Origin of the sequence: Neotabrizicola sp. VNH66, assembly GCF_049445895.1 — a bacterium.
GTDB lineage: Bacteria > Pseudomonadota > Alphaproteobacteria > Rhodobacterales > Rhodobacteraceae > Pseudogemmobacter.
Window position 1 is genome coordinate 1 of sequence record NZ_JBMSDW010000008.1, and the last position, 54,504, is coordinate 54,504.

Genomic DNA, 54,504 nt, shown 5'->3' on the forward strand with positions numbered 1-54,504 from the left:
GATCCAGATCCGCATCGCCATCATGAACAGATACAACGCCCTCGGCACCGCCGAGATCACAGCCGTTCGCTGAACGCAGAGCGGGAAAGGGTCACCTTGGCCTCCATCCGATTAACGCAACAACGCCGCGCAGATGGCCGATGGAATCGGCCAGAAACTGGCGCAGATGAAAGCCAAATCAGGAACGAAGCTGTAAAATGACCTGTAAAACGGGTGGGGCCGCATCGGCCAAGTGCTGGTCGGGGCGAGAAGATTCGAACTTCCGACCTACGGTACCCAAAACCGTCGCGCTACCAGACTGCGCTACGCCCCGACCCCTGCCCCATAGCGCGGATCGGGGGCGAGGGGAAGGGGTTCAGACCGTCCCTTCAGACCGCGGCACGCAGCGCCTGAACCAGCGTCTCCATATCGGGAGGCAGCGGCGCGGTGAATTCCAGCCGCGCGCCCGTCACCGGATGGTCGAACCCGAGCGAGGCCGCATGCAGCGCCTGCCGGGCGAAGGCATTGCCCAGATCGGCCGCAGGTCCCAGCACCTTTTCCGACAGCCGCCGCCGCCCGCCGCCATAGACCGGATCGCCCAGCAGACTGTGCCCTGCATGGGTCAGGTGCACGCGGATCTGATGGGTGCGGCCCGTCTCCAGCCAGCAGTCCAGAAGGGCGGCCTGCCCGGCGAAATCCTCGACCACCCTTGCCCGGGTGACAGCATGGCGCCCCTCGGGCGGCCAGGTCACCGCCTGCCGCTGCCGGTCCGTGCGGTGGCGGGCCAGATTGGTGGCGATACGGATGACGCCGCCCGCCTCCATCGTGACACCGCGGGTGCCGCGCAGCCGCGGGTCGCTGCCCATCGGCACGCCATGGCACAGGGCCATGTAGTGCCGGCTCACGCTATGCGCCTCGAACTGGGCGGCCAGCCCGTGATGCGCGCGGTCGGATTTCGCGGCGACCAGAAGGCCGGTCGTCTCCTTGTCGATGCGGTGCACGATGCCGGGCCGCTTTGCCCCGCCGATGCCGGACAGGCTGTCGCCGCAATGGAACAACAGCGCATTGACCAGCGTGCCCGAGGGCGTGCCGGGCGCCGGATGCACCACCATGCCCGCGGGCTTGTCGATGACGATCAGATCGGCATCCTCAAAGACCACGGACAGCGGAATATCCTCGGGTCCGGCCTCGATGTCTGTTGCGGGACCGGGGCGGATTTCGAACGTGTCCCCGGGGGCGACCTTGGCCTTGGGGTCGGTCACCGCCACGCCATTGCGGAAGACCGCGCCTTCGCCGATCAGCTTTGCCAGCCGGGACCGCGACAACGCGGCTTCCTCTGGCACCGCAAGGGCAAGCGCCTTATCAAGACGCGGGGGCACATCCCCCTCCAGCGTCACGGTGACCGTGGCGCCGTCTTCCGTGTCGTCAAGGCTGTCGTCGAAAGGCTCTTCCATGGCCCAAACCCCCGAAGAAGGCCCGCTTCCGCCTTCGCTGCGTCTGTTGAAAGCGCTGGTCATCGTGCTGATGCTGACCATGATCGGCGGTGTCATAGCGATGGTCTGGCTGCTTGTCACCCGCCTGCCTGCGGCCGACCGCGCGCCCGAGGTGCCCGCTACGCTGGCCCTCCCCGCGGGAGAAACCGCCGCGGCGGTGACCTTCGGCAAGGGCTGGACCGCGGTTGTCACCGAAAGCGGGCGGATCTTGGTCTTCGGCACCGATGGCAGCCTGCGGCAGGAGGTGGCGGTTACGCCTTAGACCGGGCCGCCCGCGCCGCATCGCGCCAGCGCCGCCAGTTGACCGCCGCGCGCTGCACCGCCTGCCGGGTGGCGGCGCCGATCGCCTCTCCCACGGCGGTGTGCAGACCGGCATAGCGCAGATCCCCCGGCGGGCAGGCCAAAGCCACGCAATCGGTGCCGGTGCCGGTGGCCCGTCCGGTGGCAAGCGGCAGGTCCAGATCCATCACCGCCGCCGTCCGGGCCTGCACGGCGATGGCCAGGGCCTCCAGCTGGGCGGATTCGGTCAGGGGGGCATCGGTGGCTACCAGAAGGTTGATCGTGCCGTAATCCGCCGGATGCCACGGCAGGCGGTGGCCGACCGCCTCGGCATTCGACAGGCCAAGCGTCACCACGCAATCGGCGGTGATCCCCTCCACCGTCGCCCGCTCCTGATCCCAGGTCCCCACATCGCGCGAGGTCAGCATGCCCACGCCCGCCGCCACTGGCGCGCAGGACATTTCCCCGGCAAACCAGTGTTCGGCATCGAAATCCGGCGTCAGATCGGCGTTGCGCACCTCCCGCCAAAGGACCGTGTCCGTCTGCCTATACCCCGCGCCAAAGGGCGCATGGGACAGCACCCGCATCGGCCCCGGCAGCCGCGCCACCAGCCACGGGCGGTGCAGGCTAACCGAAATCACCGCACCACCCCGGTGGGCTGGAACACCGGCCCATCGGGCGTGTTGGCGTGAAAGCCGCGAATGCCGAAAACCTGCGCCAGCCTGTCGTCCGTCAGCACATCGGCGGGCGGGCCATCGGCGACCAGCTGGCCCCGGTGCAGCATCAGGAGCCGGGTGCAATGCCGCGCGGCCAGCCCCAGATCGTGGATCGAGACGACGACCGACCGCCCCTCCCCCGCCAGATCGCGGAAGACCTGCATGGTGCGGATCTGCGCCTCCGGGTCCAGCCCGGCGCCGGGTTCATCGGCCAGAAGAAGCGGTGTCTCCTGAGCCAGGGCGCGGGCGATCAGGACGCGGGCCTGTTCGCCCCCCGACAGCTGCGTGGCGGGACGGGCACGAAACCCCTCCAGTCCCATGCGTGCGATGGCCCGCGCCACCGCCGGATGCGCCGGGTCGGCCGCGCCATGCGGGCTGCGGCCAAGGGCCACCAATGTCTCGACCCGGACCGGCCATGCGATGTCGCGCCCCTGCGGCAGGAAGGCCGCGGCCTTCGCCCGCTCCCGCGCGGACAGGGCAGAGAGGGAGGAGTGCCCCTCGACCGGCAAAAGCCCCAGAAGCCCGCGCAGAAGCGTGGTCTTGCCCGCGCCATTGGGGCCGATCAGGCCCACCACCTCTCCCGCGACCACGGAGAAGGTGACGCCGTCCACCACCGGGCAGGTGCCCCGGCGCAGGGTCAGGTTCTGGACGGACAGCAGCGTCATGCCTCCACCCTCCGCAGGCGCCAGATCAGATGCAGGAAGAACGGTGCGCCGACAATGGCGGTCAGGACGCCCAGCTTCAGGTCACGGTCGGGCGCGATCAGCCGGGTGGCGATATCGGCGGCCAGCAGCATCGCCGCCCCGCCAAGCGCCGCCGCGGGCAAAAGCCGCGACGGCCGCGCCCCGACCCAGGGGCGCAGGATATGCGGCACCACCAGCCCGACAAAGCCCACGGCGCCCGCCACCGCCACCGCCGCGCCCACGGCCGCCGCGGTGCCAAAGATCACCACCAGCCGCAGCCGGTTGAGGTTGACGCCCATCGACTGCGCCGCATCCTCGCCCAGGGTCAGCGCGTCCAGCCCCCGGCCCACCGACAAAAGCGCCGCCATCCCCGCCACGATGAACGGCCCGGCCAGCCAGACATGCGCCATCGAACGGTCGGCCAGCGATCCCATCATCCAATAGACGATTTCCATCGCGGCAAAGGGGTTGGGCGACAGGTTCAGCACCAGCGAGGTCAGCGCCCCCGACAGCGCCGACAGCGCCACCCCCGCAAGGATCAGCGCCAGCGCCCCGCCCCGCGGCCCGGCCAGCGCAAGGATCAGCAGAACCGAAAGCCCCGCCCCCGCCAGCGCCGACAATGGCAGCGCCAGCGCGAAGACCCCGGCCAGCCCGGTCTGCAGTGCCAGAACCGCGCCCAAGGCGGCCGAGCCGGAAACGCCGATCAGCCCGGGTTCGGCCAGCGGGTTGCGCAGATAGCCCTGCATCGCCGCACCCGACAGGCCAAGCGCCGCCCCGGCCAGCAGGCCCAGCACGGCGCGCGGCAGGCGGATTTCCTGCATCACCAGCACCACCGGCCCGCCCTCCCCCCGGAACAGCGCGGCAAGACTCTCGCCAAGGCCCAGACCCGCCGGACCGATCAGCAGCGAGGCCGCGAACAGCGCCAGAACCAGCAGGACAAGGAACAGGAACAGTTTCATTCCAGCGCCTCCCGCGCGGCTTTCATCGCGGCGACCGCGCGTAGGATATGCGGCGTGCCGCAGACCCAGTCGGCATCGGTGGTGGAGGCCAGCCCCGCCCCCTGCCGCAGCACCGCAAGCGCCGGGTGGACCAGAATATCCTCGGCGCGCGAGGCACCGGGATAAGGGGTGGAGGTGACAATCACCTGCGGCGCGGCCATCACCAGCCGCTCCAGCGGCAGGGTGCCGCCGCCGGTCAACCCGGCCTCGGCGCCGATGTTACGAAATCCGGTGGCCGCCAGCACGTCATCGGCCAGCGTGCCCGCCCCGCTGGTATAGCCGTTCGGATAATACAGTGCCGCGGTGGCGGGCGGCAGATCGCTGCGCAGGGCGGCCAGACCGGATGTGAATTCGGCAGCCAGCGCCTCTCCCTCAGGCCCCCGACCCATGGCTGCGGCCACAAGACGGATCTGGTCCGGCACCTGTTCCAGCGATGAGACGACCGGCACCCGGACCACCGGCACACCCAGACGGCGCAGCAGGTCCACCGTCGCGGCCGAGGTATATTCGCCCGCCAGCACCAGATCGGGATGCAGCAGGAACACCTGTTCCGCCCCGCCGCGGTTCGCGGGCCAGGCCGCGGCCTCCTCCGCCATGGAGGAGGACAAAGGATCGGTCGCCAGATGGCTGACCGAGACCAGCTGCCCGGGCGCCGCCAGCATCATGGCGATCTGGTCGGTGCAAAGGTTGATGGAAACGACACGGGCCGGGGCAGCGGGCAAGGGAACGCCCGCCGCCCCGGACCCGATGGCGCCCTGCCCGGCCGCCCCAGACGGCAGCAGGGCACCAAGGGCCGCCAGCGCGGCACAGACCGCCCCGGCGCACCCTGCAAGGCGCAGATCAGAACGAGGTGCGGACGCCCACATAGACCGACCGGCCGGGCTGGGCATAGTTGCGCACCGTCTCATACGTCTCATCGAACAGGTTCTCGACACGCAGATAGGCCGCGGTCGTGTCGTTGACCTCATAGCTGAGCGAGATATTGGCAACGGTGTAGTCCGGCATCTTGGAGGTCGGCGCGGGCCAGATGCCGTTATCGTAGAAATCGGCCACATGCTGGACGGTGAACAGGCCCGACAGCCGGTCCGTCACCTGCGCCTCGACCCCAAGGGTCAGGTCGTGCCGCGGCACCCGAACCGCCACGCTCTCCACCGCGCCCGAAACCGTATAGGCATCGGTATAGGTATAGTTGCCGAACAGGTTCCAGCCTTCTGCAATCTGCGTCTGGCCCGACAGTTCTACCCCTTTGGTGCGGGTCGTGCCGGGCACCTGATTGTAGCTGCCGCCCGCCCACTGGATCTTGTCGTCGATCTCGGTATCGAACAGCGTCGCCTGCAGCGTGGCGCCGTTGCCGAAGGTATATTCGGCCCCCAGCTCGAAACTGCGGCTGGTTTCGGGCTTCAGCGCAGGATTGCCGTAATAGGTGCTGTAAAGCTCATAAAGCGAGGGTGCGCGGAACCCGGTGGAGGCCACGGCGCGGATGATCAGATCATCCGTCGCATGCCAGGCCAGCGCCAGACGACCGGTGTCATAGCCGCCGAAGGTGCTGTGATCGTCATGGCGCAGGGCCAGCGACAGGTCGATCGTGTCATTCGGGGAATAAAGGAGTTCGGCAAAGACCGATTTCGTGGTGGCCTCTCCCGTGTCGATATCGGTAACAATGCCCGACGTGCTGCTGCCGTCAAAGGTTTCCTTGGTGCGGTCCGCGCCCCAGGTCAGGCTGATCTGGTCGTTGGCGGTCCAGCTGCCGTTATAGGCCAGCTGGTCCCGGCTGCCGTCGAAGGTGGTCGTCGAATACCAGCCCGCCGGATAGGCATAGTCCCGTTCCGTCACGGTGCGCGCGAACGAGAGTGCATGGCGGACCGCCCCGGTGTCGAATTCGGCAAAGACCCGGCCGCCCTTCAGCAGCCCGTCTTCGGTGTTCAGCTGGTCGGCGGTCTGATCATCGAATTCGGTAAAGGACTTGCGCCAGATGCCGTTCGCGCCGATCCGGATGTCATCGGTCAGATCGTAGGCGGCATAGAAGGTGACATTGGTCGAGCGGAAGCCGTCATCCTCGGTCCCGCCGGAATAGGCCGAGAAACCGTCGGTTACCGTGCGGCTCACCGAGAACGAGAGTTCCGCCCGCTCCGTCTTGACGCCGACCGAGGCGGTGCCGCTGTAGGTGCCATGCGATCCGGCCTCCAGCGCGATCTCGCCCGCGGTGCCCTCTTCGGTGGCGCGGAAGCTGGTGATCTCGACCACGCCGCCGATCGCCTCGGAGCCGAACAGCGCCGATTGCGAGCCGCGCAGAACCTCGATCCGGCTGATGCCGCCCATCGTGGTGGAACCGAAGTCATAGGCGCATTGGGTGCCCGAAGGGTCTGCCACATCCAGCCCGTCGATGCGGACACCGATATAGGGGCCGGAGAGCCCGCGCAGCCGCAGCGCGGTGGAGGTGCCAAGCCCGCCGTTGCGCGACATCGACACACCGGGAATGCGGGCAAGCTGGCTGGCCACCGAAAGCTCACCCGATTTCTTCAGATCCTCGGCGGTCACCACGTTCACCGTGGCCCCCGTCTCGCTGAGCGAGACAGGCAGGGTCGAGGCGGAGAGCGTGATCGTGCCCAGAAGAACGCTGTCGTCGTCGGTCTGGGCGGTGGCCATGCCACCATGGGTGGCGGCCAGTGCCGCCAGAAGTGCGATGCGCGAGATGCCCTGCATCTGTGGTGTCTCCGGTTCAGCGGGGGACCCGCCGGAAATGCGATCTGCTCCGGGACCATGGGCCGCCAGAACGGTGATACGTCACCTCTGGCGGAAACCCGCCCTCCTCCGCGCACCCCGCGCGGCGGAAAGGGTGATCACCTCGGCAGGTCTCCTGGCTTGCGGGTCTGGGTTTGGACGGGCCTTCCCGGGGAAATCGGCCCCAGTGGCATGTTCCGTCCGCACTCGCCGCTTACAGTTGCGGGGGCAGCCGCGGAGTTGCACCGCGTTCCCTTTTCATCCGGGCAGGCCCGGAACCGAAGGTGCCCCTTCCTGCGGCGGGATCACGGAACTGTCAAGCGCAGCGCAGGCGCAGTGTCGCTGCGCGGGCCGCAGGCGGCGCAATCAGGCCACGGCAGGCCGCATCCCGGCTGGACCGGCCCGGCGGCTGCGGTCAGCATGTCCCCAACAAACAGGAGAATCGGCGATGATCGGAGATCTTGGCGCAACGGATGCCACCGAGCTGGCGGGGCTGGTGGCCCGCCGCGAGGTCAGCCCGGATGAGCTGCTGGATGCCGCGCTGGCCGCGGTTGAAGCGCGCAATCCCGCCATCAATGCGGTCGTGCTGATGCAGGAACAGGTGGCCCGGCGCTCCATCGCGGCGGGCCTGCCGCAGGGTCCCTTCCGGGGCGTGCCGTTCCTGATCAAGGATCTGGGCTGCGAGGCGGTGGATTTTCCCACCCACAACGGCAGCCGGCTGTTCGCCAACACCCGCCACAAGGGCGACAGCAACATCTTCCGCCGCATCCGCGCCACCGGCGTCGTCACCTTCGGCCGCACCACCAGCCCCGAAGGCGGCGTGGGGGCGGCGACAGAATCGGCGGTCTATGGCGGGCCGACACGGAACCCGTGGAACCTTGACCATACCTCGGGCGGGTCTTCGGGCGGCGCGGGAGCCGCGGTGGCGGCGGGGATCGTGGCCTTTGCCCATGGCTCGGACGGCGGCGGATCGGTGCGCATCCCGGCCTCCAGCTGCGGGCTTTTCGGGTTCAAACCCACCCGTGCGCGCCTGCCCGACGGACCTTTCTCAGGCGAGGGCTGGGCGGGCATGGCCATCGACGGCTTCCTGACCCGATCCGTGCGCGACACGGCCACGATGCTGGACGCCTGCGAAGGCGCGGACCTCGGCGCGCCCTATTGGGCGCCGCCCCTTGCCCGCGGCCATGCGCAGGCGATCAGCCGCCCGCCGCGGCGGCTGCGGGTGGCGATCTGCGACACCACCCTGACCGGCCAGCCGATCCACCCCGAAGTGGCCGAGGCGGTCCACGCCGCCGGCCGCCTGCTGGAGGCGCTTGGCCATCACGTCGAACCCGGTCGCCCGGTGGCGGATGTGCCCGGCATGATGCGGGCCTGGACCGATATCGTGGGCGTGGGCAGCGCCCTGTCGATCCGCACCGCGCTGAAAGGCCGGGTGCTGACCGAGGATCTGGTCGAAGCCGTGGGCCGGGGCGCCGTCGCCCATGCCGAGACGCTGCACCCGACCCGCTATCTGGAAGCCGTAGAGGAAATCCATGATTTCGGGCGTGAAATGGCCGCGTTCTTCCGCCCCGAAGACGGGACCGGCCCGGACATTCTGCTGACCGCCACTCTGGCCGAACCGCCCGCCCGCGTGGGCCGCTTCGCCCATAAGACCGAAGATTACGTGGGCTTCCGCATCGGGCCGGGCGGCATTTTCGACTATTCGCCCTTCTGCGCCATCTTCAACGCCAGCGGCCAGCCCGCGGCCAGCCTGCCGCTTGGCTGGTCCTCGGACGGGCTGCCCATCGGCGTGCATCTGGCCGCCCCCTTCGGCGCGGATGAGGAACTGATCGCGCTTTGCGCCGAAATCGAGCGGGCGGCGCCTTGGGCGGCAAAAAGGGCACCGATGGCGGGCTGAGCCCTGCACGATTCGCTTGCCAAGCGGGTCATGCGCCGCCCAATATGATCAAAAGACCGGCAACGGAGAGGCCCCGCCTTGAGCGATGACGTCACCATCTCGGCCCGCCATGTGATCAAGGCCTTCGGACAGGGGGCCGCCGCGGTCCGGGCGCTGGATGATGTCTCGGTCGATATCCGGCGCGGAGAGTTCTTTACCCTCCTCGGCCCCTCCGGCTGTGGCAAGACTACGCTTCTGCGGCTGATCGCCGGGTTTGAAATGCCCACCGGCGGGGAAATCCTGCTGGACGGCACCGATATTTCCACCCTGCCGCCGAACCGCCGCCCGGTGAATACGGTGTTCCAGAGTTATGCCTTGTTCCCGCATCTGACCGTGGCGCAGAACATCGGCTTCGGGCTTGAAATGCTGGGCCGCCCGCGGGCCGAGGTGCGCGCCACGACGGAGCGGATGCTGGCGCTGGTGAAGCTGGAGGCGATGGCCGGGCGCAAGACCAGCCAGCTGTCGGGCGGGCAACAGCAGCGGGTGGCACTGGCCCGCGCCTTGGCCCCGCAGCCGAAAGTCCTGTTGCTGGACGAACCCCTGTCCGCGCTGGACCTGAAGCTGCGCAAGGAAATGCAGACCGAGCTGAAGCGGCTGCAGACCGAGACCGGGATCACCTTCATCTTCGTGACCCATGATCAGGAAGAGGCGCTGACGATGTCCGACCGGATCGGCGTCATGTCGGCGGGCAAGCTGCAACAGGTGGGCGCCCCGCGCGACATCTACACAAGGCCGGTGAACCGCTTCGTGGCCAGCTTCATCGGCGAGACGAACTTTCTGCCCGGGGTGACGGTGCCCGGCGGCGTCAGGCTGGGATCCGGCCCGGTCATCGCCGCCAGCGCCCCGCGGGCAGGCACGGTGACACTGGCCGTCCGGCCAGAACATGTGCGGATCGGCCCCGCGGGGGAAGAGGGCGCCCTGCCCGCCACCGTCTCGGGTGCGGTCTATTTCGGCACTGACACGCATTATCACCTGACCCTGCCCGACGGGGCCGAGGTGGTCGCGCGGGTGCAGTCCGAGGCGACCGGCGGCAATGCGCTGGAGCAGGGCCAGACCGTCGGCCTGCGCTTTGCCCCCGGCGCGGTTCAGGTGCTGGAGGACTGACCGGATGAGCGCCGCCGAAGACCGCGTCATCCGCCAATCCGCCCGCAACGGCTGGCTTCTGTCATTGCCCGCGCTGGTGGTGCTGGCCCTCGCTGCCTCGGGTCCGCTGCTGATCGTGCTGGTCTATTCCTTCCTGACCGCGAACGACACCGGCGGCGTGATCCGCGAACCTTCGGTCGAGGGCTGGATCGCGGTCCTGTTCACCTATGACATCTTCGATGAGGCCTATGTTCTGGCCGATGCGCATCTGACGATCTTCTGGCGCTCAGCCTGGTTGTCGCTGGCCACCACGGCCGTGACCTTCGCCGTGGGATTCCCGACTGCATGGTTCATCGCCACCCAACCGCCCCGCGCGCGGGCCTTCTGGCTGTTCCTGATCACCATTCCGTTCTGGACCAATCTCCTGATCCGCACCTTTGCAATCAACGAAGTGATCCGGAACGAAGGGGTGCTGAACTCCTCGCTCATGGCCATCGGCCTGATCGACCGGCCCATCCCGATCATCTACACCGATACGGCGGTGCTGATCGGGATGGCCTATGTCTATCTGCCGCTGATGGTGCTGCCCCTCTTCGCCGCCATCGACCGCTTCGACATGCGGCTTCTGGAGGCGAGCTATGACCTTTACGCCAGCCGCTGGCGCACGCTGCGGCGGGTGATCCTGCCCATCGTGCGGCCCGGAATCGTGGCGGGCTGCATTCTGGTCTTCGTCCCCTCGCTGGGCGCCTATGTCACCCCGCGCGTGCTGGGCGGCGGCAAGAACATGATGATCGGCAATTTCATCGAGCTGCAGTTCCTGCAGGGCCGCAACTGGCCCCTGGGCGCGGCGCTGTCGATGACCCTGCTGATCGTCGTCATGGCGGCGCTGGTGGTCTATGTCCGCGTCTCGACCAAGGGGGACCGCAGCCATGGCTGAGCGTCATTTCGAGGTCGCGCGCCTGCCGGGCTTTGCCACCGTGGCCATCGCGGCCTTTGTCCTGCTGTATCTGCCGATCGTCACGCTGGTGGCCTATTCTTTCAACGCCTCCAACTCCATCGCTGTCTGGGGCGGGTTCTCGCTGCAATGGTATGGCAAGGCCTGGTCGAACGACATCGTGAAGGCGGCGACCGTGCGGTCGCTGATCATCGCCGTCTCGGCCTCGGCCCTGTCCACCGCGCTGGCCACAATGGCAGCGCTTGGCACCACGCGGCGGCGGGCCTTCAAGGGACAGACCTTCATCTATGTCATGGTCAACCAGCCCCTCATGGTGCCCGAGATCGTGACCGCGGTCGCGCTGATGATCTTCTTCGGGCTGATCAAGGTGGCGACCGGCTGGCAGGGTCTGGGCTATCTGATTGCCGCGCATACCGCCTTCTGCATCCCCTTCGCCTATCTGCCGATCCGCGCCCGGCTGGAGGGGATGGACCTGACGCTGGAAACCGCCGCCGCCGATCTGTACGCCACGCCATGGCAGACCTTCCGCCGGGTGACGCTGCCCATTCTGGCGCCCGGCATCATGGCGGGCGCGATGCTGGCCTTTGTCATCAGCCTGGATGATGTGGTCATCACCGAATTCGTGAAATCCGGGGGACAGGACACGCTGCCCACCTATATGCTGGGGCAGATGCGCCGCGCCATCACGCCCGAGGTCAACGCCATCTCGACCCTGCTTCTGGGCCTGACGGTGGTGCTGCTGACCGCCTTCTTCCTTCTGACGCGCAAGAAGAACTGACAAAACCACAGGGAGACAAAGATGCGCAAACTTCTGACCGCCACCGCGCTGAGCTGCGGCCTTGCCGGCATGGCCGGGGCCGAGGAACTTCAGCTTTACAACTGGGGCAACTACACCAGCCCCGAGCTTCTGGCGAAATTCGAGAAGGAGACCGGGATCAAGGTCGTCGTCACCGATTACGACAGCAACGATGTGGCGCTGGCCAAGGTCGAGGCGGGTGGCGCGGGGTTCGACCTTGTGGTCCCTTCGGCCAATTATGTCCGCTTCTGGGTGGACAAGGGTCTGGTGGTAGAGCTGGACCATGCGAAACTGGCCAATATCGGCAATATCGCCCCGGAATGGATGGATGTGGCCTGGGATCCGGGCCGCAAATTCTCGATCCCGTGGCAATGGGGATCGACGGGGATCGCGGTCAATACCACGGTCTATTCCGGCGACATCAACACTTCGGCGGTGTTCCTTGAGGTTCCGGACGAGCTGAAGGGCAAGATCAACGTCGTGCCCGAAATGTCGGACATCCTGTCGCTGGCGACGATGTATGCCGGGGGCGAGCCCTGCTCGGAAGATGCCGAGGTGATGAAGAAGGTGCGCGACCTTCTGATCGCGGCCAAGCCGGACTGGATTTCCATGGATTACGGCGCGACCGAGCGGCTGTCGAACGGGGACTGGGCGGCCAGCGTAAACTGGAACGGATCGACCATGCGCGCCCGCCTCGCCACCGAGGGCAAGGTGCAATACGGCTATCCGAAGGAGGGCTTTCCGCTGTTCATGGACAGCGTGATGCTGCTGGCCGATGCGAAGAATGTCGATGCGGCCTACAAGTTCCTGGATTTCATCATGGTGCCGGAGAATGCCGCGATGATCTCGGAATTCGCGCGCTATGCGAACGGGATCGCCGGTTCGGACGCCTTCATGTCGGAAGAGATGAAGAGCGCCCCCGAAGTGGTGGTGCCGCCCGAGCATCTGGCCCATGGCGTCTTCCTGCCGGGCTGCACCGGCAAGGCTCTGGAATACCAGACCGCGATCTGGACCGAACTGCAGAAATGACGGTGTGCGCCGGGGCCTGATGCCGGGTCCCGGACCCACCCGCGCGCGGGGGCGCTTCGCCCCCCGCACCCCCAGAGGATATTTATGAACAGATGAATGGCAGCGATCTTCTGGAGCTTTCGGCCAGCGACCTGTCGCGGATGATCCATGCCCGGCAACTGGCACCGAGCGAGGTGATGGCGACGCATCTGGCGCAGGTGGCCGCGGCGAACGGCGCGGTCAATGCCGTGGTCTCGGCCCGCGACCCCGAGGTTCTGATGGCCGAGGCGCGGGCGGCGGATGATGTGGCACCTGCGGGCTGGCTGCATGGCATCCCCTTGGCGGTGAAGGATCTTTGCGCCACGGCGGGGCTGCGGACGACCTGGGGCTCCCCCTTGTTTGCCGATTTCGTGCCGGAAAAGGATGATCTTCTGGCCGCGCGGATGCGGGGGGCCGGGGCGATCCTGACGGGCAAGACCAATACGCCGGAATGGGGCCATGGCAGCCATTCCTTCAACCCGGTCTTCGGGGTGACCCGCAACCCCTATGACCTGACGCGCACGGCGGGCGGATCGTCCGGCGGCGCGGCGGCGGCGCTGGCCGCGCGGATGCTGTGGGTGGCCGACGGGTCGGACATGATGGGCAGCCTGCGCAATCCGGCGGGGTTCTGCAACATCTATGGCTTCCGCCCCAGCTGGGGGCTGGTGCCGGGCGATGCCGAGGGTGACACGTTCCTGGCGACGCTGGCGACCGAAGGGCCGATGGCGCGCACGGTGGAGGATCTGGCGCGGCTTCTGGCGGTGCAGGCCGGGCCGAACCCCGAAGTGCCGTTCTGCCGCGACGCACAGGATTTCCCGGCCCTGCTGGACCGCGATGTGAAGGGGCTGCGCATCGGCTGGCTGGGCAACTGGGGCGGCGCCTATGCGATGGAGCCGGGGATACTGGAGCTGTGCGAGGCGGCGCTGCGCCAGTTCGAAGACATGGGTGCGGTGGTGGACCCCCTGCCCCCGCCCTTTCCGGCGGAAAAGCTGTGGCAGGCCTGGATCACGCTCCGCGCCATGCTGAACGCAGGCGCCTTCCGCCCCTTCAGCGCGGCCCGGCGGGCGCAGCTGAAGCCGGAGACGCAATGGGAGATCGCGCAGGGCGAAGGCCTGTCCGCCGCCGCGGTGCATGAGGCGAGCACGATCCGCAGCCGCTGGTATGCCCATGCCGCGCGGCTGTTCGCGCGCTACGATCTGATCGCGCTGCCCACGGCGCAGGTCTGGCCCTTCCCGGCGGACTGGCGCTGGCCGCAAGAGGTGGCGGGCCGCGCGATGGACACCTATCACCGCTGGATGGAGGTGGTGATCCCCGCCTCGCTGGCCGGGCTTCCCGCGCTGTCGGTGCCGGTGGGGTTCGGTCAGCCCGGGTCTCAGGCGGCGGGCCTGCCGATGGGGATGCAGCTGATCGGCCCCGCAGGCGGTGACGCGGGGGTTCTGGCCGCGGGTCAGGCGTGGCACCGGGCGACCGGCTGGCCGCAGAAGCGGCCCCCTCTGGTCCCGCCCGCGAATTCGCGCTAGGTCCGGGGCAAAGCGGGAGGCAGGGCATGATCCTTGGGCACATCGGGGCGCGCAAAGGCAGCAAGGGCGTGCCGGGCAAGAACTTTCGCCCGATCTGCGGCAAGCCGCTGATCGACTGGTCGCTGGATCAGCTGTTCGCGCATCCCGCCGTGGGGGCCGTGGTCGTCTCGACCGACGACCCCGATATCTACGCCCATGCCGTGGCCCGGGGCGCGCTGGACATCGGGCTGCGCCCGGCCGAGCTGGCCACCGACACCGCGCCGAAATGGGGCGTCTGGCAGCACGCGCTTGCCGCGGCCGAGGCGCTGGCCGGGCCGGCGCACGCGTTTCTCGACCTCGACTGCACCTCACCCCTGCGGATACCAGCGGATATCACCGGGGCGCTGGACCTGTTCCGCACCGAGGCACCGGATATGGTGATGAGCGTCTGTGAGGCGCGGAAGAACCCCTATTTCAACCTCGTCGAACCCGATGCCACCGGCGCGCTGCATGTGTCGAAAGAGCTGCCGGGCGGGGTCTGGGCGCGGCAGGATGCGCCGGTGGTCTACGAACATGTGGGCGTGGTCTATGTCGTGGCGCCGGATTATCTGCGCCGGGCGAAGACCATTTATGAGGGGCGCGTGATCCCCTATGTCCTGCCGTCCGACCGCTGCCATGACATCGACACGCCTTATGACTTCCGGCTGGTCGAATTCCTGTTGCAGCAGCAACTGGATGAGGGCGTGGTCAAGGTCTGAGCCTGCGCTCGATCTCGGCCAAGGTGCGGCGGGTAGCGCCGGAATGTTCCTCCAGAAAGCCCGCGATGGCCTCAGGCGCCGGACCGGGCCAGTCGGTCAGCGCCTGCACCAACCCCTCGGCCCGGGTCTGGTGGCAGACGCCCGCAGCCACCGCCTCGACCGCCGGATATTCGATGGTCTGCACGAAGGGGCCGACGATCACCGCTTTGCCAAGCGCGAGGGGTTCGATGATGTTGTGGCTTCCCTTCGGCTGGAACCCGCCGCCCACGGCGACACGGTCGGCCATGGCCAGATAGAAATACATCTCACCGAGGGAGTCGCCCAGAAGCACATCGGCCAAGGGCTGTGTCGGGCGCAGATCGGCGTCAAAGCCGGTGCTGCGGCGGGTGAAGGCGATGCCACGGTCGGTCAGCGCCTGTGCCATGGCGTCAAACCGCTCCGGCGCGCGGGGGATCAGCACGACGAAGGGCGGCGCGGGCCGCGCCAGCAGGGCGGAGAGCGTGTCGAGGACCAGTTCCTCCTCCGGCTCGGTCACCGAGGCGAAGGCGATGACGCGGCGCCCCGCGGGACGGGCCGCCTGACCTGCGGCCAGATGGGCGGCCGGGATCGGCTGGTCGAACCGAAGCTCTCCGGTCACGGTGACATCCGGCACGCCGATCCCGTCGAACCGCCGCTTCTGCAGCGCGGATTTCACGAAGGCCCCCGCGAACCGGCGCATCACTGCCGGGCGCAGCGGGAATTTCGCGTCGCGCATCATGGAATCCACCGGATATTGCGCATTGCACATGTAAAACGGCACGCCCCGGGCGCGGGCGGCCCAGACCATGCGCGGCCAGATCTCGATCTCCATCACCAGCCCCAGACGGGGTTGGAAGGCGCGGAAGAAGCCTCCAAAACACCAGTCCAGCTCCAGCGGCACCCAGACCGCGGCCAGCCGCCCGGCGGCAATATCGGCGGCGAAGACCCGCTCCGCCTCCCGCCGTCCGGCGGGGGTGAAGAGCGTGATGACCACCCTTTCGCCCCGGTCCAGAAGCCCGCGGATCAGCGGCACAGCCGACCGGACCTCTCCCAAAGAGACCGCATGAACCCAGACGGCGCCGGGCATCCGCTGCGGGTAGCGGCCGAAGCGTTCGGCCAGATGCTGACCGTAAAGCGCATCCTTGCGCGCGCGGCGGCGCAGGTAGACCAGGATCAGCGGCAGGCACAGGGTCCAGAGCCCCGACCAAAGGGCAAGAAACAGCCTCATGCCATCAGCTCCAGCAGATCATGCGCAAGGGGGACAAGGCTGCCTTGCGCCGCCTGCGACAGGGCGATCGCGCGGGCGGCCATGGCGCGGTGATCCGCGCGCAGGGCGGCGGCCAGCGTCCCGGGCGTGACAGGCAAGGCCGCCCCTGCCCCATCCAGTACCCCGAAATCGGCGGCGAAATTCGCCACCCGTGGGCCGTGCAGGATGGCTGAGCCAAGAGCCGCAGGCTCCCATGGGTTGTGGCCTTCGATCGGGCCGAAGGTCCCGCCGATCAGCGTGACCGGGCAAAGCCGATACCAGAGGCCCATTTCCCCCACCGTATCCACCACCCAGACCGCCGCGCCACCCATCGGCCCCGCCCGCCGCGCCACGGGCAGGATCGTGGCGATCTGCCCGCCGCGGGCCGGGTCGCGCGGGGCAAGGATCAGCAGATGCGCGGGGTCTTCGGCATGAAGCTGCGCCTGAGCGGCAAGTGCCACCGCCTCATCCTCGGGGTGGGAGGAGGCCAGAAGCCACGGGCGGCGCCCCTGCACCATCCGTTGCGCAGCGGCCAGCGCGGCGAGATCGGCGGCCAAAGGAGGCGCGGCGGCCTTCAGGCTGCCCGTCACCCGGACATCGCGCGCGCCAAGGGCCGCCAGATGCGAAGCCGTCTGATCCTCCTGCGCCGCCACCAGCCGGAAGCGCGACAGAAGGTCGGCATAAAGCCCGCGCGCCCGGGCCCGGCGCGCATACGCCGCGGCATTCATCCGCGCGTTGACCAAAGCCAGCGGCACGCCCGCCGCATCCGCCGCCGCCACCGCGCCGGGCCAAAGGTCCTGCTCCGCCCAGACCGACAGCGCGGGCCGCCAATGGCCCAAAAACCGCGCCAGATAGTGCGGCGCATCGAGCGGCAGGAACTGGTGCACCGTGCGCGGCGGCAGTTGCCCGGCCAAAGCCTGCGCCGAGGACCGGGCCGAGGAGGTGACCAGAAAGGACAGGTCCGGCGCCGCGGCCGCCAGCGCGCCGATCAGCCCGCGGAGCGCCAGCACCTCTCCCAGACCCACGGCATGCAGCCAGACCAGCCGCCCTTCCGGCCGCGGCAAAGTCGCCTCACCCAGCTTTTCGCGCCAGCGGGCCGGGTCTTCCTTGCCCCGCGCCAGCCGCCGCCGCAGCAGCGCGGGCGCCACAAGGGGCAGCGCATGGCTGGCCAGACGGTATCCGGCAAGCGGCCAGCCCATCAGCCCGCGTCCCGGAAGGCCTTTTGCAGCGGCCGCGCCCAGAAGGCGGGATCCGCCAGAACCTGCACGAAACGGTCCGCCGCCAGCCCCTCGCCAAAGCCCTGATGGCGGCCATGCGACCGGCCCCAGTCCACCGTCAGAAAGCGCAGGATCGCCGCCCGGTCCTGCGCCGTGACCGAAGTGACCGAACCCGCGTCCGAGCGGTTGGATTGCCGCGTCCCCACATCCAGCGAGGGCACGCCCAGAAACGGTGCCTCGCGCACGCCGGCGCTGGAATTGCCGACGATGCAGGCGGCGTTCTTCATCAGTTCCGAGAAATGCGCGAACCGCATCGAGGGCAATACCCGGAAGCGGTCCTTCGGCAGACCCTCCAGCACCCGGAAAATCCCTTCGGAGCCCGGATCGTTGTTGGGCGCGATGACCACGAAGGCACGGCCCGACTGCTCCAGCGCGCCGAACAGCGCCGCCGCCTGCGCCTCCATCGTGGCCTGTTCGCTGGTCACCGGGTGGAAGGTGGCAATGCCGTATTGCGCAAAGGGAATTTCATAGCGCGCCCGCACCTCGTCCAGCGTAACGCCCGAGGGGCGGGCATGGAAATCCAGTTCGGGCGAGCCGATGACATGGATCACATCCTCCGGCTCTCCCAAAGCCATGACCCGGCGTTTGGCACTGTCAGAAGACACGAAATGATGGGTGCAGAGCTTGGTGTTGCAGTGGCGGAACACCTCGTCGATGGTGCCCGAAACCTCACCGCCTTCGACATGGGCCGAGCGGACGTAATTGGTGGCGGTCACCAGCGCGCCCGCCAGCGCCTCGATCCGGTCGCCGTGGATCACCACGAGATCGGGGCGGCGTTCGGTGATGTAATCGGAAAAGCCGGTAACGGTCTTGGCCAGCACGATATCCTGCGGATCGCCGGGGCGCTGGTTCATATATTCATGCACCGCCACCCCCGCCATGCGCTGCACCTCTTTCTTGGTCAGGCCGTAACGGTCCATCATATGCATGCCGGTGACGAAGAAACTGACACTGTGCCCCGCATCCCGCGCGGCAGCGGCCAAAGGCTCCAGCTTGCCGAAATCGGCCCGGGTGCCGGTCAGAAAGAGGATGTGGCGGATCAAGGAGGCCCCCATGTTCGAGGCAGGCAATATAGCCATAACCGGACCACCAGCAAGGCAAGGCACATCCGCCAGATGTATAGTTGCCCAGCCATCGCAGGATGTGTAGTCGGAAGGCTAGGAGGACATGCTCGGTAAGGACGACATTATGGAACTCGTGATTTCCCTGACGGCCATCCCGCCACGCTTCCCCTATCTCGGAGAAGTGTTGGGATCGTTGCTGGCCCAGACTGCGCCAGTAAAGGCCGTGAATCTGTACCTGCCGCGCAGCTACCGCAGGTTTCCTTTCGATCCCGCACAACTTCCAGCCGTGCCGAAGGGCGTCGAAATTCGCCTGTGCGATCAGGATTATGGCCCCGCGACCAAAGTCCTGCCCGCGGCGCGAGACTATCGTGGGCAGGATGTGGCCATCCTGTTCTGCGACGACGACAAGGTGTATGATCCCGATTGGGCAGCCCGATATCTTGACGCAGCAGCCGCGCATCCTGGTTGCTGCATTGTCGAGGAGGGCACCGACCTCCCCGGCCCCTCAACTGATGCTATGCGCGCCGCGCATCAACCCAGGGCGCAGCGATTGGTCAAGGACATTGGCTACCGGTTGCGTCGCATCGCCAGCTTCGGTCAGTGGAAGCCACGCAAAGCTGTTGCCAGCGGTTATGTCGAGATTCTCGAAGGCTGGGGGGGAGTGCTGGTTCTTCCGGAGTTCTTCGACGATATCGCGTTCGACATATGTGATACCTGCTGGATGGTGGACGATATCTGGCTGTCGGGACAACTCGCCCGTCGCGGCATTGCCATCTGGCTTACCGCCGAGGGACAATTAAGGACTCGCGGGAACAGCGACGAGGTGCGCGAGGCAGCGTTGCGCAAACAGGTGGTCAACGGCATGGATCGGTTAGCTCTGAATCAAGCTTGCATCGACCACTGTCGCCGGAGCTACGGCATTTGGGGCGGAGCACAGGCGGCAGATCGCTGAACGCCTACTTCCACCGCGCCAGCATACCGCGCCGCACCATTGCGCACAGGCGGCGCGGGTAATTTGTCGCCCGCATTGCATAATTGCCAAGACGCCGTTGGCGGGGTGGTTTCACCGCCTCAACATGGCCGGGACCGTTGATCGTGCTGATGCCGCCGTCGTCCACATGGCTGGGGAAAGGCTCCAACCCCAGCAGGCGGAAATCATGCGCCCACCAGCGCGTCGCCTCGTAATCCACCGGCATGCGCACCGGCAGCATCTTGGGCAAAAGCCGTTCCGCCAGATCGCGGCGGATCAGATAGGCACCGAAGCCGGTCGCCGGCCCCAGATAGGCATTCAGAGTCCACTGGCCCGCCCTGCCCTGCCGCACCGGCAGTTTCGCGCGGATGCGGTTGAGCTTGAGCATATCCCAGCTGTCCCGCACGGCCAGCGCGGCATCCAGCGCGTCAAGGAAATCGGCATGGAAGACAACATCGTCCTCCAACACCAACGCAACTTCCCGCCCGCTTGCCACGAAAAGCCGCCACACCTCCAGATGCGACAGATAGCAGCCGACCTCTGCCGGCAGCGCATCGCGCCCCATATTTCGGCGGAAGGCTGCGGCATCCAGAGATGCCGAGATAAGCGCGGGTTCTGCGCGGCCATCGACGGCCGAAAAGCGCAGAACGTCCAAGCCGAGTGCGGCAAGCCTAGGCTGCATCTGATCCCAGCGGCCTGTCGCGCGGTCAAGATTGATGCACCAAACAGCCAGATCATCGCGCGACAGATTCACCCCAGATCGCTCCATTTCAGCTGGGTGTTCCGCGTCACCGCGCGGGTCAGGCGTTTGCCCAGGAGTTTGTCGAAATCATAGGCCGGGATTTCGCCCGAGCCGGGACGGCGGGCCCAGATGTCCTGTTCGCGGATCACATGGCCAAGGGGCAGGTCGGCATCGGCCACCACAGAACCGCGGGCGAAGCGGTAGACGTCTTCCTCGGGCGCCGTGCGTTGCTTGGGGTTGTTTGCCGCGATCCAGATCTCTTTGGACCGGTCGATCAGGAAGCGCAGTTCCGCCGGGTCCATCGAATTGATGATGTCCGGCCCCTTGCGATAGCGGCTGTCGGTATAGTGCCGCTCCAGAATGCAGGCACCAAGCGCGACGGAGGCAAGGGCCATTTCCGGCCCGATGGAATGGTCCGAAAAGCCGACGGCCGCCTTGGGGAAAGCGTTCAGCAGGTCGGTCACGCCACGCAAGGACACGATCTCGGCCGGGCTGGGATACAGGTTGGTGCATTCCAGCAGCGCATATTCCACGCCCGAGGCGTCCAGAATGTCCACGCTGGCCCGGATGGTTTCAATGGTCTGCATCCCGGTGGACAGGATCACCGGCTTGCCCTTGCGGGCGATGTGGCGGATCAGCGGCAGGTTGTCGGCCTCTCCGCTGCCGATCTTGTAGGCGGGCACATCCAGCGTTTCCAGATAATCCGCCGCCGCGCGGGAAAACGGCGTGGAAATCCAGATCATCCCCAGCTCTTCGGTGTAGCGCTTCAGTTCTGCCTCTTGGTCCAGCGACAAGGCGCAGCGCTCCATCACATGCCAGATCGAGACATCGGCATTGGGCGGAAAGATCGCCTTCGCCTCATCCGTCATCTCGTCTTCGATGATATGGGTCTGGTGCTTGATCATCTCGCAGCCCGCGCCCGCGGCAAGGCGCACCATTTCCTTGGCCACGGCCAGATCGCCGCCATGGTTGATGCCAATTTCCGCGATGACCAGCGGCGGATGGTCGGGGCCGATCTTGCGTCCGGCGATGGTGATGCTGCGGCTCATGTCCTGCCCCTCTGCTACCTGTCCCCCGTGCTGCATGAGGGCCATGGCCTTGTCAAGAAACCGCCCCCCGGTCAGTGGCCTGCTCCAGCGGGTAGCGCGCCAGTTCACGGTAGCGCGGCCCTTTGGGGGAAGGCAGGCTTTCCCACAGAACCATCTCACGCACGGGCCACGGGCCTGCGGTAAAGCCGGTGCCCGCCGCCACCGCGCGCTCCAGCCGCATTTGGGTTTCAGGATCGAGGCGGGCGAACCGGCCCAGGGTGACATGCGGGACAAAACGCCGTGCGGGCACGTCGATCCCCGCCCGCCGCGCCGCCTGTTCGGCCTTGGCCTGCAGACGGATGAGCGTGTCGGACGGCGCGACCCCGGCCCAGACCGCCCTCGGCTTCTCGCCGCCAAAGAGGCCAAGCCCGGCAAGGGACAGATCGAATGCCGGCATGCGCAGAGCGGACAGCGCCTCGTCCAGCGCCGGGGCAGTGCCGGGCGTCAGATCGCCCAGGAATACCAGCGTCAGGTGAAACGTCTCGGGCGCCAGAGACTGCTGCAGCGGAAGCAGGAACTGCTGCACCACCAGTGCCGAGCGGAGATGGTCTGGCGGATCAAGCCCAAGAAATGCGCGCATTGCCGCTACCCCTGCCTGAACTGCCGGTTTCTGCCGCAAAATATGGTCTGATCTGGTGCAGGAATGGAACTCCTGAGTTCCTTTTCGGGGACGGGCTGCCTATCTTGTCTCTCATGTCACAGGATATGTTAGTCTGGAAGGATCATACCCCCGAAGAACAGGGGGAAAAGGGAATGATTGACGCTGTGGGCAGACAGGATCCTCTTCCGGCCGTGACCGCCCCGCCCGCGCTTCGTACGCAATATGCGGCGCTGTGCTGGCGGCTGCACCGCGGACGGCCCGAAATCCTGCTGATCACCAGCCGCGACACCGGGCGTTGGGTGATCCCCAAAGGCTGGCCCATGGCCGAACGCAGCCCCTCCGAAGCGGCCAGCCGCGAGGCGTGGGAGGAAGCCGGGGTCGAGGGCCATGCGGCGGAAGCCGCGCTCGGCCAGTTCCACTATGACAAGGTGCTGCGCCGTGCCCCCGCCCATCCCTGCCGGGTGGAGGTTTTTGCGCTGCAGGTGCAGGCCCTGACCGACCAATATCCCGAACATGGCCAGCGCCGGCGCAAATGGTTCAGCCCGGAAAAGGCTGCGCGCAAGGTGGCCGAACCCGAACTGCGGGAGTTGATCCTGTCCTTCCGGCCCGATGCCGCGGTGCCGGCGTCCGGCTGATCCTGCCTGTGGCCTTGAGACCTTCGGCCGGAAAGACTAGCTTTGGCAGATCGCGGCCCGCAGGGTGCCGGGCCGGATGGGTTTGAAATGATCCGCTATACGCTCAAATGCGGGGCCGGGCATGGCTTCGACAGCTGGTTCGCCGATGCGGCGGCCTATGAGGCCCTGGCCCGCGCCGGTCAGCTGGCCTGTCCGGTCTGCGGCCAGACATCGGTGGAAAAGGCGCTGATGGCACCGGCGGTGGCACAGCCGCGCAGCCGTTCTGCCGAGGCTGAGGCGCCCGCGCCCGATCTGCGCGCGCCCGGTTCGGATCTGGAGGCGAAGCTGGCTGCCTTGCGGCAGCATGTCGAGGCGAATTCCGAATATGTTGGCGTGAATTTCGTGGCCGAAGCCCGGCGCATGCACGAGGGCGAGGCGCCGGAAAGGTCGATCCATGGCGAGGCGAAGCCGGAAGAGGCGCGCAAGCTCTTGGAAGACGGTATCCCCGTCGCCCCCCTGCCCTTTCTGCCCGGGCGCAAGGCGAATTAGAACGGCGGGCGGCTTACCGATGCCCGTTGCGGCCTTCGTGCCAAATCGCGGATCGTGGCGTTCCGAGGACAAGCCGCAGGCGCAGGACGCACACCATACCGCGACGATTGCCGGGGCGGTCAGTAGATATAGCGGATCTGTTCGGTCCAGAACCGTTCCATCCGTTTCAGCGCGGTGTTGATCTCGTCAATGCCGTTGATATCGACGAACCCGCGCTTTTCGATCCCCTCGGCATGGCGCGCGAACAGATCGGACAGCTGCGCCCGCACGCGGCGCCCCTTTTCCGTCAGCCGCACCCGCACCGACCTTCGGTCCACCTCTGACCTCTGGTGGTGCATATAGCCCAGATCGACCAGCTTTTTCAGGTTATAACTGACGTTCGACCCCTGATAATAGCCGCGCGTCTTCAGCTCACCGGCGGTGACCTCATTCTCACCGATATTGAACAGCAGAAGCGCCTGAACCGAGTTGATCTCAAGGATCTGAAGCCGTTCGAATTCGTCCTTGATCACGTCAAGCAGCAATCGGTGCAGGCGTTCTACCAGCGCCAGATTGTCGAGATAGCAGGAGAGGAACGCTTTCTGCGATCCATCGAGAAGAGGTTGATGGAGGGACATGGCTTTCTCCGCCGCCTTGGATATCGGGGACAGATTCGGCACAAAGCGCAAACATTCCGTAAACTCGTGCGAAAATCGACGCGATTTTGACGCAAAACTTGCAACAGGGTTAATGCCCCGCACACCTGTGCCGGACCGCCGTTCCGGCACAGCTTTGCGCCCCGCCGTCGCGCTGCACTTGCGCGCGGGACGAACCCCGATCCCTGCCACCCGAAGGGGGGGCGGGGCTCAGGGGGCAATCCCGACGCGGATCATCTCTCCCGCCGGATTGCGGGCATGCGCGAATGCGGGCCCGGCGTCAGCTTCCGGCCAGCCGCGACCGGGCGAAGACGGCGATTTCGTCCAGCAGCGGGCGCAGGTTTTCAGGTGGGGTCGCGGTGCCCAGAAGCCAGGCCATCAGGTCCTGATCGTTCTCTTCCAGCAGACTGTCGTAAAGATCCAGCGCAGGCTCATCCATCGCCGCCAGCCGGGCGTCGGCCCAGGGGCCAAGGACAATGTCCATCTCCTTGGTACCGCGGCGCCAGCTGCGCATCCGCATCCGTTTCAGCCGCGCTTCCGCGCCCTCACCCGCCGTCGTCATGTCATGCCTCCTGCCGCAGGACCGCCCTGAGCCGCTTTTCCACCGACAGCAGCTCCTGCGCAAGGCCGGCCACCTGCGCGCGCAACCGCACCAGTTCGGCCAGCGCCTCTTCGGCGGCGGGGCTGTGGGCCGGCGGCGCATCCGGGCCATCGACGCCATCCCCTTCCGCCGTCAGAAGCCACGCCAGCGAGACGTTGAGCATCCCGGCCAGCATCTGCAGCCGGTTGCCGCGCGGTTCCGCCAGATCGTCTTCCCACGCCTGCAGCGTGGTCAGGCGCACCCCCAGCCTTGTGGCCAGTTCTTCCTGCGTCAGCCCGGCCGCTTCGCGCGCGCCGGCCAGCCGGTCGCCGAAGGTGGCCACATCCGGGGCGAACCAGTTGTCCAGCGCCCGGGTTTCCTGCATGCCGCTTTCCGCCATCTTGCCTCTCCTTTGTCCGATATCGCTTGCATGAACGGGGGGGCGAGCCTAAGCCCTGCGACCGGAAAAGACAAACAATCGCCGGAGTCTGCCGCCATGGCCTTCCTGTCCGACACGCTTGCCCGCGTGAAACCCTCGCCCACCATCGCCGTGACGACCAAGGCGCAGGCCCTGAAGGCCGAGGGCAAGGATGTCATCGGCCTTGGCGCCGGAGAGCCGGATTTCGACACGCCCGAACACATCCGCAACGCGGCCAAGCGCGCAATCGACGCCGGCAAGACGCGCTATACCGCGGTGGACGGCATCCCCGAGCTGAAGGCGGCGATCTGCGCCAAATTCCTGCGCGAAAACGGGCTGACCTACACGCCCGCGCAGATCACCGTGGGCACCGGCGGCAAGCAGATCCTGTATAATGCGCTGATGGCGACGCTGAACCCCGGTGACGAGGTGATCATCCCCGCGCCCTATTGGGTCAGCTATCCCGACATGGTGCTGCTGGCGGGTGGCACGCCGGTGCCGGTGGTGGCCGGGATCGAGACGAATTTCAAGCTGACCCCGGATCAGCTTGAGGCGGCAATCACGCCGAAGACCAAATGGCTTATCTTCAACTCGCCCTCGAACCCGACCGGCGCGGGCTATACCCGCGATGAGCTGAAGGCCCTGACCGATGTGCTGATGCGGCACCCGCAGGTCTGGATCATGTCGGATGACATGTATGAACATCTGGTCTTCGACGATTTCCAGTTCTGCACCCCGGCGCAGATCGAACCCGGGCTTTATGACCGCACGCTGACCTGCAACGGCACGTCCAAGGCCTATGCGATGACCGGCTGGCGCATCGGCTATGCCGGGGGTCCGGTGGCGCTGATCAAGGCCATGGGGACGATCCAGTCGCAGTCGACCTCGAACCCCTCCTCCGTCAGCCAATATGCCGCGCTGGAGGCGCTGACCGGCCCGCAGGAGTTTCTGGCCGACTGGCGCCGCATCTTTCAGGGCCGCCGCGATCTGGTCGTGTCGATGCTGAATCAGGCCAAGGGCATCAAATGCCCCCGCCCCGAAGGCGCCTTCTACGTCTATCCAGACATTTCCGGCTGCATCGGCAAAGCCACCCCCGGCGGCACCGTCATCACCAATGACGAGGTCTTTGCCACCGCCCTGCTGGAGGAAACCGGCGTGGCCGTGGTCTTTGGCGCCGCCTTCGGGCTTTCGCCGAATTTCCGCGTCAGCTACGCTACTTCGGACGAGGTGCTGCACGACGCCTGTTCGCGCATCCAGAAGTTCTGCGCCTCGCTGGTCTGACGACGGGTTTTCAACAAAGGCACAGCATGGCCGACCGGATCACCGCCAACCTGCCCGCCCGCGATCTTGCGGCCACTGCGGCGTTTTACGGTCGGCTGGGCTTCAGCGAAACCTTCCGCGATGACGGCTGGATGATCCTGACCCGCGGGCCGCTGATGCTGGAATTCTTTCCGCACCCGGAGCTGGACCCGTGGTCCAGCTGGTTTTCCGCCTGCATCCGGGTGGACGACCCCGATGCCCTGCTGGCCGAATGGCGGCAGGCGGGCCTGCCGTCTGACACCACGTCGATCCCGCGGCTGACGGGGTTCTTCAAACCCGGGCAGGCGCCGCGGATGTTCGCACTGGTGGACGAAAACGGCTCGCTCCTGCGGGTGATCGACAACCGCGATGCCGGAGAAACACCTGACCAAGGGGCGCCTGATGTCCGGTGACCTGCCCGACTACTACTTCCGCATCCGCGAGAACGGCGCCGCCGTGTTCAAGGTCGATACCGAGAACCGCCAGCGCCGGATCGAGCTGGAAGAGATCGCCATGGTCAACGTCAAGAACGGCAATATCAAGCCGCATGGCGACCACAAGCTTTCGCCCGAGGATTCGGCCGCCATCAATGGCTGGCTGGCGGACCGGCGCAAACTGCTGGAAAGCCGTGAGGTGGATGACATCCTGCGCGCGGTGGACCATCTGAACCTGACGGCCCATTGGGTGCAGACGCGCGCCTCGGAGGCGCAGCTGGATGCGGTGACGGACACGCTCTTGCTGGCGATGCACGACCTGCGGTCGGTTCTGGTGCGCAAGAAGGCCGAACGTCTGATGAAGGGCGATCAGGCGGCAGAGTGACCCGCCGCCTGACCCGTTGGCGTTACGCCAGATCGAAACGGTCGGCGTTCATCACCTTGTTCCATGCGGCGATGAAGTCGGTCAGGAACTTCTCCTTCGCATCGGACTGAGCATAGACCTCGGCCAAGGCCCGCAGTTGCGAGTTCGATCCGAAGACCAGATCGCAGCGCGTGGCGGTCCAGCGCGGCGCGCCGGTGGCGCGGTCCCGCCCCTCGAACAGGCGGTCGCTGCCGCCCACCGGGTGCCAGACCGTGGCCATGTCCAGCAGGTTGACGAAGAAATCATTCGTCAGCCGCCCGGGCCGCTGCGTCAGCACACCATGCGAGGTGCCGCCGTGATTGGCCCCCAGCACCCGCAGCCCGCCGACCAGCACCGTCATTTCCGGCGCGGTCAGCCGCAGAAGCTGCGCACGGTCCACCAGCAGTTCCTCAGCCGAGACCGAGAAGCTTTGCCGCTGCCAGTTGCGGAACCCGTCGGCCTGCGGCTCCAAGGGCGCAAAGCTGGCGGCATCGGTCTGTTCGGCGCTGGCATCGGTGCGGCCCGGCGCGAAGGGCACGGTCACCGCCGTGCCCGCGGCCCGCGCGGCCACTTCGATGGCGGCGGCCCCGCCCAGAACGATCAGATCGGCCAGCGAGACCTTCTTTTCGCCCTGCGCATCGAAGGCGGCCTTCACCCCCTCCAGCACGGACAGCACGCGGGCCAGCTGGTCGGGCTGGTTCACCTCCCAGTCCTTTTGCGGCGCCAGCCGGACCCGCGCCCCATTCGCGCCACCCCGGAAATCCGATCCCCGGAAGGTCGAGGCCGAGGCCCAGGCCGTGGTGACCAGCTCCGCCACCGAAAGCCCAGTGGACAGGATCTGCGCCTTCAGCGCGGCCACATCAGCGGCGTCGATCTGCGGCGCGGTGGCCGCGGGGATCGGGTCCTGCCAGATCAGGTCTTCCTCCGGCACCTCCGGCCCCAGATACAGCACCTTCGGCCCCATATCCCGGTGGGTCAGCTTGAACCACGCGCGGGCAAAGGCATCGGCAAACTGGTCGGGGTTTTCGTAGAACCGGCGCGAGATCGGGCCATAGACCGGGTCGAACCGCAGCGCGAGGTCAGAGGTCAACATCATCGGCACCACCCGCTTTGCCGGATCATGCGCGTCGGGCGCGGTGCCGGTGACGGTGGCATCCTTCGGGCGCCATTGCTGCGCGCCGGCCGGAGAGCGGGTCAGCTCCCATTTATTCTCGAACAGGTTGGTGAAGAAGTGGTTCGACCATTGCGTCGGCGTCTGGGTCCAGACCACCTCCAGCCCGGAGGAGATCGTGTCGCCGCCCTTGCCGCTGGCATGGCGCGAGGCCCAGCCGAAGCCCTGCGCCTCGATCGCCGCACCTTCCGGCTCGGCCCCCACCAGCGCGGCTTCGCCTGCGCCATGGGTCTTGCCGAAGGTATGACCGCCCGCGATCAGCGCCACGGTTTCCTCGTCATCCATCGCCATGCGGCCAAAGGTGTCGCGGATGTCCCGGGCCGAGGCGAGCGGGTCCGGATTGCCGTTCGGCCCCTCGGGGTTCACATAGATCAGACCCATCTGGACCGCGGCCAGCGGATCATCCAGCTTGCGGTCGCCGGTATAGCGGGTGTCGTCCAGCCATTTGGATTCGTCGCCCCAGTAGATATCTTCTTCCGGTTCCCACACATCGGCACGGCCACCGGCAAAGCCGAAGGTCTTGAACCCCATGGATTCCAGCGCGCAATTCCCGGCAAGGATCTGCAGATCGGCCCAGGACAGCGCGCGTCCGTATTTCTGCTTGACGGGCCACAGCAGGCGCCGCGCCTTGTCGAGGTTCACGTTGTCCGGCCAGGAATTCAGCGGCGCGAACCGCATGGTGCCCGACCGCGCGCCGCCCCGCCCGTCCGCCGTGCGGTAGGTGCCCGCCGAATGCCACGCCATACGGATGAAGAATGGCCCGTAATGGCCCCAGTCCGCCGGCCACCAGTCCTGGCTTTCGGTCATCAGCGCGTAGATATCCGCCTTGACCGCGGCCAGATCCAGCCGCCCGAAAGCTTCGGCATAGTCGAACGCACCGCCGAACGGGTCGGACAGGGCCGTGTTCTGGTGCAGGATGCGCAGGTTCAGCTGATTGGGCCACCAGTCGCGGTTGGACCGCCCCTTCATGGTTGTTGCCGGATTCTGCCCGTGCAGGACCGGGCATTTGCCGCCCGGATTTACCGTATTGCCGTCCATCTTCTCCTCCGAAAGCTGGCATGGGGGTCGCAGATCGTGCCGTGGCCTCCGCCCACCCCGGCAATCTGGAATCATTCTTAACTGCCGCCACCGATAATGGTAATTCTATCTTCTGATCGGTTTGATAAGGTCTTCTGATGAAAAACCTGACCCTGCGCCAGTTCCGCTATTTCGAAGCGGTCGCCCGGTTGCGCCACTTCGGCCGCGCGGCCGAGGATTGCGCGGTGACGCAACCCGCCTTGTCCATGCAGATCAAAGAGTTGGAAGAGACGCTTGGCGTGGCGCTTCTGGAACGCACGGCCCGGCAGGTGCAGCTGACCGGCTTTGGCGAGGTGCTTCTGGCCCATGCGCGCAAGGTTCTGCGCGCTGTGGATGAGATCGAATCCATGGCCCGCGCCGCGGCAGGTGACCCGTCCGGGGCGTTGCGGATCGGCGTTATCCCGACGATCGCGCCCTATCTGCTGCCCGCGATCATCGCGCGGCTTCAGGTGCTTTACCCGGATCTCCAGCCCTGGCCGCGGGAAACCATCACCCCGCGCCTGCTGGAGGAGTTGATCGACGGGCGGCTGGATGCGGCGATTCTGGCCCTGCCGGTCAGCGAACCCGCGCTGACCGAGGTTCCGCTGTTCACCGAACGCTTCGTTCTGGTCCGCCCGCTGGCCGATGCCGGCCGGCCCACCCCCTCCCCCCAGAACCTGACCGAAATGCGGTTGCTGCTGCTGGAGGAAGGCCATTGCTTCCGCGATCAGGCCCTGTCTTTCTGCGGTCCCGCCGCGGCCCGTCCGCGGGAGATTCTGGATGGCAGCACGCTGTCCACTTTGGTGCAGATGGTGGGCGCGGGCATCGGCGTGACCCTGATCCCGGAAATGGCGGTGCCGGTCGAAACCCGCTCAGCCCCCGTCGCCATCTCTCGCTTCCGCGACCCGCAGCCCGCCCGCAGCATCGGCATGGTCTGGCGCCGGTCAAACCCGCAGGAGACGCAGCTGCGGCAGATCGCCGGGGTGGTGCGCGCCGCCGGTCTGGCGCTGCGCGATGCCGGCGGTCTGGTCCATCCGCCGGGCTGGCGGCGGGGCTGAGGAAAGGGCTGCCTGTGGCCCATCACGGCCCCGTCACCGCGGAAAGACTTGAAAACATACTTCGGACTTGTCACTTTGAAACAACGGCAATGGTTCGGTTTTGTGTTACACTCTGCCGCAATCACAGTCCGGATCCGGCGGGGAGGGCCGGTCCACCGACTGGTGCCGCACGGAATTTTCCATATACCACTGGGGATTGGGAGGATCGCCATGGTCGACATCATCTCAAGACGGGATGGCCCTCGCCGCGAGGATGAGCGCGCGCGTCGTCTGATCAATGAGAATCGCGCCACGATCACGCATCTGGCCGACAGGCTGACACAGGGGCAATACAGCGCCAACAAGGCGGCCAAAGCGGCGGCGGCCACCGCGCCGCAGCCCGAGGGGAAGCTGATTCACGATCTGGCTCAGGGTGCAGCGCGGGCGGCAGATACCGGCGCGCTGCGGGTGAAGGTCAGCCTGAACAACCGCGTCGTCGCCTATGACGGCGGGTCGGGTCGCCAGCACCATCTTCTGGGCGAGATCCGGCGTCAGGACGGGCTGCGCTATTTCGCGCTGGCCACCCGTGAAAACGGCTTCATGTCCGGCCTGCCCCCCGACATTCTGGCCCCGCTGGAAGAGCTGGACGGCCAGATCATCGACGCCGCCTGCCCCGAAAGCCTGCTGTCGCAGGAAATCTCGGAACGGCTTGGCTATCTGTGACCCGGCCCGTCCCGGGCAGGTGGCCAGCGGCCCCTGCCTCTCCCGCAGTTGCTCTGGCTGCACCACCGAACCAGAGGCACGCAAGCAAGGGTCGCCCCGGCGCACCAGCCGAAAGGGCCCCAGCCGAAAGGGAAGGACGGAATGACCGATCTGCTGACAGGGTTCCACACCAGAACCGGCATGTTCGACGACTGGCTGGACCAGCGGGCGACGATGCGGGCCTGGGAAGACTTCCTCACGTTCCGCGACCCCGCGCGCAGCCAGACTTCGGGCGTGCGGCGCGAGATTCTTGAATCCTGGTCGCGCAGCCTGGCCTCGGGGATCGACGCCACGTCCGAACTGGCACCGCTGGACGAAACCGAGGAGCGGCTGGAGGATGCAAGGGCCAAGAATGCCGAATTGCGGGCGGTCGCACAGCGCCCTTTTGCCAAGATCGGCCCGCTGCTGGCCGAGGCGAATGCACTTCTGATCCTGACCGATGCCGAAGGCACCGTGCTGGACCAGATCGGCGATGCCCGCACCCGTGAGGCGGCGCGCGGCATCCATCTGGTGCGCGGCGGCAAATGGGACGAGGCGGTGATCGGCACCAATGGCATCGGCACCGCCATCCGCACCGGCCGGCCGACGGTGGTGCATGCCTCGGAACATTTCTGCAAGGGAATCAAGACCTGGACCTGTGCCGCGGCCCCGATCCATGATCCGGTGGACGGCCGTCTTGTGGGCGTGGTGGACCTTTCCGGGCCCCCCAGCATCTTTCGCCCGCATAATGTGGCGATGATCTCCGCCGTCGCGCGCGAGATCGAATCGGGTCTGGCCGAACGGCAGGACATGTGCCGCACCCGGCTGCTGGAGGCCTTCCTCGACAGCGGATCGGCCCCGGGCAAGGGCGATGCGGTGGTGATCCTGGACCGGATCGGCCGGGTGATGTATCACCGCACGCCCGCCGGACGTCCGGGCCATGTGGCGGCGGATCTGACGCTGGGCCGCCAGCTGATCCCGCTGTCCGGCACGATGAGCGATCATGAAATCGCCCGCGCCATGCCGCCCCATCTTCAGCCCACCGGCATCAGCCGCCTGCTTCTGGACGGGGCATTCAGCGGCCCCGCACTGGTTCTGCCGCCGCGCGACGGTGCGCCGCGCCGCGGGGCCGAGGCACCCAAATCCCCGCCCGTCCGCATTCCTCCCCGCAGCGGGGCCGAGGGGGATGAGCTTCTGATGATCGGTCAGGCGCCGCGCTTTCTGGAGGCGGTCGATCTGGCCCGCCGGGCAGCGGCGGCGGGTGCCTCGGTCCTGATACAGGGCGAGACGGGGGCCGGGAAAGAGCTGTTCGCCCGGCTGGTGCATGCCGGGGCGCGGCATAAGGGGCGCGGGCCTTTCGTTACCGTCAATTGCGGCGCCATCTCCGCCGATCTGTTCGGCTCGGAACTCTTCGGCCATGTCGCGGGCGCCTTCACCGGCGCGACCCGCGACGGCAAGCCGGGCAAGTTCGAACAGGCCGATGGCGGCGTGCTGTGTCTGGACGAGATCGGGGAAATGCCGCTGGCGCTGCAGCCCTATCTGCTGCGGGTGCTGGAACAACGGGCGGTCTATCGCATCGGCTGTTCCCGCCGCCGGCAGGTGGATGTGCAGCTGGTGGCGATGACCAACCGCGATCTGGGACAGGAGGTGGAGGCCGGGCGCTTCCGCCGCGATCTGTATTACCGCATCGGCACCGTGATGATTGACGTTCCCGCCCTGCGCGAGCGGCCGTCGGACATCCCCGCGCTGGCCGATCATTTCAACCGTCAGGTGGCCGAGCGGCTGGGGCGTGCCCCTCTGCGCCTGTCGGATGAGGCCGTGGAGCGGCTGGAGGCCTACCACTGGCCCGGCAATGTGCGCGAAATGCGCAATCTGATGGAGCGGCTGCATCTGACCGCCGGTCAGGGCATGGTCGGTGCATCGGACCTGCCGCCTGCCTTGCGCCATGCAGCCCCGGCAACCGCCGAGCCGCTGCCCGAACCGGCTGCCGAGGAGGACAGCCCGGCCAGCCTGACCGATATGGAAGCCCGCGCCATCCGCCGGGCGCTGGTGGCCGAGGATGGCAACCTGACCCGGGTGGCAGCGGTTCTGGGCATTTCGCGCCCCACGCTTTACCGCAAGCTGAAAGCCTACGGCATCCGCCGCACCTTCGAATAACCTGCGGAATTTTCGACGAAACTCCGCATCGGCAAATGCCACGCGGGGCGGAGGGAAACCCTCCACCCCGGCGGGAGCGTGCGTGCCCCCAAGGGGGGACGGTCAGGGGCGCGGGGACCACGCTCGGGACAGATGGGCTGCGGGATGACCGCAGCCCTATGGCGTTACTGCCGCCCCAGCCGTTCCGCACCGCCGCCAAGCGCCGGACCGGCCGTCGGGTCCTCATAGCTTTCGGCATGGCCGATCAGCGTTTCGGTCGTCAGGATCAGCGCCGCGACCGAGGCGGCATTGGCCAGTGCCGAACAGGTCACCCGCACCGGATCGACGATCCCCGCCTCGATCATGTTGCGGAAGGTGCCGTTCGCGGCATCGAAGCCGTGGCCGTCGCCGGACCGCACAACCTCGGCAATGACCGAATTCGGATCGCAGCCCGCGTTGATGGCAATGCGCGCCAGGGGCCGGGTCAGGACGGACCGCACGAGGTCCACCCCGGCCCGCACATCGCCCGCGGCCTCTGCCGCGACGGCATCCAGCTCCGGCGCCACATGTGCCAGCGCCGAGCCGCCGCCGGGCACGACGCCCTCTTCCACCGCGGCCTTGATCGCATAGAGCGAATCTTCGATCAGCTGGATCTTGCGCTTCTGTTCCACCGGGGTCAGCCCGCCCGCATGGATCACCGCCGTGCCGCCGGACAGTTTGGCCAGCCGCTCGCGCAGCTTGTCCTGTTCGATGTTGGGCGGGGCCACGTCATATTGCCGCTGCACCTGCAGCCGCCGCGCCGCGATCGCCGCCGGATCGCCCTGCCCCTTGATCACCGTGGTCTGGCTGGCGCTGGCGCGCACCTGCCGCGCCCCGCCCAGCTGGTCGCGGCTGACGGCCTCGATCTTCTTGCCCAGATCGCGGGCCAGAACCTCGCCCCCGGTCAGGATCGCCAGATCGTCCATCTGCGCGCGGCGCCAATGGCCGTATTCCGGCGGATGCACGATCAGATATTTGCCGGGCGGGGCCGCCTCCAGCAGCGTGACCACCACCTCGGGTGAGATTTCTTCGGCCACGATCAGCAGCGGCCGCCCTTCGGCATCGGCGATCGCCCGCGCCCCGTCCAAGGCCGAGGGCACAAGGATCTTCTGATCCGTCAGCAGGATCAGCGGGTTGGCCAGCACGGCCTCCATCTCGTCCTGATCGGTGACCATGTGGTGCGAGATATAGCCGCGTTCGAAGGACATGCCTTCGATGACCTCCAGCGTGGTGTCCACCGTCACGGAGAAGTCCGCGGTGATGATCCCATCCTCGCCCACGCGGGAATGCGCTTCGGCCACGATTTCGCCCAGCCGGGGGTCGGTCGCGGCGATATTGGCCACCGCGCCCAGCAGATGCGGATTGTCCTTCACCGGCACGGCCTGCCGCTTCAGCGCCTGCACCACATGGGCCACGGCCAGTTCGATCCCGCGGCAAAGGTCCACGGCGCGCGCGCCGCGTTCGGCCTGCGTCACGCCCTGCTGGATCATCGCATTGGCCAGCACGATGGCGGTGGTGGTGCCGTCGCCCGCAACCTCGTTCGTCTGCATCGACACTTCGCGGACGACCTGCGCGCCCATGTTCTCAAACCGGTCGGGCAGTTCGATCTCGGTCGCGATGGACACGCCGTCGCGGGTGATAAGCGGCGTGCCGACCGGCCGGTCGATCATCGCGTTCAGGCCCTTCGGCCCCAAAGTCGGCTCGACCGCGGCGGCCAGACGGGCCACGCCGCGGGCCAGCGCCCGGCGGGCATCGTTGCTGTGCAAAAGCATGTTCGGCATCGGATAATCCTCCCTTGTTCCGGCTGCGGGCAGGGCCTGCGCCGGTTTCCTTCATGGTGACGGGGTGGCGGGTCAGCCCGGATGGGCGGGGCTGTCCCGGGGCTCCCGGGGCGGCACACGCCCCAGAATGAAGTCGATCAGCTCGGGCTCCTCTCCCGACCGGTCCACTTCCTTGTAGCGGGTGGCGGCAAGGCCGCGGCACATGGCGCCGTTGAACTCCATGTTGATGCGCAGCGCGCGCAGCCGCATGAGGTGGTCGCCCATTTCCTCGGGCGCGATGGCATCGCCGTGCCATGTCACGAAAGCCGGATCGCCGGGCAGGCAGGCCAGCCCGTCCTCGACCAGAATTTCGCGGTAGCGCGGACGCTGCGCCGCAGCCTCGGGCTGGGTCAGCTTCTGCGCGTCCAGTTCCGCCAGCGTCATGGCGGTGATCTGGCCGTGGGTCCAGCCCATGGCCTTCAGGCCAAGGATCACCGCCTCCTGCCGCCGCAGGAACGCCTTTTCGCGGAAGGTGTCGCGCACCTCGGTCAGATCGGCGCCTTCGGTCAGTTCGGCAAAGACCGTCTCGAAGGGCCGTGCGCCATTGACCGCGTCATTCACCCGGTCGGCAAAGCAATGGTCCATCAGCCGGACCCGCACCCCCCGCACCCAGCCGGGCGCGGCGGCGGCACGGCGAATGCCATCCGCCATCAGGAAGGCGAAATTCGGCGAACACCAGTAGGTCGGCAGGCGGAAGTCGATCTCGACCTCGCCACCGCGGCTGACCTCCAGCCGTTCGACAAAGCCCATGTCGGTGACCGGCTCGTCCAGCTCGGGGTCGGTGACGGCGCCAAGGCGCCGCCACACGTCCCGGGCCCGCGCGCCGTGGATTTGCGGCAGGCCCATGGTTTACTCCGCCGCGATGCGAACGGGCGCCGTGCTGAGTTCGGCCTTCTTGGCCGCCACGTCGATGCCGTAAAGCCGCGCCGCATTGAGGCCGAGGATCTTTTCCTTGATCTCGTCGGTCAGCTGCACGCCGCGTTCGGCGGCAATGTCCTCGGGGATCTGGAAGTTCCACAGCCGGTCCACCAGCCATTGCGGCGTCCAGATCGCATAGTCCGATCCGAACAGGATCTTGTCCGGCCCAAGCCAGAACAGCAGTTCCGAGATCACCTCGGCAAAGTAGCGCGGGCGCGAGTGAATGAAGGGCAGCGCCACGGCCAGACCGCCGTAGACATTGGTTTCCTGCACCGCGATCCAGCAGAAATCATCCAGCCGCGGCAGGCCGCAATGTTCGATGATCCAGTTCAGGCCCTGGAAATCGGTGGCGGCATGGTCCACGTCATGCACGTCAAAGGCATCCTTCGACAGCGGGATGATCGTCGGCCCCTTGTGGACGTGGATGTTCCTGATGCCCAGCTTTTCGCACAGCTCAAAGCATTTGTAGGCCGCCGGATCCGTCAGCTTCCAGCCCTTGGAATCGCCGTTCCACTCGGCCGTATACATCTTGACCCCTTTGATATCGAAGGTCTCTTTCATGTAGTGGATGTATTCGATGGCCTTTTCGCCGTCGCGCGGGTCGAAGGCACCGTTGACGATGAACCGCCCCGGATTGATCTGCGCCATCTGGCTGGACCGTTCGATGGAGGAGAAGCCCTCCTTGTAGAAGTCGCGCAAATAGGTGGACTGGATGATCGCCATGTCATCCGGCCCGTCGATGAACAGGTCACGGTAGATGTCATCGACCGTCTGCTTCTCGAACTTGGACTTTTCCCAAAGCTGTTCCTTGGGCGACAGCGCAGTGTGATAGGCGTAGAAGCAGTCGATGAACTGCTTGCCATGCACGTTGCGCTGGTTCTCGGGGCTGCCGTTCCAGAAATGGGTGTGGCAGTCGAGAACGAAGACTTCCTTGCCGTCCGGCGTTTTATACATCGTGTTCCTCCCTGGATTACATCTTGGTCAGTGGGGTCAGGTGGTGATCGCGACCTTCAGCACCCCGTCGCGCTGATTGGCGAAAAGATCGTAGGCCTCTTCGATCTGGTCGAGGCTGAAGCGGTGCGTCACCAGCGCCTTCATGTCGACGCGGCGCGACCGCACCACTTCGATCATCCGGCGCATCCGCTCCTTGCCGCCGGGGCACAGGGCCGAGCGGATGGTCTTTTCGCCAAGGCCCGCGGCATAGGCATCCAGCGGGATCTTCAGATCGCCCGAATAGACGCCAAGGCTGGACAGGGTGCCGCCCGGCCGGATCGACCGCAGCGCCCATTCAAAGGTGGATTGCAGGCCAAGCGCCTCGATGGCGACATCGCAACCGCGGCCGTCGGTCATCTCCATGATGGTTTCGACGACGTTGTTCGACGCCTTGAAATCCACCACCTCATCGGCGCCCATGCGTTTGGCCATCGACAGGCGGGCCGGCACGGTGTCCACGGCGATGATGCGGCTTGCCCCCATCAGGCGCGCGCCTGCGGTGGCGCAAAGGCCGATGGGACCCTGAGCGAAGACGGCCACGGTGTCGCCGATCTTGATCCCGCCATTCTCGGCCCCGACAAAGCCGGTGGACATGATGTCGGGGCACATCAGCACCTCTTCATCCGTCAGGTCATCGGGCACCGGGGCAAGGTTCGCCATCGCATCCGGCACCAGCACATATTCGGCCTGACAGCCGTCAATCGTATTGCCGAACTTCCAGCCGCCGATGGCCTTCCAGCCATGTTTGGTCCCCGCCCCGTCCTGCGAGCAGAAGCCACAGAGGCAGGCATTGGACCAGCCGGAGGGGGTGATGGCCCCGGCGATGACGCGCTGCCCCTCGCGGAAGCCCTTCACCGCCGAGCCGAGCTTCTCGATCACGCCCACCGGCTCGTGTCCGATGGTCAGGCCGCGTTCGACCGGATATTCCCCCTTCAGGATATGCACATCCGTGCCGCAGATCGTGGTGGTGGTGACGCGCATCAGCGCATCGTTCGGCCCCACGTCGGGAATGCGCTTGTCCTCCAGGACAATGCGGCCCTTCTCGACGAAAACCGCCGCTTTCATCATGCTAGCCATGGTCTCTCCTGCGAATTGCAGGCAGGGGCGCGACCTGCACCCCTGCCCGGGTGCCGATCAGATGAACTCGAACACTTCGTCCATGTCGCCGAACAGGATGACGGTGTTGTCGTCGATCCGGACCATGCGGCCATAGTGGGTGGAGGTGTTGACCTCGAAGATCTCGGCCGTCATCTCGCGGCCCAGATATTCGCTGATCTCGTCCATCTTGAAGATCAGCTTGCCCTCGCCGTCGATGCGGATGGTGGCGGGGTTGTAGGTCACCGTCACCTTCGGGTCCTGATCCATGAATTCGGCGATGGCGCGGGCCTCGACCGAGTCGTTCATGGTGACCCCGCATTCATGCGAGATTTCGCGGCTGCTGAGGTCGATGTCCTTCATCGACTTGAAGATGTTACCCTTGCTGTTGTCGCGGGCTACGCTGGACATGGTCTCTCTCCTCTCAGCGGGTCAGGCCGACTTCGCCCAGGATATGCGCCAGCCGCTCGTGCGAGACGGCCTGCGCATCGGCGAAGGACACGGGTTTGGAATGGGGTTGCGACCAGACGGGCTGCAGCGCCTTGGCGGCCTTGTCGGCCAGATCGGCGTGCTTCTTCACCCAGCCGTTGAACAAGGCGCGGTTGTGGGCGCCGTGCTTTTCGTCATTGGCCAGAAGATAGACCAGGTCGATGGTGTTCGCGAGGTTGCGCTCGTAATCCGCCTCGGCAGCCGAGATCACCGGCGGGGTGATGAAGTCGTTGTTCGCCGCCGCAGCCTGCATCAGGAAGCCCGAGCGGAAGAGTTCGCCCACCAGCGGCTCGAAGATCAGGTTGATGGCGAAATACTGCTCCAGATAATCCTCGGTGCCCATGATCGTCTCAATGGCCAGACGGGTGGGCTGCCAGATCGGATCTTCCAGCCAGGCGGTCTTGCCCAGCTCGTCGCTCCAGCCTTCGATATCCATGCCTATTTCGGCCAGATACAGTGTGATGTCCTGCGCCAGACGCATCTTGTACGACGAGTTCGTCAGCGTGGCGTTGTTGATCATCTGGGTGTAGCCATAGCGCTGCGCCTGCATCAGGCTGGTGCCAAGGCCGAATTCGGCGTGCTTCCACGCGCCCAGATGCACCTGCAGCACGCGCTGCCAGACCTTGTCGAACACCTTGTGCGCGCCGGCCTTGCGGGCGTTGCTGATCACGGCCTGAACCATGGTCTCGATCTTGGACTGGCGCTGGTAATGGGTGCGTTCCCATTCCTGATCCGGCGCCCGGAAAGCATGCCAGTTTGAGGACAGCGCCCGGGTGTTGTCCTTGGTATAGGCGCCCTTGCCGTTGCCGAAGCTGATAATCCAGTCCTGGATCAGATAGCGTTCGGGATCGGGCTGCACATCCACCGTGACGTCTTCGTAATGGGTGGCGCGCTTGCCGCGTGGTTCGAAGTAATTGTATTTGCGGCTGGTCGATCCGGCGAAGATCGCGGCCCCGGCCGCGCCCGATCCGACGGAACTTGAGGTGGCTACCATTGTCTCTCTCCCTGTATGGCAGGCTTCACTGTGACGAGCGGTCGGGCCCTAGTGGCCCGACGAACCGGACGTGGTGGTGAAGCGGTCGAAGAAGATGCGCTCGCTGTCGAAGTCGAGCATGAAAAGCGTGGGCTGCAGCGCGTCGATCATCGGCGGCGGGCCGCAGGCATAGACGTCGCCCTGCCCGGCGATCCCCATGGCCTTCAGCTTGCGCGACACCGCCTCGTGGACGAAGCCGCGCTCGCCGGTCCAGCCGCCGTCCTCGGGGGCGTGGGACAGGACGGGGATGAATTCGACCGAGGGGTGTTCGGCGGTGATTTCGGCCAGACGGTCCAGATGGAACAGGTCCGTCTCGGTCCGGGCGCCGTAGAAGAACAGGACCGGACGGTCCTCTCCGCTGGCGATATGGTCGTGCAGGATCGACCAGACCGGCGACATGCCGGACCCCGCCCCCACCAGCACCACCGGTCCCTCGCGGTTCTCGCGGCGGAAGCACATGCCGTAGGGGCCTGTCACCTTCACTTCGGCCCCGGCCCGGATTCCTCCGTTGTCGAGCTGGTTTGAGAACTTTCCTTCGGGGTATTTCTTGATGATGAAGGAGAGCTTTTGGGTTTCGCTCGGCGGATTTGCCATGGAGAACGAACGCGTGATCGTCTCCCCTTCTTCCGTGGTGACTGTGATGTCGACATACTGACCCGCCCAGAACTTGAGCGGCGCGTTCAGCTCGATCTCGACGCCGCGGATGTCATGCGTGAGCTTGCGGAAATCGGTGATCTTTCCGTCGAAGGATTTGACCGGGATCGACTTCGACAGGACCTCTTCATCGTAATTCAGCAGGTCAATCGTCAGATTGTCGAAGGCCTTGGCCCGGCACATCAGGATCTGGCCGCCGTCGCGCTCGGATTCATTCAGCGCGAAGGTGGAATATTTCAGCATCTCGACCTCGCCGTCGAGAAGCACGCATTTGCAGGCGGAACACTGCCCCTCCTTGCAACCATGCGGCAGCGAGATGCCCTGGCGGAACGCGGCGTCCAGGACGGTTTCGTCCTCGTCCACCTCGAACTCGACGCCCACGGGCTCCAGCCTCACGGTGTAAATCTCTCCCATTCTGTCCGGCCTCCCTGCCGTCAGTCCGGCCGCCCGTCGGGCCGCCTCAGTCCAGTTCCGGTTGGTTGGCGGGGGCCGGTGTGATGGCCCCCGCCCTGCCCTTAGTTGCAGGGATTGATGGTGAAGCCGGCCTTGTATTCGGCGATATGCTTGTCGCGCGCTTCGGGCGACATCTCGCGCAGCAAGGTCAGCGGCGACAGCAGGGTGTGGCCGCGCACGTCGTCCAGCGTCCACATGTCCTTGTTGTCAAAGCGCAGGTGCGGTTGCGGCACCAGCGTCTTGCCGTCGTCGCGGACGAAGTTCAGGTCCTTGATCGCATCGGCCAGATCCCAGCCGTGATAGACCGTTTCCCATTCGCGCTTGCCCGAGAACTTGCCCATGGCAGGCGTCGGCCGGCCCTGGTATTCGTTCGAGAAGGCCTCGACGGCGGTCCAGCGGTCCAGTTCATGCGCAAAAGTGTGCAGCTGGCCGTCGATCGTGTCGGTGACCATGTCCTCGCGGATGAGGCAGGGCACAAGGCAGGACCAGCAGCGGTGCGGATAGACGTAGCCGGTTTCCTCGTTGAAGGTGATGACCTTCTGACCCGGCTTCGACAGCTTGGCATACCACTTCCAGAACTCGCCGAATTCGGCATACCAACCCGGATATTTGGCTTCGAACCATTCGAAGTCCTTGTCGGTCTGCGCCTCGATCCGCCAGAAGTTCACCGGCCAGCCCACGGCGAAGAACTGCGCGACCTTGTGGACGTAGTTCTTCTTGGTGATGCGGTTCCAGGCTTCCTGCACGTCGTCGTGGTGAACCTTGATGCCGTACTTTTCCAGGGGCAGCATGTAGGTCCGGTAGTAGTCCTCGAAAATCCAGCGGTGCCACATTTCCGCGTAGGATTCCTTTTCCTTGTCGCGGTTGGTGGTGCCGTATTCGATCAGCGTGCCGATGGCGGCGTCGACGATGGCGTGGTTCTGCCAGAATGCATAGCGCAGATCGCGCTCCAGCAGCAGGTGGTTCTCCGGCTCTTTCAGCGCAGCCATCAGAAGCGAGTGGCCGTTGCCGATATGGCGGCTTTCATCCGACTGCACCGAGAGGAACACCGTGGGCAGCGCATAGTCGCCATTGCGGGCGGCTTCAGACGGCATGGCCACGAACAGCGTGTTGGTGAAGGCGGTTTCCGCAACAACGGTCAGATACATACAGGCCGAGGTCATCACATCGCCGGTGATGAAACCCTCGCCGAACTGGCGGCCGATGGTGGTCGCATAGCACTTGCCAAAGGCTTCTTCGGTAATGTCGAAGCCCGCGGGGTCGATGTAGTTCTCCATATACCACTTCTTCAGGTTCATCTGAATCGTGGAATGGCGGAATTCATCGACCATCTGCATGGTAAAGCCGGTACGCAGGTCTTCGCCGGGTGCGATCCGCGCCACCATCGCCATCGAGCGGGCGGCCGAGATTTCCGGGAAGGGGATGATCGCCAGAAACAGCTTCATCCATTCGACCCAGCGGGGCTGAACGTTGCGGAACATGTCGCCCCGCAGGGCGGCGTCCAGAGCACCGTAGACGCGGTTGTCCTTTTCTTCCTGCATCGGGAAGTAGGACCGCAGCACCTGCTTCATCGGGTCGCGCGGGGCCTTGTTGATCTTGTAGTCGGTCGGGAAGGTCGCGGCTTCCTGAACATAGGTGGGGTTCCACCCGAGGTCCGAGATCTTCTTCGTCGCTTCGCCGACCGAGATCCCGCGCTGCGCGGTGATCTTGTTGAGCGTCAGTTGAGTCATGCCATGATTCTCCTGATGTGAACCGTCCGGGGCGTGGTCCGGCCGGGGGGCGGATGGTCCGCCCGGGGTTGGTCCGGCCAAGGCGGCCGGGGCTCAGGTCACGGCAAAGGTTGCGGGTGGCGCGGCCGGAAACCGGGACCAGACAGCCTGCGGATGCTGTCGGACCGGCGGCCTCGCCTTCTCCTCCCATTCCTTCGTTCTTGCGGGGCTGTCCGGGTCGACCGGCAAACCGCCTTCTTGTGTCGGGGATACATGCAGACGGCGTGCCCACGGGGAGGGCGAAGCGCGATAAAGTTGAAGGTTGGGATAAGAATTCAGATCATAACACTGAAATTGAATGGTTTTATTTTTTGTCCGTTTTTCAGGCAGCCGCAGTGCCCCCCGGACAACCTCTCGCCTCAGGGCGTTTCGGAACGTTACACTTGTCACGACCAGCGGCCCGGTTTTCCGGCACAACTGTAACGACCGGCCCGTTACACACCCCACAGCGCCGATTCGGCCGGGGTCAGGCGTTTCTCGGATGCAGAAAAATTGTGCGGCAGCGCGGCATGTAAAAACCCCGGACAGCTGTAATCCGGTGACGCAACAAAACGTTACATCTGTAACGCAGATTTCCATTTTTACTGTTTAATATCATTATCTTAAAAGAACGTCTTCGCTTCTGGGCACGGGATTTGCCTGCTAGACTGGGCCTGCGCCGGGACCGCCCGGCGTCCGCCCTCATCGCACCGTAAAGCTGTCCCGTCGAAAGGCCCCGTCATGACCGGCCCCCTCTCCGCAGCCCCGCAATCCTCGCGCGCCACGGCCGAAGCGGTCATCGCGCGCGCGCCGCAGGATCTGGTCTTCACCCTGCGCTTTCTGGGCCAGAGTCAGGAAATCCTGCACAGCCATTTCCGCCGTTTTCTGGAGGGCCGGCTGGCCGAGGCCGGAATCACGCCCGAAGAGCACCCGCTGCTGCCCTTTTTCATCGACAGCCACGCGGTCGAGCTGCGCGATTTCGTCGCCACCGGCGTCTCGCTCGCGCGGCCGTTCCGGCTGGGTGAGATCGAAATTCTGACAGGCGACGTGGAAACCCTGATGCGGGTGGACCTGTGGGATGCGCTGGCCAGCCATATCGACATGGCCGAACGCCGCTTTGCCCAAGGCATCGCCCGCGTCGTCGCCACCCTGACCGAGGCCGAGGCCGATCTGCGCCGGGTACCGCGATGACCGGCCTAGTGCAGCGTCCCCGTGCCTCCGGGCAGAAACGCGCGGATGGCGGCGAAATCTTCGCGCATGTGCCGGTGGGTGGCGGACATCAGCCGGTCCCGCTCTGTTTCCGGCAGGGCGGCGACGGCGGCTTGAAGTGCCTCGGCCGTGGTGGCCTGTGCGACCGGATGATCCGCGCCGAACAGCGTGGCGGCGGTCTGGCGCAGGGCGCTGCGAAAACGGCCATCGGGGTCGGGGATCATCACCATCCGTCCTGTGCAGATGAAAAACGGAGGGCAGAATGACGACAGAACCGCGCAATGTGCAAGAGATTCTGGCAGATCAGTTCCAGTTGACGGCAGAACTGTCCAGCCTGACCGGAGAATATCACCGGCTTCTGCAAAAGGTGGCGGGCAGCGGCTTTGCCCGGCAACTGGCCGAACAATCCAATGATGATGCGGCCTTGGCTGAGGCCGACCGCATGGAGGTGGCCGCGCGGTTCGCCGCGGATTCCTGCGAATTGCGGATCAATGATCTTGAACTCCGGCTGGCCGCGCTTGGGCGCGAACTGGCCGCCCTGCGCTGAAGGACGGAAGATGAACCAGACACTTGCCTCCCCGCCCGCGCCCGCCGGACTGACCGGCACGGCGCTGTTCGACCTTCTCGCCCGCAGCTGGACGCTGGAGGCGCCGGTGGCCTCGGTCACGCTGGATACCGCGGGCAAGGCCGCAGGCTTCGCACTGGCCGACGGGCGGCTGGCGCTTGTGCCACTGGACGATCCGGACTCCCCGATGCAGCGCATCAGGCTGGAACTGGACAGCGGGCGCAGCACCATCCGCCAGCGGGAAAAGCCGGTGGCGCCGCCGGTATATACCGAAAACCTTGGCGGGACCGCAGCGATGGTCGCAGCCTCCGGCAAGATCGGGTTTCTGGCCGCGGCGGCGGACGGGCGGGTCTGGCGGGTGACGCCGCGCGGCCAGGTCATCCCCCTCTCGCGCGAGGCGCGGCCGCTGAGCGCACTGGCCACGGATGGGCGCGGCCTTGTCGCGCTGGCGCAGGAGGGCAAGGTCGACCTTCTGGAAGAGGAGGGCATGACCCGTCGCGTCGGCCTTCTGACCGCGGGGGCAGCCACGGCGCTGGCCTTTGCGCCGGACGGGCAAAGCCTTGCCGTGCGTCTGGCCGAGGGGGTTCTGCTCTGGCCGCCAGGACAGGAGGCGGTGCTCCTGCCCTTTCCCGGCAGCGGCCCGGTGGCTTTTTCGGCCGGGGGCGGATGGTTGGCCGCTTCGGACGGCGATCAGGGCCTTTGGCTCTACCGCCGGGCGGATGGCAGCTTCGGGCAGATCGGCAATTTCCGCGCCCCGCCGCTGTCGATGACCTTCGGCGCCGGCGATGCCACGCTGTTCGCCGGCGGGGCCTTCCGGCTGGCTGGCTGGTCGCTGGACACGCCGCCGCTGGACGGCGGCCAGTCCGGCGCGCTGCGCAGCGGGCGGTCCGGCCTTGTGCTGGTCGAACGGGTGGCCGCCCATCCCGACCGCGATCTGGTGGCCTTCGGCACGGCCGAGGGCGCGGTGGCGCTGGTCCGCCCGGGCCTGCCGGATGAAATGCTGCTCTGCCCCGGCGATGGCGCCGCGATCACCGCGCTGCATTGGTCGGCCTGCGGGCTGCATCTGGCGATCGGCACCGCCGCAGGCGGGGCGGCGCTGGTCACCCTTCCGCCGCGCTTGTTCAAGTAACCCCCCGTTTCACAGGAAAGGAAATCCCATGTCCGAAGCCCAACGCAAGATGACCAAGGAAGAGGCCAGCAAGGACGCCTTCTTCACCCGGATCGCCGAAATCTCGGAAGAGATGATCCACGCCCATGGCAAGGATTTCGCCATGGGCACGCTGGTTCTGGCGGCGCGCTGGATCGCCAGCGACAAGATCAGTGCCGACCCGGCCCGGCACTGATCCCGGCGGCTGCGCGGATCAGCCCGCCGGTCCCTGACCCGAGCCCGCAACCGTCCAGCGCAGCTGATCCAGCAGGATATCGCGCGAGGTGGCGGCATAGACCAGAAGCCCGGCCTCTGCCTGTGTCGCCCCCGCCTGTGCTGTCCCCGCATGTGCCGCCGCGATCCGCGCCAGATCCCGGTTCAGCCCGATGTCCAGAAGATGCGCCCAGGCACAAAGCTCATGCAGCCGATGCGTCACGAACTGAAGACAATCCCGCGCCACGGGATCGGCCGGCCATCCGGCCGCCCCTGCCCCCGGCGGGCCGAGCGGAGAGCTGTGGATCGCGCTGCCCAGCAGCGTCAGCACCTCGCGCCGCCAGCGGCCGTATTCGCTGGAATCGCTGTGGTCCAGCCCGATCGCATAGAGCTTTTCCGCCACCACCCGGAACGCCCGCCCGCCCGCGATATGGCGGCGCCAGAAATCGTTCGCCTCATCCGCGGTGCGGCAGTCGAGGAACTGCCCTGCCAGCCGCCGCCGCAACAGCAGCGCAAGCACCATATCCACATCCTCGGAAACCGAGCGGGCCAGCTGAAGCGCGGGCAGGGTCAGCCCCGAAAGGATCAGCTGCCGGATCGCGGCCATGGTCTCGACCATGCGCCCGGTCAGGACAGCCCCCGCGCGCAGCTGTTCGGCCGACAGGTCCAGCTCTTGGACTTCGCCCCCCGAGGCGGCGGCCCGGTGCAGCGCCGAAAGCCAGATCAGCCCCTGATCGAACAGGCAAAGCCCGTCATGCGCCCGGCTGTCCGGCCCCGGAGGGGCGGCGGGCAAGGGACGGAAGCCGGGCAAGGCGCGGATCACCTGTGCCCAGATCCGGTCAAGGTCATGGCCGCGCGCCGACCACATCTGCCGCAGCCGCGCTGCCAGCTGCGGCGACATCTCGCGGTAGAACCGTTCCGGCCCGATGGGCGTGTCGGGGGAAAAGCTCAGCATCCTGCCCCCGCGGTGACGGCATGAGCGTTTCGGCCCGCCAGACCCACAGCCAGCGCCAGACCCTTGGCGTGCGGCAGTTGCAGGCCATCGCCCTTTTGCGGCTGACGAATGAGGGGCTGGCCGATCATCTGGCGCGCAAGGCGGCCAGCAATCCCCTGCTGCGGCTGCGGCTGCCCGCCCCCGCCCGGACCGAGGCGGAAGAACCGGCGGCCAGTGGCGGGCTGCTGGATCATATCCTGCCCCAGCTGGGGCTGATCCTCTCCACCCCGCGCGACCGGCAGCTGGCAGAGGTCTTCCTTGAGGCTTTGGACCCAAACGGCTGGCTGGACCGGCCCCTGCCCGCGCTGGCCGCGGCGGCGGGATGTACCCTGACCGAAGCGGCGGCACTGCTGAACCGGCTGCAACAAGGCATTGAACCGACGGGGCTTTTCGCCCGAGATCTGGCCGAGTGCCTGCAGCTTCAGGCGCTGGAACGGGGCCTTTTGACCCCGGCTCTGGCCATGGTACTGGACCGCCTGCCCCTTCTGGCCGAAGGCGGGCCTGCCGCAGTCGCCCGCGCGGCAGGCCTGCCCGAGGGCGAAGTCACCGCTGCCCTGCATGTGATCCGCCGTCTGGACCCGCGCCCCGGTCTGGCCTTCGGCCATGCCCCGCCGCCGCTGCGCGCGCCCGACGTCCTGGTCACCCGGCACGAAGGCGCATGGCGGGTGGAGCTGAACCGCGCCACCCTGCCCGCGCTGACCGTGGACCCCACCCGGGCGCCCGAACTGCGCGCGGCCCGGGCCGAGGCGGAATGGCTGCTGTCGGTGGTGGAACGCCGCAACCGCACGGTTCTGGCCGTGGCGCGGGCGGTGATGGAACGGCAGGCCGGATTTCTGGAACAGGGACCCGGTGCCCTGACCATCCTGCACCGGACCGAGATTGCCGCCAGCCTTGGCCTGCACGACAGCACGGTGGGCCGCGTCGCACGCGATCTGCTGGTGGACACGCCGCAGGGCCTGCGCAGCCTGTGCAGTCTCTTTGACGGTGGCCCCACCGGGGGACAGGTCGCCTCGGCCGCGATCCGGCACCGGATGGCCCGGCTGATCGCCGGGGAAAACCCGCGCAGCCCGCTCAGCGATGCCGCGCTGGCCGTGGCGCTGGCGGCGGAGGGCAAGCCCGTGGCCCGCCGCACCGTGACCAAGTTCCGCGAGGCCATGGCCATCCCGGTTTGGACCCTGCGCCGGCGCCGTCCCTGACTGATCCTGCCGCACGGCGTGCCCTTCCCGCCCTGCCGTCAATCGGTCAGATGCTTGTAGACCGTGGTGCGCGACATCCCCAGCACCCGCGCCGCCTGAGAGACATTGCCGTCATGCCGGGCGACCGTCTCGCGGATGGTCTGGCATTGCTGCGCCTTCCACGGCACCGGGGCGCATTGGCCGCAGGCGCTGCCGGGCGCGCATTCGGCGGGCAGATCGGGCAGCAGCCGGTCGAAATCCGCGGCTTCACAGGGGTCATCGGCATGGATCAGCGCCGCCTGTGTCATCACCGCCCGCAATTCATGCAGGTTGCCCGGCCAGTCATGCGCGCGCAACCGCGCCAGCGCCGCCGGTGTCATCCGGAACTCTGCGCGGGTGGCCCGGGCAAAGCGCAGCGCCAAAGGTTCCAGATCGCTGCGCAGCCGAAGGGGCGGCAGGTCCAGACGGAACCCTTCCAGCCGGTAGCGCAGCGCCGGCAGCAGGCCCTGCGCGGCCAATGGGTCCGAACTGGCGCTGACCACCCGCAAATCGACGCGGATCAGCGCGCCGGTATCGGGATGGCGGAATTCGCCCAGATCCAGCACACCCGCCAGCGCGGCCTGTGCGGCCAGAGGCAGGGCCGTCACCTCGTCCAGAAACAGCGTCCCGCCCGCGGCCTGTTCCAGAAGCCCCGGCGTACCCGCACTGCCGAAACAGGCGCGGCTGACATCGCCTTCGGCCATCAGCCGCCCGTCCAGCACGACGAAGGGCCCCTTGCGCCCTGCGGCGGCATGAACCAGCCGGGCGACGATCTCCTTGCCGGTTCCCGTCTCGCCGCTGATCGCCACGGCCAGACCGCGCCGCGCCGCATCGGGCAGGGCCTGCAGCCGCTGCCAAAGGGCCGGATCCTCGATCACCACATCGCGGAACAGATTGCGGGCAGGCCCCGGCCCCTCGGCCACGGTATCGGCCACCGGAACCGCCGCCCGGGCCAGCGCGAAGCTCGCCCGGTTCGCCACGCAGCGGACCGACACGGCCGATCCCATCCGGTCACGGATGCGCAAAGTCTCGCCCTCGGCCAGACGGCGCTGGATCGCGGCGAAGGGCTGTTCGAAGATCCGCTCGAAACTCTCGCCCAGAAGGCGCGGAAAGCCGGTCAGGAACATCTCGCCCTTGCGGTTCACCGCATGGATGGTCAGGTCTTCATCCAGCACCAGCATGCCCATCGACAAGGTGCCCAGATATTCCGGCCGCGGATGGAATTGCAGCACGACCCGCCGGTCATGCCGCGCGCGGATCAGGCTGTTCTCGATGCTGCTGGCCGACATCTGCACCAAGGCCGCCGTATGCTGCTGGCGCACCGCCGACATGGACGAGGCGTCCAGCACTCCCGCCAGCCCGCCGGAGCCATCGAAGATCGGCGCCGAAATGCAGGACACATCGCCGTGGGCGCGCAGGAAATGCTCTCCCCCATAGACCTGCGCGGGGCGGCGGGTGGCGATGCAGACGCCCATGGCATTGGTGCCGCGCAGATCCTCCGTCCAGACCGAACCGGGGATCACCTGCGCCCCCGCCTCGGTCTCGGCGAACTGCACGTCATGCAGCGTGTCCAGCACCACCCCATCGGGAGAACCCAAGGCAATCATGAAGTTGGACCCGGCGATCTGGTCGAACAGCAGCTCCAGCTCGGGCCGGGCAAAGCGGATCAGATCGGCATGGCTTTGCCGGGTGGCGGTAAACTCAGTCTCGGTCAGGATCAGCCGGTGGCTGCGCGCCAACGGATCCAGCCCGTGCGACAGGCTGCGCAGCCAGCTTTCGGTAATATCCCCGGGCAGGGCACCGCCGGGAAAGCGGCCCTGCGATTCCAGCATGTGCCGCGCCCGCGTCAGGGCCGAGGTCTGCACTTCCATGGCCGCGTCTCCTCCCCGATCCTTGGCCGAAGATCAGCGTATCGGCGGACAGGTCGCTGTCAACGGCCGCGGATGATTCGCCGCCTGATGTCCAGTTTGTGAACACTCTCCCTGTCGCCGGGACCGCGCGCGCGGCCCCAGGGTGCGGCTGTCCAGAGGCTGAACAGCCGTGTCCTGCGATCTGTCCAGTTCCGCAACGGCTGCACCCGCGGCATCGGCTTTCTTTGCACCCGGCCCCGCGACGCCCGGATAGTCGCCCGGCAGCCGCCATCCGATGCGGCACCGAACCACCGCGGAGGAGGCCGCGCCGATGAAAGCCCAAGTCCTGAGAACCTACGATCCCGCCCTGACTGCCCCCGTCTGGGTGGCTGAGGAATCCGTGGCCGATCCGAAGATCGTCAAATCGAACGACGTGATCATCCGCATCGGCGGCGCCGGTGTCTGCCGCACCGACCTGCATATCATCGAAGGCATCTGGCGCCCGCACACCGACCCGACCGGGACCGGGCTGCTGCCGCTGATCATGGGCCATGAAAACGCGGGCTGGATCGAAGAGATCGGCGCCGAGGTCGAGGGGTTCAAGAAGGGCGATCCCGTCATCGTCCACCCCAAGGTGACGGGCGGCACCTGCATCGCCTGCCGCCGCGGCCATGACATGCATGGCGACGGCAAGTTCCCGGGCCTCGATTCGAACGGCGGCTATGCCGAGCTTCTGCAAACCTCGTCGCGCAACCTGATCGCGCTGCCGAAGACCCTCGCCCCGCGGGATGTGGCGCCCTATGCCGATGCCGGGCTGACCGCCTATCGCGCGGCGAAGAAGGCGGCGCAGCAACTGCTGCCGGATCAGGCGGCGGTGGTGATCGGCGCCGGCGGCCTTGGCCATATCGGCATTCAGGTGCTGCGGGCGATGTGCGCGGCGCGGATCATCGTCGTCGATATCTCCGATGCCTCGCTGGCGCTGGCGGGCGAACATGGGGCCGACCATCTGGTCAAGGCCGATGGCGGCGAGGTGGAGGCGGTGAAGGCCCTGACCGGCGGCAAGGGGGCCGAGGCGGTGCTGGATTTCGTGGGCGAGAAGGGCACCACGAAGAAGGGCATCGACATGACCCGGCCGGCGGGCAGCTATTATGTCATCGGCTATGGCGAGGACATCAAGGTTCCCACCGTGGACATGGTGATCACCGAAAAGAACATCATCGGCAATCTGGTCGGCACCTGGGCCGAACTGACCGAGCTGATGGCGCTGGCGGACCGCGGGTTGGTTGAGCTGGCCACCAAACACTACCGCCTGTCCGAGGCCAATCAGGCGCTGAAGGACCTGCACAACGGCAAGATCCGCGGCCGCGCCGTCCTGGTGCCCTGATCGGCTTTGCCCTGCGCGCCCGGGGCCTGTTCCCCGGGCGCATCACCCCACGACCGGGCCGCAAAGGCCGCCATTTTCACGACTCTGGGAGGATGTCATGACAAGAAGAACCGCCACGATGCGGACGCTGATCGCCACCACCGCGCTTGGCTTTGCCGCCACCGGCGCGCTGGCCGAGGATTACACGAAATACGGCATCAAGGCCGATGTGCCGGGTGCGTGCAGTTTCGAATCCATCGACGCCAAGGACTATTCCGGGCGGACGCTGAACATCATCACCCATGCGATCCCGGTGATCGGCGAACCCACCGCGCTGCACGCGACGCAATTTCAGGAACTGACCGGCGCCACGGTGAATGTGGTGCACGTGCCCTTCGGCGATCTGTTCCAGCGGATCATGATCCCGTTCCAGACCGGCCAGCAGGCCTATGACGTGCTGTTCTACGGCTCGCTCTGGCTGGGGGATTTCAACCCCTATCTGGCCGAGGTTCCCGCCGCCTATCAGGAGGTGGCGGGGATGAAGGAAGTGACCGAGACCTATCGCGGCGTCGCCACCTGGGCGGGCAAGATGCTGCAATACACCATGGACGGCGACCGGCATTACCTCAAATACCGCTCGGACGTGTTCGAAAACCCCGAGATGCAGGCGCTCTTCAAGGAAAAGACCGGCCGCGACCTGACCGTTCCTGCCACATGGGAGGAATATAACGAGGTGGCCGCGGTCTTCACCAACATGGACTGGGACGGCGACGGTGCGCCGAACTTCGGCACTGCCGAGGTGACGAAGCGGGACGATCTGATGTTCTCGGCCTTCATCAGCCGGGTGGCGCCTTATGCCAAGCATCCTGATGTGAAGGGCGGCTTCTTCTTCGACCTTGAGACGATGACCCCCTTGGTGAACACGCCCGGCTGGGTCCGCGGGCTGGAGCTGTTCGTGGCCGCGCAGCCGTCCATGCCGCCGGGAGGCACCTCCTTTGGGCTGGGGGATGAGATCTTCTCCTTCGGGGGCGGGCAGACGCTGATGTCCTACAGCTGGGACGATGCCTTCATTCAGGCGATGCAGGAGGACAGCCCGATCCGCAACAAGGTGGCGGCAGGCCTGCTGCCCGGCGCGACAGAGGTCTGGAACCGCACCACCGGCCAGTGGGACACGTTCGCCGAACCGAACCGCGTGGCCTATGTCACCTGGGGCTGGACCTCGGCGGTGGCGAAGGACAGCCCCAATCAGGACATGGCCTTCGACTACCTCTGCTTCTTCGCGAACGAGGCGAATACGCTGGCAGATCTGCAGATCGGCCGTTTCGGCATCAACCCCTACCGCGACACCCATTTCGACCCGGCCTTCTATGAAACCGAACTGGGCTGGGACAAGGCGGTGGCCGAAACCTATACCACCACGCTGAAAGGTGTGGACACCGCATCCAATCAGGTCTTCGACCTGCGGGTGCCGGGAGTGGGCGAGTTCATGTCCTCTCTGGCCGCGGGGGTTGCCCGCGCGCAATCGGGTGAACAGACCCCGCAACAGGCGCTGGACGGTGTGGCCGCCGAATGGACCGAGATCGTCAACCGCATCGGCCCGGATCGCGTCCGCGAAGCCTACGCCAACGTCGTGGCGCTGGAGGACCGCTGAACCGGCCCGCGCGAGGGGCCATGCTCCCGGTCCCCCGCGCCCTGCCCGGTTTGGCGTCAATGCCATGTACAGACAGAAATATATCTTCCTGCTGCCCGGCCTTCTGGTTCTGGTCGCGGTGATCCTGTTCCCGCTGATCTTTACCATCCGCGTCAGCTTTTCGTCCTGGGACGTCTACAACCCCGGCCTGAACTGGGCCGGAGGGGACATGTATGCCCGTCTCTGGAACGACAGCCGCTATTGGGAGGCGCTCTGGCGCCTTTCGCTGCTCAGCGTCTCAACCGTGCTGATCCAATATGTCCTTGGCTTTGCACTGGCGCTGCTTGTCTGGCGCGACATTGCCGCACGGCGGTTCTTCCGCGTGCTGTTTCTGGTGCCGATGATGACGACGCCGGTGGTGATGTCGGTGATCTGGCGCACGATCTTTCACGAAAGCCTCGGGCCGCTGAACCCGATCCTTCAAGGCCTTGGCCTTGGCGCGCAGCCCTGGCTGTCCAGCGCGGCCCATGCCTTTGCCGCGGTGATGATCGTGGAAATCTGGCAATGGACGCCGTTCATGTTCCTTCTGTTGCTGGCGGGCCTCCTGTCCCTGCCGTCCGAGCCCTATCTCGCCGCCAAGGTCGATGGCGCGGGGCCGATCCGCACCTTCCTGTCGGTCACCTTCCCCATGATGGGGGCGATCTCGGTCGGTGCCCTGCTGATCCGGGCGATCGAGGCGTCGAAGATCATGGAGACGGTCTATGTCCTGACCTCGGGCGGGCCGGGCACATCGACTGAAACCGTCAGCTATTACATCTACATCCGCGGGATGCGTGACTTTCAGATCGGCTATTCCGCGGCCTTGTCGCTGACCTATCTGATCATCATGGCGGTGGCGCTGACCCTGATCGCCAAGGCGCTGGTGCGGCTGATGGTGCGCGAGGTGCGGGCATGAGGACGCTGTATCTGGCGCTGAAATATCTGGCCGTGCTGCTGTGGTCGGTCTTCGTGATCTTCCCGTTCCTGTGGATGCTGACCACCAGCTTCAAGACTGCAAATGCCGTCACCGGCGGGGCCACATGGCTGCCGTGGGTGGATTATCAGCCGTCGCTGGCCGGGTGGCAGTCGCTGTTCGGCGCGGCGGGCGGGGTGAATATCGTGAAGCCTTACCTGAATTCGCTGGTCGTCACCGTCTCCGGCTCTGCCATTGCGCTGATCCTTGGCACGCTGGCCGCCTATGGCCTGTCGCGCTTCACCTTCCGGGCGGGACCGATCCGCAACGGCGATATCACCTTCTTCTTCATCAGCCAGCGGATCATGCCCCCCATCGTCCTTGCCATCCCGTTCTTCCTGATGCTGCGCGCGCTTGGCCTTCTGGACAGCCTGCCCGGCCTGATCCTTGTCTATGTAGCCCTGCTGATGCCGATTGCAGTCTGGGTCATGGTGGATTTCTTCAACACCATCCCCCGCGCACTGGATGAGATGGCATGGCTGGACGGCTGTCCGCCGGTCACCACCTTTCTGCGGGTGATCCTGCCCAACGCCCTGCCCGGGCTGGTGGTGGCGGGGATGTTCTGCCTGATCTTCGGCTGGAACGACTTCTTCTTCGCCTTCACGCTGACCTTCACCCAGACGCAGCTGCTGCCGGTGTCGATCGTGGCGCTGAATTCCAGCGTGACACCGTGGTGGTCCTTGTCGGCCGCCGCCATCGTCTCGGTCGCGCCCCTGGCCGTGCTGGCCTTCGTGGTCGAACGGTTCCTCTCTCGCGGCGGTCTCGCCGGGGCGGTGCGCTGATGCTGAAGATCGACAACCTGACCCTGACCGAGGCCAAGGTGCCGCATCTGTCCGGCGTCAGCCTGCAGGCCGCGCCGGGCCGGATGACCACGCTTCTGGGCCGCACCGGCGCGGGCAAGACCACGCTTCTGCGCGCCATCGCCGGGCTGGCCCAGCCCGAGCGCGGGCGGATCACGCTGGACGGGGCGGACTGGTCGCGGTTGGCGCCGTGGAAGCGCCCCGTCGCCATGGTCACGCAGCAGTTCATCAATTATCCGCATC

Annotated in this window: 54 protein-coding genes, 1 tRNA gene and 1 riboswitch (1 of these 56 only partly in view); of the genes, 27 read left to right on the top strand and 28 right to left on the bottom strand. The window is 66.5% G+C overall.

What is annotated here, in order from left to right; all coding sequences use genetic code 11:
• Window positions 1-236: 236 nt before the first annotated feature.
• Window positions 237-313 (bottom strand) — tRNA-Pro (locus tag ACO2Q5_RS12710).
• A 55-nt stretch (window positions 314-368) separates the two neighbouring features.
• Window positions 369-1,433, bottom strand: a complete 1,065-nt coding sequence (locus ACO2Q5_RS12715; RefSeq protein ID WP_423291566.1) for an RluA family pseudouridine synthase — start codon at window positions 1,431-1,433, stop codon at window positions 369-371.
• On the opposite strand from ACO2Q5_RS12715, the gene ACO2Q5_RS12720 reads away from it, so the two are divergent.
• On the top strand, window positions 1,432-1,734 hold the full coding sequence (locus ACO2Q5_RS12720) for a DUF6476 family protein (RefSeq protein ID WP_423291568.1): 303 nt from the start codon (window positions 1,432-1,434) through the stop codon (window positions 1,732-1,734). The genes ACO2Q5_RS12715 and ACO2Q5_RS12720 overlap by 2 nt on opposite strands.
• On the opposite strand, the gene ACO2Q5_RS12725 is transcribed toward ACO2Q5_RS12720, so the two are convergent.
• The 5 genes from ACO2Q5_RS12725 to ACO2Q5_RS12745 all read right to left on the bottom strand — a co-directional run bounded on the left by ACO2Q5_RS12725 (window position 1,724) and on the right by ACO2Q5_RS12745 (window position 6,851).
• Window positions 1,724-2,392 carry an adenosylcobinamide amidohydrolase gene (locus ACO2Q5_RS12725; RefSeq protein WP_423291570.1) on the bottom strand — a complete coding sequence of 223 codons (669 nt, stop codon included), beginning with the start codon at window positions 2,390-2,392 and terminating at the stop codon, window positions 1,724-1,726. The genes ACO2Q5_RS12720 and ACO2Q5_RS12725 overlap by 11 nt on opposite strands.
• The gene (locus ACO2Q5_RS12730; RefSeq protein WP_423291572.1) at window positions 2,389-3,132 is read right to left on the bottom strand and encodes an ABC transporter ATP-binding protein; all 744 of its coding nucleotides are present in this window, start codon (window positions 3,130-3,132) and stop codon (window positions 2,389-2,391) included. The genes ACO2Q5_RS12725 and ACO2Q5_RS12730 overlap by 4 nt, the downstream gene beginning before the upstream one ends.
• On the bottom strand, window positions 3,129-4,109 hold the full coding sequence (locus ACO2Q5_RS12735) for a FecCD family ABC transporter permease (RefSeq protein WP_423291574.1): 981 nt from the start codon (window positions 4,107-4,109) through the stop codon (window positions 3,129-3,131). The genes ACO2Q5_RS12730 and ACO2Q5_RS12735 overlap by 4 nt, the downstream gene beginning before the upstream one ends.
• Window positions 4,106-4,870: an ABC transporter substrate-binding protein gene (locus ACO2Q5_RS12740; protein ID WP_423291575.1), complete on the bottom strand. Its 765-nt coding sequence runs from the start codon at window positions 4,868-4,870 to the stop codon at window positions 4,106-4,108. Before ACO2Q5_RS12740 ends, ACO2Q5_RS12735 begins: the two co-directional genes overlap by 4 nt.
• Before the next feature lie 118 nt (window positions 4,871-4,988).
• Window positions 4,989-6,851, bottom strand: a complete 1,863-nt coding sequence (locus ACO2Q5_RS12745) for a TonB-dependent receptor plug domain-containing protein (RefSeq protein WP_423291577.1) — start codon at window positions 6,849-6,851, stop codon at window positions 4,989-4,991.
• A 127-nt stretch (window positions 6,852-6,978) separates the two neighbouring features.
• Window positions 6,979-7,167, bottom strand: a riboswitch (cobalamin riboswitch).
• Between the two features lie 150 nt (window positions 7,168-7,317).
• On the opposite strand from ACO2Q5_RS12745, the gene ACO2Q5_RS12750 reads away from it, so the two are divergent.
• The 7 genes from ACO2Q5_RS12750 (at window position 7,318) to ACO2Q5_RS12780 (ending at window position 14,943) form a co-directional block, all read left to right on the top strand.
• A complete protein-coding gene (locus ACO2Q5_RS12750) occupies window positions 7,318-8,766 on the top strand; it encodes an amidase (RefSeq protein ID WP_423291579.1) in 1,449 nt (482 codons plus the stop codon).
• Window positions 8,767-8,844: 78 nt separating this feature from the next.
• A complete protein-coding gene (locus ACO2Q5_RS12755) occupies window positions 8,845-9,909 on the top strand; it encodes an ABC transporter ATP-binding protein (RefSeq protein ID WP_423291581.1) in 1,065 nt (354 codons plus the stop codon).
• 4 nt (window positions 9,910-9,913) lie between these two features.
• Window positions 9,914-10,825, top strand: a complete 912-nt coding sequence (locus tag ACO2Q5_RS12760) for an ABC transporter permease (RefSeq protein ID WP_423291583.1) — start codon at window positions 9,914-9,916, stop codon at window positions 10,823-10,825.
• Complete coding sequence (locus tag ACO2Q5_RS12765; protein WP_423291585.1) at window positions 10,818-11,621, top strand: ABC transporter permease; 804 nt, start codon at window positions 10,818-10,820, stop codon at window positions 11,619-11,621. The genes ACO2Q5_RS12760 and ACO2Q5_RS12765 overlap by 8 nt, the downstream gene beginning before the upstream one ends.
• 21 nt (window positions 11,622-11,642) lie before the next feature.
• Window positions 11,643-12,668 (top strand): extracellular solute-binding protein, encoded by a 1,026-nt coding sequence (locus tag ACO2Q5_RS12770; RefSeq protein WP_423291587.1) that lies wholly within the window; start codon window positions 11,643-11,645, stop codon window positions 12,666-12,668.
• 92 nt (window positions 12,669-12,760) lie between these two features.
• Window positions 12,761-14,206, top strand: coding sequence for an amidase (locus tag ACO2Q5_RS12775; RefSeq protein ID WP_423291589.1), 1,446 nt, complete (start codon window positions 12,761-12,763; stop codon window positions 14,204-14,206).
• Window positions 14,207-14,232: 26 nt separating this feature from the next.
• Window positions 14,233-14,943 (top strand): cytidylyltransferase domain-containing protein, encoded by a 711-nt coding sequence (locus ACO2Q5_RS12780; RefSeq protein WP_423291591.1) that lies wholly within the window; start codon window positions 14,233-14,235, stop codon window positions 14,941-14,943.
• On the opposite strand, the gene ACO2Q5_RS12785 is transcribed toward ACO2Q5_RS12780, so the two are convergent.
• The 3 genes from ACO2Q5_RS12785 to neuC are packed head-to-tail and all read right to left on the bottom strand — an operon-like array spanning window position 14,933 to window position 18,527.
• Complete coding sequence (locus tag ACO2Q5_RS12785; RefSeq protein WP_423291593.1) at window positions 14,933-16,189, bottom strand: 3-deoxy-D-manno-octulosonic acid transferase; 1,257 nt, start codon at window positions 16,187-16,189, stop codon at window positions 14,933-14,935. The genes ACO2Q5_RS12780 and ACO2Q5_RS12785 overlap by 11 nt on opposite strands.
• Complete coding sequence (locus tag ACO2Q5_RS12790) at window positions 16,186-17,406, bottom strand: 3-deoxy-D-manno-octulosonic acid transferase (RefSeq protein ID WP_423291595.1); 1,221 nt, start codon at window positions 17,404-17,406, stop codon at window positions 16,186-16,188. Before ACO2Q5_RS12790 ends, ACO2Q5_RS12785 begins: the two co-directional genes overlap by 4 nt.
• The gene (gene neuC, locus ACO2Q5_RS12795; protein ID WP_423291597.1) at window positions 17,406-18,527 is read right to left on the bottom strand and encodes a UDP-N-acetylglucosamine 2-epimerase; all 1,122 of its coding nucleotides are present in this window, start codon (window positions 18,525-18,527) and stop codon (window positions 17,406-17,408) included. Before neuC ends, ACO2Q5_RS12790 begins: the two co-directional genes overlap by 1 nt.
• A gap of 124 nt (window positions 18,528-18,651) precedes the next feature.
• Between neuC and ACO2Q5_RS12800 the strand changes: the two genes are divergently transcribed.
• On the top strand, window positions 18,652-19,500 hold the full coding sequence (locus ACO2Q5_RS12800; protein WP_423291599.1) for a glycosyltransferase family 2 protein: 849 nt from the start codon (window positions 18,652-18,654) through the stop codon (window positions 19,498-19,500).
• A gap of 4 nt (window positions 19,501-19,504) precedes the next feature.
• On the opposite strand, the gene ACO2Q5_RS12805 is transcribed toward ACO2Q5_RS12800, so the two are convergent.
• Genes ACO2Q5_RS12805 through thpR form a run of 3 tightly spaced genes read right to left on the bottom strand, consistent with a single transcriptional unit; the run spans window position 19,505 to window position 21,928 of the window.
• Complete coding sequence (locus tag ACO2Q5_RS12805; RefSeq protein ID WP_423291601.1) at window positions 19,505-20,287, bottom strand: glycosyltransferase family 25 protein; 783 nt, start codon at window positions 20,285-20,287, stop codon at window positions 19,505-19,507.
• Window positions 20,269-21,309, bottom strand: a complete 1,041-nt coding sequence (locus tag ACO2Q5_RS12810) for an N-acetylneuraminate synthase family protein (RefSeq protein WP_423291603.1) — start codon at window positions 21,307-21,309, stop codon at window positions 20,269-20,271. The genes ACO2Q5_RS12805 and ACO2Q5_RS12810 overlap by 19 nt, the downstream gene beginning before the upstream one ends.
• A 52-nt stretch (window positions 21,310-21,361) precedes the next feature.
• Window positions 21,362-21,928 carry an RNA 2',3'-cyclic phosphodiesterase gene (thpR, locus tag ACO2Q5_RS12815; protein ID WP_423291605.1) on the bottom strand — a complete coding sequence of 189 codons (567 nt, stop codon included), beginning with the start codon at window positions 21,926-21,928 and terminating at the stop codon, window positions 21,362-21,364.
• A gap of 173 nt (window positions 21,929-22,101) precedes the next feature.
• Here thpR and ACO2Q5_RS12820 point away from each other — a divergent pair, with 173 nt between their 5' ends.
• Both ACO2Q5_RS12820 and ACO2Q5_RS12825 read left to right on the top strand, forming a co-directional pair.
• Window positions 22,102-22,584, top strand: coding sequence for an NUDIX hydrolase (locus ACO2Q5_RS12820; RefSeq protein WP_423291607.1), 483 nt, complete (start codon window positions 22,102-22,104; stop codon window positions 22,582-22,584).
• 87 nt (window positions 22,585-22,671) lie between these two features.
• Window positions 22,672-23,112 carry a DUF1178 family protein gene (locus ACO2Q5_RS12825; protein ID WP_423291609.1) on the top strand — a complete coding sequence of 147 codons (441 nt, stop codon included), beginning with the start codon at window positions 22,672-22,674 and terminating at the stop codon, window positions 23,110-23,112.
• Window positions 23,113-23,231: 119 nt separating this feature from the next.
• Here the strand turns inward: ACO2Q5_RS12825 and ACO2Q5_RS12830 are convergent, their stop codons facing one another.
• The 3 genes from ACO2Q5_RS12830 to ACO2Q5_RS12840 all read right to left on the bottom strand — a co-directional run bounded on the left by ACO2Q5_RS12830 (window position 23,232) and on the right by ACO2Q5_RS12840 (window position 24,727).
• A complete protein-coding gene (locus ACO2Q5_RS12830; RefSeq protein WP_423291611.1) occupies window positions 23,232-23,729 on the bottom strand; it encodes a MarR family winged helix-turn-helix transcriptional regulator in 498 nt (165 codons plus the stop codon).
• A 298-nt stretch (window positions 23,730-24,027) separates the two neighbouring features.
• Window positions 24,028-24,309: a succinate dehydrogenase assembly factor 2 gene (locus ACO2Q5_RS12835; RefSeq protein ID WP_423291613.1), complete on the bottom strand. Its 282-nt coding sequence runs from the start codon at window positions 24,307-24,309 to the stop codon at window positions 24,028-24,030.
• Window position 24,310: 1 nt separating this feature from the next.
• Entirely contained in the window at window positions 24,311-24,727 is a 417-nt protein-coding gene (locus tag ACO2Q5_RS12840) for a helix-turn-helix domain-containing protein (protein WP_423291615.1), read from the bottom strand.
• A 96-nt stretch (window positions 24,728-24,823) separates the two neighbouring features.
• On the opposite strand from ACO2Q5_RS12840, the gene ACO2Q5_RS12845 reads away from it, so the two are divergent.
• Genes ACO2Q5_RS12845 through ACO2Q5_RS12855 form a run of 3 tightly spaced genes read left to right on the top strand, consistent with a single transcriptional unit; the run spans window position 24,824 to window position 26,863 of the window.
• Entirely contained in the window at window positions 24,824-26,026 is a 1,203-nt protein-coding gene (locus tag ACO2Q5_RS12845) for a pyridoxal phosphate-dependent aminotransferase (RefSeq protein ID WP_423291617.1), read from the top strand.
• Between the two features lie 26 nt (window positions 26,027-26,052).
• Window positions 26,053-26,457, top strand: coding sequence for a bleomycin resistance protein (locus ACO2Q5_RS12850; protein ID WP_423291619.1), 405 nt, complete (start codon window positions 26,053-26,055; stop codon window positions 26,455-26,457).
• Window positions 26,447-26,863, top strand: coding sequence for a hypothetical protein (locus ACO2Q5_RS12855; RefSeq protein WP_423291621.1), 417 nt, complete (start codon window positions 26,447-26,449; stop codon window positions 26,861-26,863). The genes ACO2Q5_RS12850 and ACO2Q5_RS12855 overlap by 11 nt, the downstream gene beginning before the upstream one ends.
• A gap of 22 nt (window positions 26,864-26,885) precedes the next feature.
• On the opposite strand, the gene katG is transcribed toward ACO2Q5_RS12855, so the two are convergent.
• A complete protein-coding gene (gene katG, locus ACO2Q5_RS12860) occupies window positions 26,886-29,090 on the bottom strand; it encodes a catalase/peroxidase HPI (RefSeq protein WP_423291623.1) in 2,205 nt (734 codons plus the stop codon).
• A 137-nt stretch (window positions 29,091-29,227) separates the two neighbouring features.
• Between katG and ACO2Q5_RS12865 the strand changes: the two genes are divergently transcribed.
• The 3 genes from ACO2Q5_RS12865 to ACO2Q5_RS12875 all read left to right on the top strand — a co-directional run bounded on the left by ACO2Q5_RS12865 (window position 29,228) and on the right by ACO2Q5_RS12875 (window position 33,043).
• A complete protein-coding gene (locus ACO2Q5_RS12865; protein WP_423291625.1) occupies window positions 29,228-30,166 on the top strand; it encodes a LysR substrate-binding domain-containing protein in 939 nt (312 codons plus the stop codon).
• A gap of 210 nt (window positions 30,167-30,376) precedes the next feature.
• On the top strand, window positions 30,377-30,868 hold the full coding sequence (locus ACO2Q5_RS12870) for a hypothetical protein (RefSeq protein WP_423291627.1): 492 nt from the start codon (window positions 30,377-30,379) through the stop codon (window positions 30,866-30,868).
• A gap of 141 nt (window positions 30,869-31,009) precedes the next feature.
• On the top strand, window positions 31,010-33,043 hold the full coding sequence (locus ACO2Q5_RS12875) for a sigma-54-dependent Fis family transcriptional regulator (RefSeq protein WP_423291629.1): 2,034 nt from the start codon (window positions 31,010-31,012) through the stop codon (window positions 33,041-33,043).
• A gap of 164 nt (window positions 33,044-33,207) precedes the next feature.
• Here ACO2Q5_RS12875 and ACO2Q5_RS12880 read toward each other — a convergent pair whose 3' ends face one another.
• The 8 genes from ACO2Q5_RS12880 to ACO2Q5_RS12915 form a co-directional block, all read right to left on the bottom strand.
• The gene (locus ACO2Q5_RS12880) at window positions 33,208-34,842 is read right to left on the bottom strand and encodes a molecular chaperone GroEL (protein WP_423291631.1); all 1,635 of its coding nucleotides are present in this window, start codon (window positions 34,840-34,842) and stop codon (window positions 33,208-33,210) included.
• Between the two features lie 72 nt (window positions 34,843-34,914).
• Window positions 34,915-35,727, bottom strand: a complete 813-nt coding sequence (locus ACO2Q5_RS12885; RefSeq protein WP_423291633.1) for an iron-sulfur cluster assembly protein — start codon at window positions 35,725-35,727, stop codon at window positions 34,915-34,917.
• A 3-nt stretch (window positions 35,728-35,730) separates the two neighbouring features.
• Entirely contained in the window at window positions 35,731-36,753 is a 1,023-nt protein-coding gene (locus ACO2Q5_RS12890; RefSeq protein WP_423291635.1) for an amidohydrolase family protein, read from the bottom strand.
• Window positions 36,754-36,789: 36 nt separating this feature from the next.
• Complete coding sequence (locus ACO2Q5_RS12895; RefSeq protein WP_423291637.1) at window positions 36,790-37,869, bottom strand: NAD(P)-dependent alcohol dehydrogenase; 1,080 nt, start codon at window positions 37,867-37,869, stop codon at window positions 36,790-36,792.
• Between the two features lie 57 nt (window positions 37,870-37,926).
• On the bottom strand, window positions 37,927-38,298 hold the full coding sequence (locus ACO2Q5_RS12900; RefSeq protein ID WP_423291639.1) for an MmoB/DmpM family protein: 372 nt from the start codon (window positions 38,296-38,298) through the stop codon (window positions 37,927-37,929).
• Window positions 38,299-38,311: 13 nt separating this feature from the next.
• Window positions 38,312-39,370, bottom strand: coding sequence for an aromatic/alkene monooxygenase hydroxylase subunit beta (locus ACO2Q5_RS12905; RefSeq protein WP_423291641.1), 1,059 nt, complete (start codon window positions 39,368-39,370; stop codon window positions 38,312-38,314).
• A gap of 48 nt (window positions 39,371-39,418) precedes the next feature.
• Window positions 39,419-40,477, bottom strand: a complete 1,059-nt coding sequence (locus ACO2Q5_RS12910; protein ID WP_423291643.1) for an NADH:ubiquinone reductase (Na(+)-transporting) subunit F — start codon at window positions 40,475-40,477, stop codon at window positions 39,419-39,421.
• A gap of 101 nt (window positions 40,478-40,578) precedes the next feature.
• Window positions 40,579-42,246: an aromatic/alkene/methane monooxygenase hydroxylase/oxygenase subunit alpha gene (locus ACO2Q5_RS12915; protein WP_423291645.1), complete on the bottom strand. Its 1,668-nt coding sequence runs from the start codon at window positions 42,244-42,246 to the stop codon at window positions 40,579-40,581.
• A gap of 759 nt (window positions 42,247-43,005) precedes the next feature.
• On the opposite strand from ACO2Q5_RS12915, the gene ACO2Q5_RS12920 reads away from it, so the two are divergent.
• Window positions 43,006-43,455, top strand: a complete 450-nt coding sequence (locus ACO2Q5_RS12920; RefSeq protein WP_423291647.1) for a hypothetical protein — start codon at window positions 43,006-43,008, stop codon at window positions 43,453-43,455.
• A gap of 5 nt (window positions 43,456-43,460) precedes the next feature.
• Here ACO2Q5_RS12920 and ACO2Q5_RS12925 read toward each other — a convergent pair whose 3' ends face one another.
• Window positions 43,461-43,697, bottom strand: coding sequence for a hypothetical protein (locus ACO2Q5_RS12925; RefSeq protein ID WP_423291649.1), 237 nt, complete (start codon window positions 43,695-43,697; stop codon window positions 43,461-43,463).
• A 38-nt stretch (window positions 43,698-43,735) separates the two neighbouring features.
• On the opposite strand from ACO2Q5_RS12925, the gene ACO2Q5_RS12930 reads away from it, so the two are divergent.
• From ACO2Q5_RS12930 to ACO2Q5_RS12940, 3 genes are read left to right on the top strand one after another with little or no spacing between them, the layout of a single operon-like run.
• Window positions 43,736-44,020 (top strand): hypothetical protein, encoded by a 285-nt coding sequence (locus ACO2Q5_RS12930; protein WP_423291651.1) that lies wholly within the window; start codon window positions 43,736-43,738, stop codon window positions 44,018-44,020.
• Window positions 44,021-44,030: 10 nt separating this feature from the next.
• Window positions 44,031-45,167, top strand: coding sequence for a WD40 repeat domain-containing protein (locus tag ACO2Q5_RS12935; protein ID WP_423291653.1), 1,137 nt, complete (start codon window positions 44,031-44,033; stop codon window positions 45,165-45,167).
• Between the two features lie 28 nt (window positions 45,168-45,195).
• Window positions 45,196-45,381: a hypothetical protein gene (locus ACO2Q5_RS12940; protein ID WP_423291655.1), complete on the top strand. Its 186-nt coding sequence runs from the start codon at window positions 45,196-45,198 to the stop codon at window positions 45,379-45,381.
• An 18-nt stretch (window positions 45,382-45,399) separates the two neighbouring features.
• On the opposite strand, the gene ACO2Q5_RS12945 is transcribed toward ACO2Q5_RS12940, so the two are convergent.
• Window positions 45,400-46,353, bottom strand: coding sequence for a hypothetical protein (locus tag ACO2Q5_RS12945; RefSeq protein WP_423291657.1), 954 nt, complete (start codon window positions 46,351-46,353; stop codon window positions 45,400-45,402).
• Window positions 46,354-46,373: 20 nt separating this feature from the next.
• Here ACO2Q5_RS12945 and ACO2Q5_RS12950 point away from each other — a divergent pair, with 20 nt between their 5' ends.
• The gene (locus ACO2Q5_RS12950; RefSeq protein ID WP_423291658.1) at window positions 46,374-47,588 is read left to right on the top strand and encodes an RNA polymerase factor sigma-54; all 1,215 of its coding nucleotides are present in this window, start codon (window positions 46,374-46,376) and stop codon (window positions 47,586-47,588) included.
• A gap of 38 nt (window positions 47,589-47,626) precedes the next feature.
• On the opposite strand, the gene ACO2Q5_RS12955 is transcribed toward ACO2Q5_RS12950, so the two are convergent.
• The gene (locus ACO2Q5_RS12955) at window positions 47,627-49,477 is read right to left on the bottom strand and encodes a sigma-54-dependent Fis family transcriptional regulator (protein ID WP_423291660.1); all 1,851 of its coding nucleotides are present in this window, start codon (window positions 49,475-49,477) and stop codon (window positions 47,627-47,629) included.
• 310 nt (window positions 49,478-49,787) lie between these two features.
• Here ACO2Q5_RS12955 and ACO2Q5_RS12960 point away from each other — a divergent pair, with 310 nt between their 5' ends.
• The 5 genes from ACO2Q5_RS12960 to ACO2Q5_RS12980 form a co-directional block, all read left to right on the top strand.
• The gene (locus ACO2Q5_RS12960) at window positions 49,788-50,840 is read left to right on the top strand and encodes an NAD(P)-dependent alcohol dehydrogenase (RefSeq protein ID WP_423291662.1); all 1,053 of its coding nucleotides are present in this window, start codon (window positions 49,788-49,790) and stop codon (window positions 50,838-50,840) included.
• Between the two features lie 97 nt (window positions 50,841-50,937).
• Entirely contained in the window at window positions 50,938-52,470 is a 1,533-nt protein-coding gene (locus ACO2Q5_RS12965) for an ABC transporter substrate-binding protein (RefSeq protein ID WP_423291664.1), read from the top strand.
• 64 nt (window positions 52,471-52,534) lie between these two features.
• Window positions 52,535-53,404 (top strand): carbohydrate ABC transporter permease, encoded by an 870-nt coding sequence (locus tag ACO2Q5_RS12970; RefSeq protein WP_423291666.1) that lies wholly within the window; start codon window positions 52,535-52,537, stop codon window positions 53,402-53,404.
• Window positions 53,401-54,243 (top strand): carbohydrate ABC transporter permease, encoded by an 843-nt coding sequence (locus ACO2Q5_RS12975; protein WP_423291668.1) that lies wholly within the window; start codon window positions 53,401-53,403, stop codon window positions 54,241-54,243. Before ACO2Q5_RS12970 ends, ACO2Q5_RS12975 begins: the two co-directional genes overlap by 4 nt.
• Window positions 54,243-54,504, top strand: the 5' end (the start) of a protein-coding gene (locus tag ACO2Q5_RS12980) for an ABC transporter ATP-binding protein (protein ID WP_423291670.1). Its footprint extends 803 nt past the window's final position; 262 of the gene's 1,065 nt are visible here — the first part of the coding sequence; the start codon lies at window positions 54,243-54,245; its stop codon lies beyond the right edge, outside the window. Before ACO2Q5_RS12975 ends, ACO2Q5_RS12980 begins: the two co-directional genes overlap by 1 nt.

Coding starts and splice junctions, on each gene's coding strand:
- ACO2Q5_RS12965 (WP_423291664.1), top strand. CDS start 50,938: ATGACAAGAAGAACCGCCACGATGCGGACGCTGATCGCCACCACCGCG.
- ACO2Q5_RS12885 (WP_423291633.1), bottom strand. CDS start 35,727: ATGGGCCTGCCGCAAATCCACGGCGCGCGGGCCCGGGACGTGTGGCGG.
- ACO2Q5_RS12975 (WP_423291668.1), top strand. CDS start 53,401: ATGAGGACGCTGTATCTGGCGCTGAAATATCTGGCCGTGCTGCTGTGG.
- ACO2Q5_RS12735 (WP_423291574.1), bottom strand. CDS start 4,109: ATGAAACTGTTCCTGTTCCTTGTCCTGCTGGTTCTGGCGCTGTTCGCG.
- ACO2Q5_RS12745 (WP_423291577.1), bottom strand. CDS start 6,851: ATGCAGGGCATCTCGCGCATCGCACTTCTGGCGGCACTGGCCGCCACC.
- ACO2Q5_RS12915 (WP_423291645.1), bottom strand. CDS start 42,246: ATGACTCAACTGACGCTCAACAAGATCACCGCGCAGCGCGGGATCTCG.
- ACO2Q5_RS12715 (WP_423291566.1), bottom strand. CDS start 1,433: ATGGAAGAGCCTTTCGACGACAGCCTTGACGACACGGAAGACGGCGCC.
- ACO2Q5_RS12750 (WP_423291579.1), top strand. CDS start 7,318: ATGATCGGAGATCTTGGCGCAACGGATGCCACCGAGCTGGCGGGGCTG.
- ACO2Q5_RS12875 (WP_423291629.1), top strand. CDS start 31,010: ATGACCGATCTGCTGACAGGGTTCCACACCAGAACCGGCATGTTCGAC.
- ACO2Q5_RS12765 (WP_423291585.1), top strand. CDS start 10,818: ATGGCTGAGCGTCATTTCGAGGTCGCGCGCCTGCCGGGCTTTGCCACC.
- ACO2Q5_RS12800 (WP_423291599.1), top strand. CDS start 18,652: ATGCTCGGTAAGGACGACATTATGGAACTCGTGATTTCCCTGACGGCC.
- ACO2Q5_RS12845 (WP_423291617.1), top strand. CDS start 24,824: ATGGCCTTCCTGTCCGACACGCTTGCCCGCGTGAAACCCTCGCCCACC.
- ACO2Q5_RS12850 (WP_423291619.1), top strand. CDS start 26,053: ATGGCCGACCGGATCACCGCCAACCTGCCCGCCCGCGATCTTGCGGCC.
- ACO2Q5_RS12890 (WP_423291635.1), bottom strand. CDS start 36,753: ATGTATAAAACGCCGGACGGCAAGGAAGTCTTCGTTCTCGACTGCCAC.
- ACO2Q5_RS12840 (WP_423291615.1), bottom strand. CDS start 24,727: ATGGCGGAAAGCGGCATGCAGGAAACCCGGGCGCTGGACAACTGGTTC.
- ACO2Q5_RS12960 (WP_423291662.1), top strand. CDS start 49,788: ATGAAAGCCCAAGTCCTGAGAACCTACGATCCCGCCCTGACTGCCCCC.
- ACO2Q5_RS12950 (WP_423291658.1), top strand. CDS start 46,374: ATGAGCGTTTCGGCCCGCCAGACCCACAGCCAGCGCCAGACCCTTGGC.
- ACO2Q5_RS12905 (WP_423291641.1), bottom strand. CDS start 39,370: ATGGTAGCCACCTCAAGTTCCGTCGGATCGGGCGCGGCCGGGGCCGCG.
- ACO2Q5_RS12790 (WP_423291595.1), bottom strand. CDS start 17,406: ATGGGCTGGCCGCTTGCCGGATACCGTCTGGCCAGCCATGCGCTGCCC.
- ACO2Q5_RS12870 (WP_423291627.1), top strand. CDS start 30,377: ATGGTCGACATCATCTCAAGACGGGATGGCCCTCGCCGCGAGGATGAG.
- ACO2Q5_RS12955 (WP_423291660.1), bottom strand. CDS start 49,477: ATGGAAGTGCAGACCTCGGCCCTGACGCGGGCGCGGCACATGCTGGAA.
- ACO2Q5_RS12910 (WP_423291643.1), bottom strand. CDS start 40,477: ATGGGAGAGATTTACACCGTGAGGCTGGAGCCCGTGGGCGTCGAGTTC.
- ACO2Q5_RS12825 (WP_423291609.1), top strand. CDS start 22,672: ATGATCCGCTATACGCTCAAATGCGGGGCCGGGCATGGCTTCGACAGC.
- ACO2Q5_RS12805 (WP_423291601.1), bottom strand. CDS start 20,287: ATGGAGCGATCTGGGGTGAATCTGTCGCGCGATGATCTGGCTGTTTGG.
- ACO2Q5_RS12895 (WP_423291637.1), bottom strand. CDS start 37,869: ATGGCTAGCATGATGAAAGCGGCGGTTTTCGTCGAGAAGGGCCGCATT.
- ACO2Q5_RS12820 (WP_423291607.1), top strand. CDS start 22,102: ATGATTGACGCTGTGGGCAGACAGGATCCTCTTCCGGCCGTGACCGCC.
- ACO2Q5_RS12900 (WP_423291639.1), bottom strand. CDS start 38,298: ATGTCCAGCGTAGCCCGCGACAACAGCAAGGGTAACATCTTCAAGTCG.
- ACO2Q5_RS12865 (WP_423291625.1), top strand. CDS start 29,228: ATGAAAAACCTGACCCTGCGCCAGTTCCGCTATTTCGAAGCGGTCGCC.
- ACO2Q5_RS12940 (WP_423291655.1), top strand. CDS start 45,196: ATGTCCGAAGCCCAACGCAAGATGACCAAGGAAGAGGCCAGCAAGGAC.
- ACO2Q5_RS12810 (WP_423291603.1), bottom strand. CDS start 21,309: ATGAGCCGCAGCATCACCATCGCCGGACGCAAGATCGGCCCCGACCAT.
- ACO2Q5_RS12780 (WP_423291591.1), top strand. CDS start 14,233: ATGATCCTTGGGCACATCGGGGCGCGCAAAGGCAGCAAGGGCGTGCCG.
- katG (WP_423291623.1), bottom strand. CDS start 29,090: ATGGACGGCAATACGGTAAATCCGGGCGGCAAATGCCCGGTCCTGCAC.
- ACO2Q5_RS12785 (WP_423291593.1), bottom strand. CDS start 16,189: ATGAGGCTGTTTCTTGCCCTTTGGTCGGGGCTCTGGACCCTGTGCCTG.
- ACO2Q5_RS12920 (WP_423291647.1), top strand. CDS start 43,006: ATGACCGGCCCCCTCTCCGCAGCCCCGCAATCCTCGCGCGCCACGGCC.
- ACO2Q5_RS12770 (WP_423291587.1), top strand. CDS start 11,643: ATGCGCAAACTTCTGACCGCCACCGCGCTGAGCTGCGGCCTTGCCGGC.
- ACO2Q5_RS12855 (WP_423291621.1), top strand. CDS start 26,447: ATGTCCGGTGACCTGCCCGACTACTACTTCCGCATCCGCGAGAACGGC.
- ACO2Q5_RS12945 (WP_423291657.1), bottom strand. CDS start 46,353: ATGCTGAGCTTTTCCCCCGACACGCCCATCGGGCCGGAACGGTTCTAC.
- ACO2Q5_RS12880 (WP_423291631.1), bottom strand. CDS start 34,842: ATGCCGAACATGCTTTTGCACAGCAACGATGCCCGCCGGGCGCTGGCC.
- ACO2Q5_RS12835 (WP_423291613.1), bottom strand. CDS start 24,309: ATGACGACGGCGGGTGAGGGCGCGGAAGCGCGGCTGAAACGGATGCGG.
- ACO2Q5_RS12730 (WP_423291572.1), bottom strand. CDS start 3,132: ATGACGCTGCTGTCCGTCCAGAACCTGACCCTGCGCCGGGGCACCTGC.
- ACO2Q5_RS12930 (WP_423291651.1), top strand. CDS start 43,736: ATGACGACAGAACCGCGCAATGTGCAAGAGATTCTGGCAGATCAGTTC.
- ACO2Q5_RS12935 (WP_423291653.1), top strand. CDS start 44,031: ATGAACCAGACACTTGCCTCCCCGCCCGCGCCCGCCGGACTGACCGGC.
- thpR (WP_423291605.1), bottom strand. CDS start 21,928: ATGCGCGCATTTCTTGGGCTTGATCCGCCAGACCATCTCCGCTCGGCA.
- ACO2Q5_RS12925 (WP_423291649.1), bottom strand. CDS start 43,697: ATGATCCCCGACCCCGATGGCCGTTTTCGCAGCGCCCTGCGCCAGACC.
- ACO2Q5_RS12830 (WP_423291611.1), bottom strand. CDS start 23,729: ATGTCCCTCCATCAACCTCTTCTCGATGGATCGCAGAAAGCGTTCCTC.
- ACO2Q5_RS12760 (WP_423291583.1), top strand. CDS start 9,914: ATGAGCGCCGCCGAAGACCGCGTCATCCGCCAATCCGCCCGCAACGGC.
- ACO2Q5_RS12720 (WP_423291568.1), top strand. CDS start 1,432: ATGGCCCAAACCCCCGAAGAAGGCCCGCTTCCGCCTTCGCTGCGTCTG.
- ACO2Q5_RS12970 (WP_423291666.1), top strand. CDS start 52,535: ATGTACAGACAGAAATATATCTTCCTGCTGCCCGGCCTTCTGGTTCTG.
- ACO2Q5_RS12775 (WP_423291589.1), top strand. CDS start 12,761: ATGAATGGCAGCGATCTTCTGGAGCTTTCGGCCAGCGACCTGTCGCGG.